The organism is Antiquaquibacter oligotrophicus (genome assembly GCF_020535405.1).
Classification (GTDB): domain Bacteria; phylum Actinomycetota; class Actinomycetes; order Actinomycetales; family Microbacteriaceae; genus Rhodoglobus; species Rhodoglobus oligotrophicus.
On record NZ_CP085036.1, the window covers coordinates 2,503,900 to 2,561,570 of the forward strand.

53 protein-coding genes (2 of these 53 only partly in view) are annotated in these 57,671 nt (G+C 65.4%); 32 read left to right on the forward strand and 21 right to left on the reverse strand.

Annotation, left to right across the window (positions count from 1 at the left end):
• The 3 genes in view from LH407_RS12205 to LH407_RS12215 are tightly spaced (at most 38 nt apart) and all read left to right on the forward strand, a layout consistent with a single transcriptional unit that may run on beyond the window.
• On the forward strand, positions 1-1,674 hold the 3' portion of the coding sequence (locus LH407_RS12205) for a cation:proton antiporter (protein WP_322133713.1). 57 nt of this gene lie to the left of the window's left edge; 1,674 of the gene's 1,731 nt are visible here — the last part of the coding sequence; its start codon lies off the left edge, out of view; it ends in the stop codon at positions 1,672-1,674.
• Positions 1,675-1,712: 38 nt separating this feature from the next.
• Positions 1,713-2,012 (forward strand): hypothetical protein, encoded by a 300-nt coding sequence (locus LH407_RS12210; protein ID WP_322133712.1) that lies wholly within the window; start codon positions 1,713-1,715, stop codon positions 2,010-2,012.
• A gap of 4 nt (positions 2,013-2,016) precedes the next feature.
• Entirely contained in the window at positions 2,017-2,742 is a 726-nt protein-coding gene (locus LH407_RS12215) for an alpha/beta hydrolase (RefSeq protein WP_322133711.1), read from the forward strand.
• Here the strand turns inward: LH407_RS12215 and LH407_RS12220 are convergent.
• Positions 2,739-3,800, reverse strand: coding sequence for an AI-2E family transporter (locus LH407_RS12220; protein ID WP_322133710.1), 1,062 nt, complete (start codon positions 3,798-3,800; stop codon positions 2,739-2,741). The two genes, LH407_RS12215 and LH407_RS12220, sit on opposite strands and share 4 nt — an antisense overlap.
• Before the next feature lie 9 nt (positions 3,801-3,809).
• Entirely contained in the window at positions 3,810-6,014 is a 2,205-nt protein-coding gene (locus LH407_RS12225) for a coiled-coil domain-containing protein (RefSeq protein ID WP_322133709.1), read from the reverse strand.
• 305 nt (positions 6,015-6,319) lie between these two features.
• Between LH407_RS12225 and LH407_RS12230 the strand changes: the two genes are divergently transcribed.
• From LH407_RS12230 to sufU, 5 genes are read left to right on the forward strand one after another with little or no spacing between them, the layout of a single operon-like run.
• Entirely contained in the window at positions 6,320-8,242 is a 1,923-nt protein-coding gene (locus tag LH407_RS12230; protein ID WP_322133708.1) for a hypothetical protein, read from the forward strand.
• Complete coding sequence (locus LH407_RS12235) at positions 8,239-9,120, forward strand: co-chaperone YbbN (protein ID WP_322133707.1); 882 nt, start codon at positions 8,239-8,241, stop codon at positions 9,118-9,120. Before LH407_RS12230 ends, LH407_RS12235 begins: the two co-directional genes overlap by 4 nt.
• 6 nt (positions 9,121-9,126) lie before the next feature.
• The gene (locus LH407_RS12240; RefSeq protein WP_322133706.1) at positions 9,127-9,534 is read left to right on the forward strand and encodes a hypothetical protein; all 408 of its coding nucleotides are present in this window, start codon (positions 9,127-9,129) and stop codon (positions 9,532-9,534) included.
• The gene (locus LH407_RS12245; protein ID WP_322133705.1) at positions 9,524-10,780 is read left to right on the forward strand and encodes a SufS family cysteine desulfurase; all 1,257 of its coding nucleotides are present in this window, start codon (positions 9,524-9,526) and stop codon (positions 10,778-10,780) included. The genes LH407_RS12240 and LH407_RS12245 overlap by 11 nt, the downstream gene beginning before the upstream one ends.
• Complete coding sequence (gene sufU, locus LH407_RS12250; RefSeq protein WP_322133704.1) at positions 10,777-11,208, forward strand: Fe-S cluster assembly sulfur transfer protein SufU; 432 nt, start codon at positions 10,777-10,779, stop codon at positions 11,206-11,208. Before LH407_RS12245 ends, sufU begins: the two co-directional genes overlap by 4 nt.
• A gap of 66 nt (positions 11,209-11,274) precedes the next feature.
• Here sufU and glgB read toward each other — a convergent pair whose 3' ends face one another.
• A complete protein-coding gene (glgB, locus tag LH407_RS12255; protein ID WP_322133703.1) occupies positions 11,275-13,446 on the reverse strand; it encodes a 1,4-alpha-glucan branching protein GlgB in 2,172 nt (723 codons plus the stop codon).
• Positions 13,446-15,434 (reverse strand): alpha-1,4-glucan--maltose-1-phosphate maltosyltransferase, encoded by a 1,989-nt coding sequence (locus tag LH407_RS12260; protein ID WP_407650577.1) that lies wholly within the window; start codon positions 15,432-15,434, stop codon positions 13,446-13,448. The genes glgB and LH407_RS12260 overlap by 1 nt, the downstream gene beginning before the upstream one ends.
• 131 nt (positions 15,435-15,565) lie before the next feature.
• On the opposite strand from LH407_RS12260, the gene glgP reads away from it, so the two are divergent.
• On the forward strand, positions 15,566-18,118 hold the full coding sequence (glgP, locus tag LH407_RS12265; RefSeq protein WP_322133702.1) for an alpha-glucan family phosphorylase: 2,553 nt from the start codon (positions 15,566-15,568) through the stop codon (positions 18,116-18,118).
• Positions 18,119-18,199: 81 nt separating this feature from the next.
• Here glgP and ybaK read toward each other — a convergent pair whose 3' ends face one another.
• From ybaK to glgX, 5 genes are all read right to left on the reverse strand, one after another.
• The gene (gene ybaK, locus LH407_RS12270; RefSeq protein ID WP_322133701.1) at positions 18,200-18,676 is read right to left on the reverse strand and encodes a Cys-tRNA(Pro) deacylase; all 477 of its coding nucleotides are present in this window, start codon (positions 18,674-18,676) and stop codon (positions 18,200-18,202) included.
• A gap of 29 nt (positions 18,677-18,705) precedes the next feature.
• Positions 18,706-19,155 (reverse strand): hypothetical protein, encoded by a 450-nt coding sequence (locus LH407_RS12275; protein WP_322133700.1) that lies wholly within the window; start codon positions 19,153-19,155, stop codon positions 18,706-18,708.
• 15 nt (positions 19,156-19,170) lie between these two features.
• The gene (locus tag LH407_RS12280; protein WP_322133699.1) at positions 19,171-19,911 is read right to left on the reverse strand and encodes a PKD domain-containing protein; all 741 of its coding nucleotides are present in this window, start codon (positions 19,909-19,911) and stop codon (positions 19,171-19,173) included.
• Complete coding sequence (locus LH407_RS12285) at positions 19,890-20,414, reverse strand: hypothetical protein (RefSeq protein WP_322133698.1); 525 nt, start codon at positions 20,412-20,414, stop codon at positions 19,890-19,892. The genes LH407_RS12280 and LH407_RS12285 overlap by 22 nt, the downstream gene beginning before the upstream one ends.
• Positions 20,415-20,475: 61 nt before the next feature.
• A complete protein-coding gene (glgX, locus tag LH407_RS12290; protein ID WP_322133697.1) occupies positions 20,476-22,539 on the reverse strand; it encodes a glycogen debranching protein GlgX in 2,064 nt (687 codons plus the stop codon).
• Between the two features lie 20 nt (positions 22,540-22,559).
• On the opposite strand from glgX, the gene LH407_RS12295 reads away from it, so the two are divergent.
• The 8 genes from LH407_RS12295 to gatA all read left to right on the forward strand — a co-directional run bounded on the left by LH407_RS12295 (position 22,560) and on the right by gatA (position 32,746).
• Positions 22,560-23,696 carry a cysteine desulfurase family protein gene (locus LH407_RS12295; RefSeq protein ID WP_322133696.1) on the forward strand — a complete coding sequence of 379 codons (1,137 nt, stop codon included), beginning with the start codon at positions 22,560-22,562 and terminating at the stop codon, positions 23,694-23,696.
• A gap of 89 nt (positions 23,697-23,785) precedes the next feature.
• Positions 23,786-24,217 (forward strand): hypothetical protein, encoded by a 432-nt coding sequence (locus tag LH407_RS12300; protein WP_322133695.1) that lies wholly within the window; start codon positions 23,786-23,788, stop codon positions 24,215-24,217.
• Between the two features lie 84 nt (positions 24,218-24,301).
• Positions 24,302-25,951 (forward strand): cell wall-binding repeat-containing protein, encoded by a 1,650-nt coding sequence (locus LH407_RS12305; RefSeq protein ID WP_322133694.1) that lies wholly within the window; start codon positions 24,302-24,304, stop codon positions 25,949-25,951.
• Between the two features lie 31 nt (positions 25,952-25,982).
• Entirely contained in the window at positions 25,983-27,089 is a 1,107-nt protein-coding gene (gene mnmA, locus LH407_RS12310; protein WP_322133693.1) for a tRNA 2-thiouridine(34) synthase MnmA, read from the forward strand.
• A gap of 48 nt (positions 27,090-27,137) precedes the next feature.
• Positions 27,138-29,426: an NAD-dependent DNA ligase LigA gene (ligA, locus tag LH407_RS12315; protein WP_322133692.1), complete on the forward strand. Its 2,289-nt coding sequence runs from the start codon at positions 27,138-27,140 to the stop codon at positions 29,424-29,426.
• A 225-nt stretch (positions 29,427-29,651) separates the two neighbouring features.
• The gene (locus LH407_RS12320; RefSeq protein ID WP_322133691.1) at positions 29,652-30,938 is read left to right on the forward strand and encodes an alpha/beta hydrolase; all 1,287 of its coding nucleotides are present in this window, start codon (positions 29,652-29,654) and stop codon (positions 30,936-30,938) included.
• Positions 30,939-30,953: 15 nt separating this feature from the next.
• Complete coding sequence (gatC, locus tag LH407_RS12325) at positions 30,954-31,253, forward strand: Asp-tRNA(Asn)/Glu-tRNA(Gln) amidotransferase subunit GatC (protein WP_322133690.1); 300 nt, start codon at positions 30,954-30,956, stop codon at positions 31,251-31,253.
• Positions 31,250-32,746 carry an Asp-tRNA(Asn)/Glu-tRNA(Gln) amidotransferase subunit GatA gene (gene gatA / locus LH407_RS12330; RefSeq protein WP_322133689.1) on the forward strand — a complete coding sequence of 499 codons (1,497 nt, stop codon included), beginning with the start codon at positions 31,250-31,252 and terminating at the stop codon, positions 32,744-32,746. The genes gatC and gatA overlap by 4 nt, the downstream gene beginning before the upstream one ends.
• On the opposite strand, the gene LH407_RS12335 is transcribed toward gatA, so the two are convergent.
• Entirely contained in the window at positions 32,743-33,297 is a 555-nt protein-coding gene (locus LH407_RS12335) for a CGNR zinc finger domain-containing protein (RefSeq protein ID WP_322133688.1), read from the reverse strand. The two genes, gatA and LH407_RS12335, sit on opposite strands and share 4 nt — an antisense overlap.
• Positions 33,298-33,403: 106 nt before the next feature.
• Here LH407_RS12335 and LH407_RS12340 point away from each other — a divergent pair, with 106 nt between their 5' ends.
• Positions 33,404-34,474, forward strand: a complete 1,071-nt coding sequence (locus LH407_RS12340) for an EamA family transporter (protein ID WP_322133687.1) — start codon at positions 33,404-33,406, stop codon at positions 34,472-34,474.
• A gap of 91 nt (positions 34,475-34,565) precedes the next feature.
• On the opposite strand, the gene LH407_RS12345 is transcribed toward LH407_RS12340, so the two are convergent.
• Entirely contained in the window at positions 34,566-35,933 is a 1,368-nt protein-coding gene (locus LH407_RS12345) for an HNH endonuclease signature motif containing protein (RefSeq protein ID WP_322133686.1), read from the reverse strand.
• A 106-nt stretch (positions 35,934-36,039) separates the two neighbouring features.
• Here LH407_RS12345 and LH407_RS12350 point away from each other — a divergent pair, with 106 nt between their 5' ends.
• The 3 genes from LH407_RS12350 (at position 36,040) to gatB (ending at position 38,857) form a co-directional block, all read left to right on the forward strand.
• Positions 36,040-36,486: a helix-turn-helix transcriptional regulator gene (locus tag LH407_RS12350; RefSeq protein ID WP_322133685.1), complete on the forward strand. Its 447-nt coding sequence runs from the start codon at positions 36,040-36,042 to the stop codon at positions 36,484-36,486.
• A gap of 9 nt (positions 36,487-36,495) precedes the next feature.
• The gene (locus LH407_RS12355) at positions 36,496-36,891 is read left to right on the forward strand and encodes a VOC family protein (protein ID WP_322133684.1); all 396 of its coding nucleotides are present in this window, start codon (positions 36,496-36,498) and stop codon (positions 36,889-36,891) included.
• A gap of 448 nt (positions 36,892-37,339) precedes the next feature.
• Positions 37,340-38,857: an Asp-tRNA(Asn)/Glu-tRNA(Gln) amidotransferase subunit GatB gene (gatB, locus tag LH407_RS12360; protein ID WP_322133683.1), complete on the forward strand. Its 1,518-nt coding sequence runs from the start codon at positions 37,340-37,342 to the stop codon at positions 38,855-38,857.
• Positions 38,858-38,994: 137 nt separating this feature from the next.
• Here gatB and LH407_RS12365 read toward each other — a convergent pair whose 3' ends face one another.
• The 6 genes from LH407_RS12365 to LH407_RS12390 form a co-directional block, all read right to left on the reverse strand.
• Positions 38,995-39,909, reverse strand: a complete 915-nt coding sequence (locus LH407_RS12365) for a hypothetical protein (RefSeq protein WP_322133682.1) — start codon at positions 39,907-39,909, stop codon at positions 38,995-38,997.
• A gap of 106 nt (positions 39,910-40,015) precedes the next feature.
• The gene (locus LH407_RS12370; RefSeq protein ID WP_322133681.1) at positions 40,016-41,464 is read right to left on the reverse strand and encodes a UvrD-helicase domain-containing protein; all 1,449 of its coding nucleotides are present in this window, start codon (positions 41,462-41,464) and stop codon (positions 40,016-40,018) included.
• Positions 41,461-42,654 (reverse strand): ATP-dependent nuclease, encoded by a 1,194-nt coding sequence (locus tag LH407_RS12375; protein ID WP_322133680.1) that lies wholly within the window; start codon positions 42,652-42,654, stop codon positions 41,461-41,463. The genes LH407_RS12370 and LH407_RS12375 overlap by 4 nt, the downstream gene beginning before the upstream one ends.
• 805 nt (positions 42,655-43,459) lie before the next feature.
• A complete protein-coding gene (locus LH407_RS12380; RefSeq protein ID WP_322133679.1) occupies positions 43,460-44,251 on the reverse strand; it encodes a nucleotidyltransferase domain-containing protein in 792 nt (263 codons plus the stop codon).
• 23 nt (positions 44,252-44,274) lie between these two features.
• Positions 44,275-44,703: a DUF1294 domain-containing protein gene (locus LH407_RS12385; protein WP_322133678.1), complete on the reverse strand. Its 429-nt coding sequence runs from the start codon at positions 44,701-44,703 to the stop codon at positions 44,275-44,277.
• Positions 44,700-46,769, reverse strand: a complete 2,070-nt coding sequence (locus tag LH407_RS12390; protein ID WP_322133677.1) for a nuclease-related domain-containing DEAD/DEAH box helicase — start codon at positions 46,767-46,769, stop codon at positions 44,700-44,702. The genes LH407_RS12385 and LH407_RS12390 overlap by 4 nt, the downstream gene beginning before the upstream one ends.
• A 192-nt stretch (positions 46,770-46,961) precedes the next feature.
• Here LH407_RS12390 and LH407_RS12395 point away from each other — a divergent pair, with 192 nt between their 5' ends.
• Positions 46,962-47,474 (forward strand): hypothetical protein, encoded by a 513-nt coding sequence (locus tag LH407_RS12395; RefSeq protein WP_322135024.1) that lies wholly within the window; start codon positions 46,962-46,964, stop codon positions 47,472-47,474.
• Positions 47,475-47,487: 13 nt separating this feature from the next.
• Here the strand turns inward: LH407_RS12395 and LH407_RS12400 are convergent, their stop codons facing one another.
• Positions 47,488-47,844, reverse strand: a complete 357-nt coding sequence (locus LH407_RS12400) for a hypothetical protein (protein ID WP_322133675.1) — start codon at positions 47,842-47,844, stop codon at positions 47,488-47,490.
• Positions 47,845-48,156: 312 nt separating this feature from the next.
• Here LH407_RS12400 and LH407_RS12405 point away from each other — a divergent pair, with 312 nt between their 5' ends.
• Positions 48,157-48,555 carry a hypothetical protein gene (locus LH407_RS12405; RefSeq protein WP_322133674.1) on the forward strand — a complete coding sequence of 133 codons (399 nt, stop codon included), beginning with the start codon at positions 48,157-48,159 and terminating at the stop codon, positions 48,553-48,555.
• On the opposite strand, the gene LH407_RS12410 is transcribed toward LH407_RS12405, so the two are convergent.
• The gene (locus LH407_RS12410) at positions 48,556-49,995 is read right to left on the reverse strand and encodes a hypothetical protein (protein ID WP_322133673.1); all 1,440 of its coding nucleotides are present in this window, start codon (positions 49,993-49,995) and stop codon (positions 48,556-48,558) included.
• A gap of 92 nt (positions 49,996-50,087) precedes the next feature.
• Here LH407_RS12410 and LH407_RS12415 point away from each other — a divergent pair, with 92 nt between their 5' ends.
• Both LH407_RS12415 and LH407_RS12420 read left to right on the forward strand, forming a co-directional pair.
• Positions 50,088-50,381, forward strand: a complete 294-nt coding sequence (locus tag LH407_RS12415; protein ID WP_322133672.1) for a type II toxin-antitoxin system RelE/ParE family toxin — start codon at positions 50,088-50,090, stop codon at positions 50,379-50,381.
• 9 nt (positions 50,382-50,390) lie between these two features.
• Complete coding sequence (locus LH407_RS12420; RefSeq protein WP_322133671.1) at positions 50,391-50,666, forward strand: HigA family addiction module antitoxin; 276 nt, start codon at positions 50,391-50,393, stop codon at positions 50,664-50,666.
• A 9-nt stretch (positions 50,667-50,675) separates the two neighbouring features.
• Here LH407_RS12420 and LH407_RS12425 read toward each other — a convergent pair whose 3' ends face one another.
• Positions 50,676-51,161 carry an RNA polymerase sigma factor gene (locus tag LH407_RS12425; RefSeq protein ID WP_322133670.1) on the reverse strand — a complete coding sequence of 162 codons (486 nt, stop codon included), beginning with the start codon at positions 51,159-51,161 and terminating at the stop codon, positions 50,676-50,678.
• An 88-nt stretch (positions 51,162-51,249) separates the two neighbouring features.
• On the opposite strand from LH407_RS12425, the gene LH407_RS12430 reads away from it, so the two are divergent.
• Positions 51,250-51,549: a DUF1905 domain-containing protein gene (locus tag LH407_RS12430; protein WP_322133669.1), complete on the forward strand. Its 300-nt coding sequence runs from the start codon at positions 51,250-51,252 to the stop codon at positions 51,547-51,549.
• Here LH407_RS12430 and LH407_RS12435 read toward each other — a convergent pair.
• Complete coding sequence (locus LH407_RS12435) at positions 51,546-51,905, reverse strand: YciI family protein (protein WP_322133668.1); 360 nt, start codon at positions 51,903-51,905, stop codon at positions 51,546-51,548. The two genes, LH407_RS12430 and LH407_RS12435, sit on opposite strands and share 4 nt — an antisense overlap.
• A 37-nt stretch (positions 51,906-51,942) precedes the next feature.
• Between LH407_RS12435 and LH407_RS12440 the strand changes: the two genes are divergently transcribed.
• From LH407_RS12440 to LH407_RS12465, 6 genes are all read left to right on the forward strand, one after another.
• The gene (locus LH407_RS12440) at positions 51,943-52,188 is read left to right on the forward strand and encodes a DUF4287 domain-containing protein (protein WP_322133667.1); all 246 of its coding nucleotides are present in this window, start codon (positions 51,943-51,945) and stop codon (positions 52,186-52,188) included.
• 65 nt (positions 52,189-52,253) lie between these two features.
• On the forward strand, positions 52,254-53,291 hold the full coding sequence (locus LH407_RS12445) for a LacI family DNA-binding transcriptional regulator (RefSeq protein ID WP_322133666.1): 1,038 nt from the start codon (positions 52,254-52,256) through the stop codon (positions 53,289-53,291).
• A gap of 97 nt (positions 53,292-53,388) precedes the next feature.
• Positions 53,389-55,038 carry an ABC transporter substrate-binding protein gene (locus LH407_RS12450; protein ID WP_322133665.1) on the forward strand — a complete coding sequence of 550 codons (1,650 nt, stop codon included), beginning with the start codon at positions 53,389-53,391 and terminating at the stop codon, positions 55,036-55,038.
• On the forward strand, positions 55,031-56,089 hold the full coding sequence (locus LH407_RS12455) for an ABC transporter permease (RefSeq protein WP_322133664.1): 1,059 nt from the start codon (positions 55,031-55,033) through the stop codon (positions 56,087-56,089). The genes LH407_RS12450 and LH407_RS12455 overlap by 8 nt, the downstream gene beginning before the upstream one ends.
• 20 nt (positions 56,090-56,109) lie before the next feature.
• On the forward strand, positions 56,110-57,027 hold the full coding sequence (locus LH407_RS12460) for an ABC transporter permease (RefSeq protein WP_407650662.1): 918 nt from the start codon (positions 56,110-56,112) through the stop codon (positions 57,025-57,027).
• On the forward strand, positions 57,024-57,671 hold the start of the coding sequence (locus LH407_RS12465; RefSeq protein WP_322133662.1) for an ABC transporter ATP-binding protein. The gene runs 1,041 nt beyond the window's last position; 648 of the gene's 1,689 nt are visible here — the first part of the coding sequence; it begins with the start codon at positions 57,024-57,026; its stop codon lies off the right edge, out of view. Before LH407_RS12460 ends, LH407_RS12465 begins: the two co-directional genes overlap by 4 nt.

The window sequence follows — 57,671 nt, forward strand, 5'->3', positions numbered from 1 at the left end:
GCGGGTATCTTCAGCAAGAAGCTCGGCATTGCGACCCCGCTCTTCCTCATCGTGATCGGGGGATTGCTGAGCTTTGTGCCCGGGGCGCCGGTTCGGGTGCCGGGCGAGTTGATCCTGCTTGTCCTGCTGCCCCCAATTCTCTACGCGTCCGCGATCAGCGTTCCGGTCGTGGATCTCCGACGCAACCTGCCGTCGATCGGTGTGCTCAGTGTGCTCCTCGTCATCGCGACGGCCTTCATCACGGGTGTGGTGCTCTGGGCGTTGCTCCCCGGAATCTCACTCGCGGCCGCGGTTGCCGTCGGTGCGGTCGTGAGTCCCACGGATGCCGTGGCCGCGACTGCCGTCGCGAAGCGCTTCGGACTACCACCGCGCCTCGTCACGATCCTCGAGGGCGAAAGTCTCGTCAACGACGCCACGGCTCTCGTGCTTCTGCGCTCTGCACTCGCGGCGACAGCAGCCACCGTCTCGTTCTGGGATGGCGTCGGCGACTTCCTGTTCGCGGCCAGCGCCGCGATCGCGATCGGGTTGGTTGTCGGTTTTGTGACGGTTCAACTGCGGTCGCGCATCCGCGATCCCCTCGTCGACACGGCGATCTCGTTCGCGGTGCCGTTTGTTGCCTTCCTGCCCGCGGAGGAGATCGGCGCGAGCGGTGTTATCGCGGTGGTGACCGCCGGCCTCTACTCCGGCTATCACGCGTCAGGGCGATTCACCCCCCAAGCACGTGCGACGGAGCGCACCAACTGGCGTTCGATCCAGTTCTTGCTGGAGAACGGCGTGTTCCTCCTCATGGGCTTGGAGGTCACCCAGATCGTCGGCACCGTTCGATCGGATGACCTGAGTGTGCCGATCGCGATCGCTCTCGGGTTCCTCATCGCCGTCGTGCTCGTCGCCACTCGGTACCTGTTCATCGGTCCCCTCATCCTCGTTCTGCGCTGGAGGGAACGCCGAGCGATGCGGCGGCACGAACGACATCTCGCGTACGTCGATGCTCTGCCCGACCCGAGTACGTTGCCGCCTCGGGCCGCGAAGCGCTACGACATGGTTCAGCGTTCGCTCGAACGACGGGGGAATGACCTCAAGGAGCTGAGCGCCGAGGGCCTCGGCTGGCGCGGTGGTGTCATCCTCGGGTGGGCGGGCATGCGCGGGGTTGTGACCCTCGCCGCAGCCCAGTCGCTGCCGGACACGATCCTCCACCGGGATCAACTCGTACTTGTCGCCTTCACCGTCGCCGTGGTCACACTTCTCGTGCAGGGCGGCACACTGCCGTGGCTCATCAGGCTCACGGGCATCCAGGGCTCTGATGCCGCCGCGGACCGGCGGGAACTCGCGTCGTTGCTGGAGGAGCTCGGCGATGCCGGGCTCCAGGTGCTGTCGGATCCGCCGGCGGACGGTGAACCCGTGGATCCCGTCATCCTCGAACAGGTGCGGCGTGACACCGTCACCGGATCGCAGATCATGCGCGAACGTGTCGATGCGGACGGGGATGCTGCCGCTCTCGCCGCGGCTCCGCACGCGCGCTATCGGGCCTTGCGCTACGAGGTACTGCAAGCCGAACGGCAGGCGCTCCTCATGGCAAGATCGGCTGGACGTTACCCGTCGCGCATCATCGCCCGCGCACAGACGATGCTCGACATCGAGGAGACGCGGTTGGCACAGTTCGACGAGAACACGTAAAGCCGCGGTCGCACTCGGTGCGCGCTTAGGCTGGGATCATGCCGCGCTCGAATCGCCCCCGCGGTCGGCGCGTACCCGATGAGGTGCCGGAGTTGGACCTCTCGCGTGCGCTCGCCGGGGTTCGGCGCACGGAAACCAAACGAGACGGCGTGTGGAATGTTCAACCGATCACTGCCGCTGCCGCCGTGAAGGACTACGTGTGCCCCGGATGCTCGCTCACTATCGCACCCGGTGTCGCACACCTCGTGACATGGAGAGCGGACGGGTTGATGGGGGAGGCCGACGATCTCGCGGCCCGTCGTCATTGGCACTCGCACTGCTGGAAGATCAGGAGCTGACCGCATGACTATCGAAATCCGGGGCGGTACCGTGCTGCCCGCGCGCCGCGAGAACATCGAGCTCCACACCGAGGACGGGTTGACCCTCGTCGGCGAGCTTGCACTCCCCGCCGCCGCGGAACCGGTTGCGACGATCGTTGCGCTACATCCGCTTCCCACTGCTGGCGGGTTCATGGACTCGCACATCATCCGCAAGGCGGCGGCACGGCTTCCTGCCTTGGCGGATGTCGCTGTGCTGCGCTTCAACTTCCGTGGCGTGACCTCGCCGCGAGGCACGTCGGAGGGGGCGTTCGGGCACGGAGTAGACGAGCGACTCGATCTCGCTGCCGCCATGGATTTTGTGGCTGAGCGCGGCCTCCCCAATCCGTGGCTCGTTGGTTGGTCGTTCGGCACGGAGGTCACTCTCAAGTACGGTCTCGAGCATCCGATTGTTGGAGCGATTCTCCTGTCGCCCCCGCTGCATCGCACCAGCGCGGAGGAAGTCGCCGCGTGGGCCGGCAGCGGCAAGCGTCTCGTCGCCCTCATCCCGGAACTCGACGACTATCTTCGCCCGGACGAGGCCGCCCAGCGTTTTTCGTCGGTGCCGGAGTTGGAGTTCGTGGCCGTTGAGGGCGGCAAGCACCTGTGGGTCGGGGAGGAGCAGACCTACCGCGTGCTCACCGAGATTGTGGCGCGACTGAACCCTGGTGTTCTGCCTCTCCCACGAGAGTGGGACGGCGACCTCGTCTAGAGCTCTTCCTGCCGTGGCACAACGACCTGGTCGATGACGAGCATGATGCCCGCCGCCACGGGAATGGCGATGAGTGCGCCGAGGATGCCGAGCAGCGTGCCGCCCGCGAGTGCTGCGATCACAACAACGGCACCGGGGATCTTCACCGCCTGGGACATGATGCGTGGGCTCAGGAAGTACGCCTCGAGCTGCATGTACACGAGGTAGTAGATGCCGACCACAAACACCGAGGGCGCTCCGTCGAACAGGAGCACGAGAAGGGTGATCACGGCGGCGCCCGAGACGGTACCGACCAGCGGTATGAGCGAGGCGAGGAAGGCGATGAAGGCGAGAAGCGCCGAGTAGGTAACCGGGATGTTGAAGGCCGGGAAGATGAACGTCAGGAAGATGAACGACAGCACACCGTTGGACAGTGCGAGGAGGAACTGCCCGCTGACGAATCGACCAACGGCCGTGCTCGTCTGCTCGGCGAGGTCGATGAACTTCGGGCGCTTGGAGGCCGGTACGAGACGGTAGATGCCGCGTTTGAGACTCCCGAGCGACGACACGAAGTACAGGGTGAGGATGAGCACGATGATCGCACCCGTGATTCCCGTCGCGATACCGATACCGACGGTCAAGACTCCGCCGCCGATCTGGGTCGGATCGAGGTCGTTCAGCCACTGCTGGACACCTTGCAACGCGTCGTCAACGTTGAGCCAGGGCAACGCGTCCTGAATCGCCTTGCGCGCTGTCCCGTCGAAGAACGAGTTCACGAAGCCCGGGACCGTGCGGATCGCGCGATCCACCTGATCGCTGATCACCGGGATGATCGCGAGGATGAGCCCAGCGAAGACGGCAAGCACACCGACAAGCACGGTCAGGATGGCCAGGGGGCGCGGGAACTTGTGGCGCTGCAGCCAGCTGACCACGGGGTCGAGTCCGAGGGCCAGGAACAGCGCCGCTCCGACGTACGTGAGAATCGTCGCGAGCGACACGAGCGTGCCGCCGATAGCGATGGCGACGAGTACGCCGAGGCCGCCCAACAGACCCAAGCGGAACGCGTTGTGAATCTTCATGACCGAACCCTACTGGTCAGCAGACATGAACTCCGCTTGCTGCAGTACACCCTTGAGATTCTCGAGGTAACCGGCTACTGTCTCCCGTTCGGCACGTATCTTCGCGAGGCGTTCCTCGGCGTCCGCGGTGAGCGTGGCACTGCGGCGTTCCGCCTCCTCGAGGATGGTCTTCGCGCGTGCCTCGGCGTGCGCGACAAGCTCGGCTGCCTTCGTCTCAGACTCAGCGAGGCGTTTGCGCGCGGCATCCGACGACTCGGTTGTGAGGCGCTCTGCCTCGTCGCGCGCCACACGTGCCTGCTCTGTGGCTTCGGCGAGCTGCGCCTGTGCTTCCGCGAGGTAGGCGCCGAGCTGCTCGGATGCTTCCGTCTGAGCCTTGAGTGCCGCCTGCTCTGCCTCGTCCCTGCGCGTGGTGATCTCGAGTTCTAGGGCCGTGCGCGCCTCCTCCGCCTCGTGGGCGAGGGTCGTGCGTGTCTCGTCTCGCAGGTGCTGGAGTTCGGCGTTGGTGGTCTCCGTCTCGCTCGCGAGCTCCGCGCGACGGCGTGCGATGTCCCGTTCGAGGTCCGCCGTTTGCTTCTCGATGTCGTGCGCGAGTGCAGCACGCGCTTGCGTGATCTCGGCTTCGAGCGCCGTGCGCTTCTCGGCGATGTCTGCCGTGAGTTCGCCCCGGAGCTGGGCCATTTCGGCGTTGAGCGCGACCTGCGCCTCCGCTGCCTGGCGCTCCAGATCGTTGCGAGCGTCCGCTGTTTCCTTCTCGAGGGCGATGCGAGCATCGGCGGTGTCCTTCTCGAGCGCCGAGCGAGCGTCGGCCGTCTCGCGTTCGAGTGCGGCGCGAGTTGTCGCAGCCTCGCGTTCCAGGGCGGTGCGTGAGGCGACCGTCTCTTGCTCGAGCTCTGCACGTGCGGCGCTGATCTCACTCTCGAGGGCGGTACGGCGCGTGTCGACCTCGTTCTCCAACGCCGTGCGCTTGGACTCCACTTCGTTGTCGATCTCGGTGCGCTTGGACTCAACCTCATTGTCAATCTCGGTGCGCTTGGATTCGACCTCGTTGTCGATGGTGATGCGCTTGGACTGGACCTCGTTGTCGATCTCGGTGCGCTGAGCGCCCACCTCGGCGGCCAAAGCCGACCGTGTGGATTCGACTTCGGCCGCGAGAGCCTCCCGCGTCGACGACACCTCTGCCTCGAGCGACGTGCGAACCTGTGTGGTCTCCGCCTCCAGGGCCGCCCGGGTCGCTTCGGCCTCGGCTTCGAGCGCGGCCGTCGAGGCAGCGGTATCCGCGGCCAGCTTCGCCTGCGCCGCCTCCGTCTCGGCGCGGAGTCTTTCCTCCGCGGCCACGGTGTCGTTCTCGAGCTTCTCGCGCGCCGCCGTGATCTCGTTGTCGAGCTCGGCACGCCTCGTTGTGATCTCGGCCTCGAGGGCAGCCTTACCCGACTCGATGTCGCGAGCCAGGTCTGTGCGGCCCTGCTCGAGGTCGCGCTCGAGATCGGCACGTTTGGTCGTGAGCTCCTCGTCGAGCTTCTTGCGCCCCAATTCGGAGTCGCGCTTGAGCGCCGACGCCATCTCGCGTGCGGCCCGCTCCTCGCGTGCGGCGCTCTCGCGGAGCTCCGCGGCTTCGCGCTCGGCGTCCGAACGCAGAGCTGCCACCTCACGGGCCGCGGTGGCCCGCACTTCGGCCACCTCGGTCGTCGCGGCGCTCCGAATCGCGGCCGCCTCGCGCTGAGCATCCCGTGTCAGCGTCTCCGACTCGCTGCGGGCGCGTGTGAGGTGCGCCTCAGCCTCGAGCGTGGCGTCGGCGACAAGCGTCGAGGCACGATCGGATGCCTCGGCAACAAGCCGCTCGGCCTCCGCCGCGGCATCCGCGCGCTGCTTCGCCACATCTGCAGCAACGGTGCTGCGCATTTTTTCGGCATCAATGTCGGCCTGTGCGATGAGTCGGGTCGACTGCTCCTCTGCGACACGGAGCGTGCTCTCGAGCTTGGTGCCGAGACCGCTATAGGTCGGGCTGCCCGTCTCGTCGAGCTCGGCCTGGAGGTCTTCGTTCACCGCGAGGAGGCGCTTGACCTCTTTCGCGGATTCGGTGCGATCGGCGACAGCCTTCGACAGCTCGGCCTCCGCCTTGGAGAGGTCGGCACGCAACGACCGGATCGCGGCCTCCACCTCGTCTTTGCGGTAGCCCCGCATCTCGGTCCCGAAATCGGTGTCGCCGGCAGCCATGACTTCTCCTTGTACGGACGAGGTGGGAATGCAGAAAGTCTAGGGTGTGCCCCTGTGCACTCGCGCCGCGGCGAGAGGCGGTGCCGGGCCGGGAACACAGCGTGCGCGCAGCCTTTCCCAGAACCTTCCCAGTGCCACTGTTAGGCCTCGGCAGGGCTGGTCCGCTATTCTTGAACGTCTTTGTCGCTGCATCGCCGAGGCCACAGGGGAGATCCTCCTCCTCGTCTCGTGAAAGCGGCCGCGTCTGCCACGGTGGGTTCCCGACCCCCGGGTTCGCGAGCCGGGCAGCACGAAAGGAGTAGTCCGTGCGATTTGTCTTCGCCATCCTCGCCTTCATCGTCTCCGCGCTTCTGATCGGGCTGGGAATCGCCCAGCGCACCGTGTTCGCGTCGCCAGATCACGTGACCCTGACCGCGGCGTCGGAACAGGCACCGGTCACCGTCATCGACGGCCAGGCACTGACCGCATTCGCGGGCAGCCAGACGCTGAACATCTCGGGGTCCGATCAGGTCGTCGCCGCGTACGGGCGCACGACCGATGTCCTGGCCTGGGTCGGCGAGGCGCGGCACACCATCGTGACGTTCGACGAGGAGTCCGGCGAACTCGTTGCCGACCTCGTGAACGGGAGCGAGACGGAGGTCCCGAACCCCGAAGGCTCCGACCTGTGGTTCGAGGACTACGAAGAAGAAGGATCCCTCGCGCTCACGGTGACCGTGCCGGAGGACATTTCGTTTGTCATCGCCTCCGATGGAGTCGAGCCCGCACCGTCCGACATCAGCATCACGTGGCCGGTTGACACGTCAACGCCGCTCGTAGGTCCCATGATCCTCGGCGGCGCGGCATTTGCACTGCTCGGAATCGCGCTCCTCATCTGGGCCACCCTGCACATGCGCTCGGCGCACGGACCCAAACGAAGCACGCCGGCGGTGCCCGGCGCCAAGAAGCGCCGCTTCGGTCGACGTCCCACGTTCCCCGCCGCCGATCAGGCGAGCATTCCGACCTGGCGCAACCCGGACGCCGCATCGGCGGACTCGGAACCGACGGCACCGGAGTCACCGGAGGTCGACGCGACCGAACCCCAGACCGAACGCCCCGAGAAGACTGAGACGTCCGAAAGCACATCCGTTAGCCAGCCCGCCGAGCAGGACGGCGATCAGCCGCGAACCGAACGCACCTTTATGGTGGCGAAGAGGCGTGGCATCCTTGCTGTCCCGTTGCTCGTTACTGCTCTCGCCCTCACCGGATGCTCGGCCGACGTCTGGCCGGACGGCGCTGCCGACGCGACCCCCACGCCCACCGCGACCCTGCCGGAGGGCGCCGAGCTCACGCCTCCGGCGACCACCGTGCGCCAGGTCGAGCGCATCGTCGCCCAGGTGAGCGCACTGGCCGCTGAGGCGGACGAGACCCGCGATGCAACAATCCTGGAGCCGAGGTTCGAGGGCCCTGCGCTCGAGCTGCGCACCGCGAACTATGCGATTCGCAACGCCGACGCGAACATTGCACCCCTCACCGCCATCCCCGACGGCCCTGTCAAGGTGACCCTGCCGCAGCAGACCGACACGTGGCCGCGCACCGTGTTCGCCGTCATTCAGGACGACCAGGATGCGACCATCCCCCCGATCGCGCTCTACCTCGTTCAGGAGGACCCGCGGAGTAACTACAAGGTCAACTACGCGATCACTCTCGAGCCGTCCGCCGTGCTGCCGGACGTGGCACCCGCCAACATCGGCGCTGCCCGGCTGCCCGCGGACAGCGGCCTCCTCGCGATGACCCCGGAGGATGCCGCGCTCGCCTACGCCGACATCCTCATGAAGGACGTCGAGAGCGAGTCCTACCTCCTGTTCGAGGCGGACGGTGACACCCTGCGCACCAACGTCGGACTCGACGCGAAAAACCAGATCTCTGCGAGCCTGCCGGCGACCGCTGCCGCGAGCTTCAGCAACGGTCTCGGTGAGGCCGACCCGATTGCCATGGCCACCAACGACGCCGGTGCGATCGTTGCGGTCACTCTCACCGAGACGACGACCGTGACACCGGTCGAGGCGGGCGCGGCGATCAACCCGTCCGGTCAGGTCAAGGCACTCTCCGGCATCGCGGTCAGCACGAAGGGTGTCGTCGCGACCTACAGCGACCAGCTGCTCTTCGCGATCCCCCCGGCGGGAAGTGATGCGAAGATCGTTCTGTTGGGGTATAGCCAGGGACTTGTGAGTGCAACGGAGGTCGGATGACGAACGCGCCAATGGGCGGAAACCTTCGAGGTGCGGTTGACCTGTCGTCGCTTGTGCGTCCAGCGAACCCCGAGCCGGCGGCGAGCGGCGGCGTCTCGCGAACCGCAAACGACTCGAGTTTCACGGCCGTGCTCGACCTGTCGCAGACGGTTCCCGTTATCGTCGAGTTCCTCGCCCCGGGGGAGTCGTCGAGGCTCGCCTCGATCGTCGAGTCGTACAACGGCAAGATCGCCATCGCGACGGTTGATGCATCCACGAGCCCTCAGCTTGTTCAGGCTTTCCAGGTCGCCGAGCTTCCCACGGTCGCAGCGGTTGTCGCAGGTCGGCCCGTCCAACTCTTCGCTGGTGTGCCTGCCGAGGAGGATGTTCGCTCCGTGTTCGATCAGATCCTCCAGCTCGCGGTGCAGCAGGGTGTGACCGGAACTCTCGCCACGTCCGAGACGGGGGAGCCGACCGAGGAACCCCTGCCGCCGCTTCACCAGGAGGCCTACGACGCCATCTCCGCGGGGGACTACGCTCGCGCGATCACCGCCTACCAGACGGCGATCGCCCAAAACCCGCGGGACAACCTCGCCGTCGCCGGTCTCGCGCAGGTGTCCCTCCTGTCACGCCTCGATGGCCTCACGGCCGACCAGGTGCGCACCGCCGCAGCCGAGAAACCCGGCGACGCGGATGCCCAACTCGCGGTAGCGGACCTCGACGTGTCGGGCGGCCACCTCGAGGACGCGTTCTCGCGACTCCTCGACCTGTTCCCGACACTCGAGCAGTCGGACAAAGACCGCGTTCGCGCGCGCCTACTCGACTACTTCGAGATCGCCGGTGTCGAGGACCCGCGCGTTGTTGCCGCGCGTCGTCGTCTCACTCTCCTGCTGTTCTAGACGTCCGTGAATCCGTCGGAGGAGTTCGTTCGACCCACGGCGTGGCAGTGGGATGTTCGTGCCCGTGTGCTGCAGCTCTTCGGCGTCGGCGGGCTCATCGGGCTCGCGGCGTCCGCGATCGCCGGGGCGGGCATCCTCGCGGCGGTTTTCGCCGTGGTGATGCTCGGATTTTTCGCCGCCTCAGTGGTGCTCGCGGTGCGTGTGGGTGGCGTTGCCCGCCGTGAACAGGAGCTGGGGTACTCGACGATCTTCGACTTTCCGGGGTACGCGCTGCGAGACGGCCGCACACTCGAATTGCTCCGCGACGGCGAGACACCGCCGGAGACACCCGGCCGTCGATCGCTCCTCGGCGGCATGATTGCGACGCTCCGCAGGGACGCTGGCGAAGGAAAGGGTGACAGGGATGCGGGCTGAGGATGTGCGCGCTGACTTTCCCCTCCTCGACTCGAGCGTGAACGGGCATCCGCTCGTCTACCTCGACTCGGCGGCCACGGCCCAAAAGCCCCTCGCGGTGCTCGAGGCCGAACGCGAGTTTCTGACCACAACCAATGCTGCGGTCAACAGGGGAGCCCACACGCTCGCGGCTCGAGCGACCGATGCCTTCGACGACGCCAGGGCAGCCGTTGCGCGGTTTGTCGGAGCGCGGGATGACGAGATCGTGTGGACGTCCAACGCAACGGAGGGCATCAACCTCATCGCGACGGCGCTCTCGAACGCGTCCACCGCCGATGCGCAGTATCGTTCGCTCGCCCTCACCCCCGGCGACGAGATCGTGGTCACCGAGCTCGAGCACCACGCCAACCTGATCCCGTGGCAGCAACTCGCTCAGCGCACGGGCGCGGTTCTTCGCTACATTCCCGTCGACGATGACGGGGCGCTGCTGCTCGACACGCTCGAGTCCGTGGTCACACCCCGTGCGCGCATCGTCGCCGTCTCGCACGTCTCGAATGTGCTCGGCACCGTGACACCCCTCGAGCCGATCATCGCGAGAGCTCACGAGGTCGGCGCACTCATCGTTCTCGACGCGTGCCAGTCTGTGCCCCATCTGCCCGTCGACGTCCGCGCTCTCGACGTCGATTTCGCAGTGTTCTCGGGACACAAGATGCTCGGGCCAACAGGAATCGGCGCGCTATACGGCCGTCGCGAACTGCTCGAAGCGCTACCGCCCGCATCCACGGGCGGCTCCATGATCACCACGGTCACCATGGAGCGGGCCGAGTTCCTGCCACCTCGGCTGCGCTTCGAGCCCGGCACTCAGCGGGTCTCGCAGGCAGTCGCGCTCGCCGAAGCGGTGCGCTACCTCGAGCGGATCGGCATGCCCGCCGTAGCCGATCACTCGGTGCGCCTCGGCGCGCGGCTCGTAGAAGGGCTCCGGCAACTCGACGGGGTTCGTGTGCTGGGGGACACCTCGGGTGCCCCACGCATCGGCCTCGCGAGTTTCGAGGTGGCTGGTGTGCACGCCCACGACGTTGGGCAGTTCCTCGACGACCGCGGTATCGCCGTGCGTGTCGGGCATCACTGCGCCCAGCCGCTGCACCGCAGACTCGGGCTGGTCGCGAGTGCTCGGGCGAGTGCATCCGTGTACACGACCGACGAGGAGATCGACGTGTTCTTGGAGGCGCTCGCCGAGGTTCCCGCGTTTTTCGGGGTCGGCCGATGAGCGATCTGGGTGGGCTCTACCAGGAGTTGATTCTCGATCACGCGAAACGACCGCAGGGCCGTGCCCTGCTCGAGAACCCGTCCGGGCAGTCGCATCAGCTCAACCCGACGTGCGGCGACGAGGTGACGGTGACGATCCGGGTCGAGAACGGTGTCGTGTCGGGCTTCGGGTGGGAAGGTCACGGTTGCGCGATCTCGCAGTCCTCGGCATCCATTCTCTCGGCGCTCATCGTGGGTCGCTCGATCGAGGACACTCGCGGGTTCATCGAGGAGTTCCGCAGCGTGCTGAGGTCGCGTGGCGAGTTGGAACTCGACGAGGAGCGCTTCGGCGACGCGATCGCCTTCAACGGGGTCTCGCGCTACACGGCCCGCGTGAAGTGCGCGATGCTCCCGTGGGTTGCCCTCGAGGCCGCGCTGATCGCCTCCTGAGGTGCCCACTTCGGTGGGTTCTCCGCGCGAAAAACCCACCGAAGTGGGCACCTCACGGTGGGAAACCTAGGCCGGTGCCAGCCAGAGACCGCCGAGCGGCGGCAGAGTGAGTTCGACGGATGCCGGGCGCCCACCCCACGGCTCGCCCTGCGCCTCGACGGCGCCGTAGTTTCCGACGCCCGAGCCGCCGAACTCGCCGGCGTCGGTGTTGATCACCTCGCGCCACGTGCCAGCGAACGGTAGCCCGATGCGGTACGGACCGACCGGATTTCCGCTGAAGTTGAAGATGCCGACGAGCGGCGCCCCCTCCCGCGACCACCGCAGGAACGCCACGATGTTCTGACCGGAGTTGCCGCCATCGATCCATTCGAAACCGGCGGGCGAGTTGTCCTGCTCCCACAGCGCCGGATGTGAGCGATATGCGCGGTTGAGTTCGCCGACCAGTCGCTGCAGACCCTGGTGAACCGGCTGATCGAGGATCCACCAGTCGAGGCCGCGCTCCTCGCTCCACTCGGAGGGCTGACCGAACTCGCTCCCCATGAACAGCAATTGTTTGCCGGGGTGGGCCCACATGAACGACAGGTACACCCGCATATTGGCGAGCTTCTGCCACTGGTCGCCCGGCATCTTGTGCAAGAGCGAACCCTTGCCGTGGACGACCTCATCGTGGCTGATGGGCAGCATGAAGCTCTCGCTGAACGCGTACAGGAATGAGAACGTGATGTCGCCGTGGTGATACGACCGGTACATGGGGTCCTCCGCCATGTACTGGAGGGTGTCGTGCATCCACCCCATGTTCCACTTCATTCCGAACCCGAGGCCCGATTCCGAGGTCGGCTTCGTGACGCCGGGCCAACTCGTTGACTCCTCGGCGATCATGACGATGCCGGGGTTGCGTTTGTAGGCGGTCGCATTGACCTCCTGGAGGAAGCTGATGGCCTCGAGATTCTCGCGACCGCCGTACTGATTGGGCAGCCACTGACCCTCCTCGCGGGAGTAATCGAGGTAAAGCATCGAAGCAACAGCGTCGACCCTCAGGCCGTCGATGTGAAACTCTTCGAGCCAGTACAGGGCATTGGCGACGAGGAAGTTACGCACCTGGGACTGCCCGAAGTTGAAGATGAGCGTGCCCCAGTCGAGCTGCTCGCCGCGTCGCGGGTCGGAGTGCTCGTAGAGAGCCTCACCATCGAAGCGGGCGAGTGCCCACTCGTCCTTGGGGAAGTGGCCCGGCACCCAGTCCATAATGACGCCGATGCCCGCACCGTGAAGGCGATCGATGAGGTACTTGAAGTCGTCGGGGTGGCCGAAACGACTCGTGGGCGCGTAGTACCCCGTGACCTGGTAACCCCAGGAACCGCCGAACGGATGCTCGGCCAGCGGCAGGAACTCGACGTGCGTGAACCCGAGCTCCTGCACGTAGCCAATCAGTTCGTCCGCGACGGAGCGGTAGTCCAGTCCCGGTCGCCACGACCCGAGGTGCACTTCGTAGACGCTCATGGCGCCGTTGTGGGGGTCCGATGCGGCGCGCCGGGTCATCCAGTCGCCGTCCCGCCACTCATAGAGTGACTGGCCGATCTTGGACGCGGTTGCCGGCGGAACCTCGGTGTAGCGGGCCATGGGGTCAGCGCGTTTGACCCACTCGCCGGAGCCGGTCAAGAGTTCGAACTTGTAGGCGTTGCCGGGCTCGAGCCCCGGGATGAAGATCTCCCAGACACCGTTGTCGTCGAGTCGGCGCATCGCGTGGCCGACGCCGTTCCACCCGTTGAAGTCGCCGATCACGCGTGCGGCGTGCGCGTGCGGGGCCCACACGCTGAACGACGTTCCCGCGACACCCTCGTGCGGGCGGAAGTGCGCGCCGAGAACGTGCCACAACTGTTCGTGGCGACCCTCACCCCACAGGTAGAGGTCGATCTCGCCCACCGATGGCACAAAACGGTACGGGTCGTCCGCGGTCCAACCCGGTCCGTTTTCGTAGGTCGTCTCGACCTCGTACGCCTGTCCGGGATCGGGCGCGAAACCTTCCCACAACCCGTCGGCGACGTGAGTGAGCGGCACACGAGTACCGTCGGCGCGCACCGCGGTGACGGTCGCGGCCAGCGGTCGCACGGCACGGATGATCCACCCATCGTTGTGGCGATGGGCGCCGAGCGTGGCGTGAGGCTGGGGGTGCCTGCCCTCGACGAGCGATCGGATGTGGTCGGGGTGCAGTTCCGGAAGGGTGACGGGCTTCTTGGGCATCAGCGACCTCGCGGGTACTCGACGTGGAGGATGTGCATGGGCTGGGTGAAGGCATCCAACCGCACGTAGTTATCGCGGCCCCACTCGAAGGTGTCGCCGGAGAGCAAGTCGTGCACGGTGAACCGTGCATCGGGGTCGAGCCCCAGTCGCGTGAGGTCGAGGTGCACCGTCGTCTCGCGCACCGAGTGCGGGTCGACGTTGGCGACAACGATGATGGCGTCGGGTCGACCGCCGGGAGCGTATGCGCCGGCGAGGTACTTCGTATAGACGAGGATCGAGTCGTCGTCGCTCCAGTGCACGTCGAGATTGCGCAGCTGCCGCAGTGCCGGATGCTCGGCCCGAATCTCGTTGAGGCGTGTCAGGTACGGCGCAAGCGAGCGACCGGCTTTCTCCGCTCCCGCCCAGTCCCGAAGCTTGTACTCGTACTTCTCGTTGTCGATGTTCTCCTCGCTGCCCGGGCGCGCCACGTGCTCGAAGAGTTCGTACCCGGCGTACACACCCCAGCTGGGGCTCGCGGTCGCGGCGAGGCCCGCGCGAATGCGGTAGGCGGGGACACCACCGAACTGCAGGTACTCGGTGAGGATGTCGGGGGTGTTGACGAAGAGGTTCGGCCGAAGGAAGGCCGACGTCTCATGGGAGATCGACTCGAAGAACTCCGCCAGTTCGTCCTTCGTGTTGCGCCACGTGAAATACGTGTACGACTGCTGGAAACCTACCTGCGCGAGCGACTGCAGCATCGCGGGGCGCGTGAACGCTTCCGCGAGGAACACGACATCCGGGAACTCACTGTTGATCTCGTGGAGCACGATCTCCCAGAACTGCAACGGCTTCGTGTGCGGATTGTCGACACGGAAGATCCGCACACCCAACCCGATCCAGTAGCGCAGCAAGCGCAGCACTTCGGCCCGAATGCCCTCGGGATCGTTGTCGAAGTTGATCGGGTAGATGTCCTGATACTTCTTGGGAGGGTTCTCCGCGAAAGCGATCGAGCCGTCCGGCAGTGTCGTGAACCACTCCGGGTGCTCGGTGACCCACGGATGATCCGGCGAAGCCTGGAGTGCAAAGTCGAGCGCTACCTCGATGCCTGCCTTCTTCGCCTGGCCGAGGAAGTAGCTGAAGTCCTTCACCGTGCCGAGGTCGGGGTGCACGGCATCGTGACCGCCGTCGGCGGAACCAATCGCCCACGGCGACCCGGGGTCGCCCGGGGCCGTGACGAGTGTGTTGTTCGGGCCTTTACGGAACTGGTAGCCGATCGGGTGGATGGGCGGTAGGTAGAGCACGTCGAATCCCATCGCCACGACGGCCGGCAGTCGCCGCGCGGCCGTGCGGAACGTGCCGCTCACCCACGTGCCATCCTTCAGGCGCTTCGCACCCTCGCTCCGCGGGAAGAACTCGTACCAGCTGCCGACACCCGCGCGCTCGCGCTCGACACGGATGCTGAAGGTATCGCTCTCGGTTATGAGGCTCGCGAGCGGTCGAGCCTCGATAGCCGCCGTGAGCCTCGGGTCGAGGGCCACCTCGAGCTTGGCGTCTGCGCTGAGGGACTCATCGTCGAAAGCGGCGATCGCATCCTGCACAATTTTGCGTGTGCCGGCCCGCGCGAGCAGCTGGCGCCCCATCGTGATCATGAGCTCGACGTCGACGCGTGCCGGAATCTTGATCTCAGCGTTGTGCAACCACGTAGCCCAGTCGTCACCGAAGGCGCGAACGCGCCACGTCCACTGACCCTCGCTGTCGAGTTTCGCTTCTGTGCGCCAGCGATCGGTGCCGGGCGCAACACCGTGCATCACGTGGGTGGTCGTTTTGCCCGAGGGATCCGTGAGCAGGAGACGCACACCCAGCAGGTCGTGGCCCTCGCGGAAGACGGTCGCCTCGAACGGCACCACCTCACCGACGTAAGCCTTGCTCGACCAGCGATTCTCGGGGGAGACAGGGGACAGGTGGCGGATCGGAATCCGACCCAGCTCAGGTGCGTACTCGGTAGCCACGACTCGACCGTACCGCCTTCGGGTCGGCAGGAGCGCAGGGTTTCGGCGCGGTCCTCTCTCGCCTACACTGCATCCCCACCTGTTGGCAACGCTTTACGCCCCGGTAACGTCACCGCCTTAGGGTGGATCGGGTGAAGGCGATCAGAAGGTTTACCGTCCGGACCGTGCTCCCCGAGCGACTCGGCATGCTCGAGGAGCTTGCGACCAACCTGCGGCGCTCGTGGCATCAGCCAACCCGCCAGCTCTTTCGCTCGATCGACCCGGAGCTCTGGGAGCTGACCTCGCACGACCCCGTCGCGATGCTCGGCGCCGTCGACTCCGAGCGACTGGAGCAGCTCGCATCCGACGACACCTTCGTCGGGGCGGCCACCGAGCTGCGCGACGAATTGCACACCTACTTGAGCGAACCGCGCTGGTACCAGTCGCTGACGGATGCCCCGGCCTCCATCGCCTACTTCTCGCCCGAGTTCGGCATCGCAGCAGCCCTGCCCCAGTACTCCGGAGGGCTCGGAATCCTCGCCGGTGACCACCTCAAGGCCGCCAGCGACCTCGGCGTGCCCATCATCGGCGTCGGACTCTTCTACCGCGCCGGGTACTTCCGGCAGGCGATCTCCCGCGAGGGGTGGCAACTGGAGTCGTACCCGGTGCTCGACCCGGACGGCCTCCCGCTGAGCGTCCTGCGTAACCCCGACGGCAGTGCCGCTCAGGTGGTGCTCGCTCTCCCCGACGGCGGCGCTCTCTACGCCCGCATCTGGCAGGTCGCGGTCGGTCGCATCACGCTCCTCCTGCTCGACACCGACATCCCCGAGAACAGCGAACAGCTGCGCACCGTCACCGATCGCCTGTACGGCGGCGGTGGCGAACACCGTCTCCTGCAGGAACTGCTCCTCGGTATCGGGGGAGTGCGCGCGATCAAGGTCTACACCGACCTCACGGGTGTCGCGTCGCCCGGGGTCTTCCACACCAACGAAGGTCACGCGGGATTCCTCGGACTGGAGCGCATCTCCGACCTCATCGGTCAGGGCCTCTCGTTTGCCGAGGCGCTGCAGGTTGTGCGAGCCGGAACCGTCTTCACAACGCACACACCCGTACCGGCGGGCATCGACCGTTTCGAGGTACCGCTCATCGAGCGTTACATGAGCACCGACCTTCTGCCCGGCGTTGACGCTGCCGACGTGCTCGCGCTCGGCACCGAAAACTACGAGGGTGGCGACCCGAGCAAGTTCAACATGGCCGTTATGGGGCTGCGCCTGGCTCAGCGAGCCAACGGCGTCTCCCAGCTACACGGCGAAGTGTCCCGCGAGATGTTCGGTGTGCTGTGGCCGGAGTTCGACCCGGAAGACGTGCCCATCACCTCGGTGACCAACGGTGTGCACGCCCCGACCTGGACGGACCCGCTCCTCACCTCCTTTGCCGCCGAGAAGTTCGGAAACCCCGACACCACGTCGGTGGACTGGATGTCCGAGGTCGTGAGTGACGCAGACCTGTGGGCGATCCGTGGTCGCATGCGCGACCAATTGGTGCGGGATGCCCGTCGCCGGGTAAGTCTCGCCTGGCAGGAGCAGAACCCCGGCGTGGGGGACCCTGCGTGGTTCTCCGAACTGCTCGACCCCGAGATCCTCACCATCGGCTTCGCCCGCCGTGTGCCGACCTACAAGCGGCTCACCCTCATGCTCCAGGACCAGGATCGACTTCGTGCGCTCCTGACCCACCCCGAGCGGCCCATCCAGTTGGTGATCGCCGGCAAGTCGCATCCGGCCGACGATGAAGGCAAACGCCTCATTCGGCGGCTCGTCGAGTTCGCGTCGGAGCCGGAGGTGCGCAAGCGCATCGTGTTCCTGCCCAACTACGACATCGGTATGGCCAAAACGCTCTACCCGGGTACCGACGTGTGGTTGAACAACCCGCTGCGCCCACTCGAGGCGTGCGGAACCTCCGGCATGAAAGCCGCGCTCAACGGCTCGCTCAACCTGTCGATCCTCGACGGTTGGTGGGCGGAGTTCTACGACGAGGAAAACGGCTGGGCGATCCCGTCCGCCGACTCGGCAGGGGACGGCGCCGAGCGCGACAAGCTCGAAGCCGAAAGCCTGTACGACCTCATCGAGCACCAGATCGCGCCACGGTTCTACGACCGCAACGCCGACGACGTGCCGACCCGGTGGGTGGAATCGATCCGTCACACCCTCGCGACGTTGTCACCCGAGCTTTCCGCCGACCGCATGGTCAAGGAGTATGTGGAGCGGCTCTACATCCCCGCCGCTCGCGCCGAGCGTGAGATCGAGGCGAAGGGCTACCAGCCCGCGCGTGAGCTTGCCGCCTGGAAGGCACGAGTGACGGATGCGTGGCCCGGTGTTCACGTCGCCCACGTCGAATCCGGGGGAGTCGACTCGGTTCCCCAGCTGGGCGACGAATTGCATTTGCGTGCCACCGTCGATCTTGCGGGGCTAACCCCGGACGACGTTCTCGTGGAGGTCGTGTACGGTCGCGCGCAGGCCAGCGACCGCCTCGTATCCGTGAGCCGTCGAGAGCTGCGGGTCACCGAAGAGAGCGGGTCACCCGCGGTGTTCGCGGGAACGGTGCCGCTCGAGCGGTCGGGCAGCTTCGGATACACGGTTCGGGTGGTGCCGAAGCATCCGCTGCTCGCCTCCGATGCCGAGCTGGGGCTCGTGGCCGTCGCCGTCTAACGCTCCCCGTCGTCATTCTGAGGTAGGGCATTCCGCCCCTTTTCTGCCTCCGAGAGGGGCGGATCGGCCTACCTCAGTTAGTCAGTCGCGGGCGATCGGGGTGACGATGGCGTCGGTAATGCGCACGAGATCGGCGGGGGCGAGCTCGATGTCGAGGCCGCGGCGGCCGCCGCTCACGAAGATCGTGTCGTACAGCTCGGCGGTTTCGTCGAGCACGGTTGTGTGCTTCGTTTTCTGACCAATGGGGCTGATACCGCCCACAACGTAGCCGGTGCGGCGTTCGGCGAGTTTCGGGTCGGCCATCTCGGCGCGTTTGCCGCCCACCGCGGCAGCGAGCGCCTTGAGGTCGAGCTTGCCCGTCACGGGTACGATGCCGACAACGAGGCGCCCGTCGACATCCGCGAGGAGCGTCTTGAAGACCTGCTCAGCGTCGAGGTCGAGAGCCTCGGCTGCCTCGGTGCCGAAGTTGGTGTTGGCCGGATCATGCTCGTAGCTGTGCACCGTGAACGGGATGCCCGCCGCGGTGAGGGCGACGGTGGCGGGGGTACCTGCTGCCATGCCGCCAGGCTACCGGGAGTCGCGCGGGGCTATTCGCAGCGAGTCTCGCCCTCCATGGACACCGATGTGGTGAGAAGCCCTGCCGCTTTGAAATCCTCGGTGATGCGATCGGTCACGAGCATGAACAACAGCTGGTGGTCGGTAACTCCTTGAGCACGGCGTGCCTCAAGATCCTCCGGAGTGTACTGATCGAGGCTCGGCTCGATGCCCGAAGCGTCGTACGCCGCGAGATACGCGGATGCCGCCTCGTCGCCTTCGGCGCGGAGGTAGGCGCGACACGTGACCGTGACCGAGTCGACGGTGAACTCGCGCGTCACAACGAGGTCGAAGTCCGACGGGTCGAGCGGCGGCGGTGTGTACTCGGGCTCTCGCGTGGCTGTGCTGACGGTGACCTCGCCGACGTCGGAGCCCAGGGCGCCGCACCCGCTGAGCAGCGCGACGGCGGCAGCGACGGCGAGAAGTCGTCGAGCAGAGGCCATGTACGGGAGCCTAGCTCAGCATCCGACGCTGCGTTTGCGTGTGCAGTCGGCGTCAACGAGCACGGTGCTCGCGCGGACAACCGTGACCGAGACCGGCGGAGCCACAACGGTCAGCAGGCCCTCGATGGCCGTCCACGTTCCGTCGCCGATGCGGTACTCCGCCGCGAAGTCGACACGGAGACTGACCTCGTAGCGGCCACGGTTCTGGAAGACGTGACTGGTGCCCGTGTGGTCGAACTCGCGAAGCCGAAGGTTCTCCCACGCGTCGCCGCCCGACCGTGTGGTGCGCTGTGTTCCGTCCCCATAGTCCCAGGTCCACCGGGTGGGGGTGAAGCGCACGGTGGCGGGAGCTCCCAGCAACACTCCGTCCACCGTCTGGGGTCGAGCAGACGACACCACGTTGGTCGGAAGGCTCACGACGGCCCACCCGCGCGGCTGGGTGTAGTGCTCGCCCACAGCGGGGCGGAAGTTCGCGATATCAGCGAGCGTGACCGGTGCGATGGATGCCTCGGGTGGGGCGGTCACGGTCCAACACTCGAGTCCCGTCTGACGTTGCATGCACGCGCCTAGGTCTTCGGTGGTGTCCGCGTCGTCAGTGCCGGAGTCTGTCGTCTCGTCGCCGGGGAGGGTGAGCGACGTGTCGAGGGTGACACTGTCGTCGCTGATCGATGCGGAGGTGCAGGCCTCAAGGCGCACATCGAGGTGCCCGCAGCCGCTCAACGACATTGTCGCAATCACGAGCAAGAGTTCGACCACAGGTTGCTCTCCGCGATTCGTAGACCCTCTTCGACTTCGAATCGAACCTCGAGTAGTGCTTCGTTTGGCCTGTCCGTCGGTGTGACGTCAGCGAGGGTTTCCTGCTCAATGACTCGAACCGCGCGAGTGTCATGACAGACGTAGACAACGATCTCGTGTCCGTCAAATGATTGGAGACGGAAGGAAGTCAGGATGGTGGTACCGACCAGTCTTTTCCCGCTTTCGGCAAGGTCTCTGTATCCAGCCTCCTCTCGCGCGAACCATTCTTCGGTTACATAGCTAGTGAGTGCGCTCGGATCGGCTGACGCTCCCGCTGCATCGGCCAAATCTGAGTACTCGCGGTAGACCTTCTCGGCCGCGGCGAGGGCCTCGGCATCCGTCGCGAAGAGGGGCTCCTCGGTCACGGTCGGCTCGGGCGCCGGGGCGTCCGTCACGCGTCCCGGTCCGCAGCCCGACAGGGTTGCGGCGAGAACGGCGAGGGCGAGGGCGGCGAGCAAGCGCATCCGGTGACGCTAGGGGAGCATCAACGATCGTGCGCTGTGCTGTCCACAGGTGCGGAGCGGGCTACTCCCCGTGCGCTCGGAACAACTGCATCGACGCGCCAGAAACCGTCCGAAGAGAGCCGGGGAGGTAATCCACGAGCGGGTCCGCGTGCTCCTCGACCGACGAATCCCACAGCAGCGAGTAGCCGGCGACACCCTCGTGGGCGGGCAGCACAACGTCCACGTCATCCTCGAGTCCGTGAACGATCAAGAGGATGCGGTTGAAGTCCTCGAACTCGGGTGTCGACGCCGCGAGGTACTGGAGGGTGCGCTCCTCGGGGGAATTCCAGTCCTCCTCGTCCATCGCCTCGCCCTGCTTGTTGTACCAGTCCATCTGCGTGGCACTCGGCACCGTCTCGCCCCACTTGCCGTAGCGCACCGGGCGCAGCGCAGGGTTCTCCCGGCGGAACCGGATCAGATCCCGCGCCACCTTCAGCAGATCCTCCTGCCACGGCTCGTGAGACCAGGGCAGCCACGTGAGCTCGCTGTCGTGGCAGTACGCGTTGTTGTTACCACGCTGCGTTCGTCCGAACTCGTCCCCGGCCGTCAGCATCGGAATACCCGCCGACAGCAGGAGTGTGCCGAGGAGGTTGCGCATCGCCTTGCGGCGCGAGTCGATGATCGCGGCATCCGTCGTCGGACCCTCGACACCGTGGTTGAACGAATGATTGTTGTCGGTGCCGTCGCGGTTGTTCTCACCGTTGCCCATGTTGTGCTTCTGGTTGTAGGCGGTGAGATCGGCCATCGTGAATCCGTCGTGAGCGGTGATGAAGTTCACGGATGCCACGGGCCCGCGCTCTTCGGCGAACACGTGTGCGGACCCGGCGAGACGGCGCGCTAGTGACCCGATGCCGTTCGGCGCCACCCCGTTGGAACGTGCTGCACCCACATCGGTGAGCCAGAAGTCGCGCATCCTGTCGCGGTATCCGTCGTTCCATTCGCTCCAACCGCGGCCGGTGTCGCCGACCCCGGGGAAGTTGCCGACCTGCCAGCCGCCCATACCCACATCCCATGGTTCGGCGATGATCTTGGCGCTCTGGAGTTCTGGGTCGTCGCGGATGGCGAGCAGCAGCGGGTGGTCGGGCTGGAATTCGTGGTTCGCGTCACGCCCGAGCTCGGCGGCGAGATCGAAGCGGAAGCCGTCCACCTGAAGGTCGTTCGCCCAGTACCGGAGCGAGTCGAGGATGAGCCGCTGAACGGCGGGCGTCGCGGTGTTGACCGAGTTGCCGCATCCTGTCGTGTCCACGTAGTCGCCGTCGGCGGTCTGCCGGTAGTAGTTGCGGTTGTCGATCCCGCGGAATGAGCTCGTCGGGCCTTTGGGCCCCTCCTCGGCGGTGTGGTTGTAGACAACATCGAGCACGACTTCGAGGCCCGCTTCGTGGAGGAGCTTGACCATTCCCTTAAACTCGCGCAATACCGCGCCCGTGCCGCCCGTCTGAGCTGCTTTGCTCGCGTAGGCGGCGTGCGGGGTGAAGAAGTTGAGGGTGTTGTAGCCCCAGTAGTTGATGAGGCCCTGTTTGATGAGGCGCTGTTCGCTCACGAACGCGTGTATGGGGAGCAACTCGACCGTTGTGACGCCGAGGTCCTTCAGGTAGGCGATCGTCGACGGGTGCGCGAGTCCCGCATACGTGCCTCGCAGGTCCTCCGGCACGTCAGGGTTGAGCTTCGAGATTCCCTTCGCGTGTGCCTCGTAGAGCACCGTGTGGTCCATGGGGATGCGCGGTTTGGTCGAAGAACCCCAGTCGAAGGTGTCCTCCTCCTGCACATAACCGCGCCACTCCCCGTTTGCTGCGCGTGCGAGGCCCCGCGCGTACGGGTCGATGAGGTGGGCGGCCGGGTCGAACGAATGTCCGGGACCGTTCGGGCCGTCGACACGGATCGAATACTGGATGCCCGGGCGAAGGAACTTGGTCGTGACAGACCACACATCCCCCGTGCGTGTCATGGGGAGAGTCTTCGCGACCCAGCTGCTGTCCTTCTCGTCGAAGATGCACAGCTCCATCGCGGACGCGTTCGCGGACCACACCCGCAGTTGCCCGCCACGCGACGTCAGCCGTACACCGAGGTCAGAGAGGGATTCGGGCATGCGATCTAGAGTAATGAACCGTGGCGATCTATCTTGACCACGCGGCGACCACCCCCATGACCCCCGAGGTCTTGGGTGAGTTCACGCGAGCGCTCGCCGTCGCAGGCAACCCCTCGTCGATCCACTCGCAGGGGCAGGCGGCGCGTCGCATGCTCGAGGAGGCGCGGCTGGCCGTGGCCGACGCGGTGGGTGCGGAGACGGTCGAGGTCACCTTCACGTCGGGCGGAACCGAGTCGATCAACCTCGCCCTCAAAGGACTGTTCTGGGCTCGCGAGGGCAACCGGGTGCTTTCCACTCGTGCCGAACATCACGCGACCATCGATTCCCTCGAATGGTTGGAGTCTCACGAGGGCGCCGTCATCGAGTGGATACCTGGCGACGATGCCGGCCGTATCGATCTCGATGCGCTCGCCGCGGCCCTCAGTCCGGATGTCGCGTTTGTCACCACGCTTCTCGCCAACAACGAGGTCGGCACCATCCAACCCGTGCGGGAGATCGTCGAGTTGGCGTCGGCACACGGAGTGCCCGTGCACGTCGACGCCGTGTCGGCGTTCGGCTCCGTTCCGATCGACTTCGCCGCGCTCGGGGCCGCCGCGATGAGCGTCTCCGCCCACAAGGTGGGGGGACCGGTGGGTGTGGGTGCGCTCGTACTGGGGCGCGGGGCATCCGTGACTCCCTTGCTCCATGGCGGAAACCAGCAACGGGCCCGCTCCGGGACGATGGATGCCGCGGGCGCTCACGCCTTCGGTGTTGCGGCCACCGCGGCCACACGCGACCTGGCGCACCTGCCGCAACTCGCCGCCCTGCGCGACCGTCTTGTCGCAGGCGTGCAGTCAGGCGTTCCCACCGCGGTACTGCGAGGTGACCCCGTGGACAGGCTCCCGGGGAACGCGCACTTCACGTTCCCCGGTTGCGAGGGTGATTCGTTGCTGTTCCTCCTCGATGCGGCGGGATTCAGCGTCTCAACGGGGTCGGCATGCCAAGCGGGGGTGCCCGAGGCATCCCATGTCCTGCTCGCGATGGGCTTGAGCGAGGCGGATGCCCGTGGTGCCCTGCGTTTCACGCTCGGGCACACCACCACGGCCGACGAGGTCGACGCTCTCGTTGCGGTCCTGCCGGGCGTGGTCGAGCGCGCTCACGCAGCGGGCCTCTCGTAACGCGAGCAGAAACGAAGAAGCGACCGCTGCGTTGCCAGTTCTACAGTGAATCGCACGGTGCGAGGGCCGCACCAGATCAAGGAACGACGATGGCGAAAAACGACGGACTGTCTGAGGCGGAACGCGAAGCGGTTAAGGAGCGCGCGAAGGAGCTGCGTGCCCAGGCGAAGGCGGGGAAGAACCGCGAGGCCGGCACCAAGGCCGTCCGCGAGGCGATCGACGCGCTCGGCGATAGCGACAAGGCACTCGCTGAGGGTTTCTTCGAGGTGGTGGGCGAAGTCGCACCCGACCTTGTGCCCAAGACCTACTACGGCATGCCGGGGTTCGCGAACGATGCAGGCAAAATCGTGGTCTTCATGCAGCCCGCCGGAAAGTTCGGTACCCGATACTCGACGATCGGATTCGAGGATCGCGCCAACCTCGACGACGGAGACGTGTGGCCGACGGCATTCGCGGTGACCGCGTGGACGCCCGCCGTGAAGAAGAAGTTCGCCGACCTCGTGACGAAGGCGGTCAGCTGAGCGGCGGGCCCACCCCGTCGAATTGACAACGTCTGCCGCCGCCCTGAGGATGAGTCGAATCGGGTTCAACAAGGAGAGGCGACGATGCTCAAGGCCGTCATGTCGGTAGGGATTGTGGCGGTCTTCATCGCAGCGGGTGCTTCAGCTCCCGCCGCGGCGTATCCGACAGCAAGTGTGTCGGGAACGATCACCGGCCCTGTCAGCTCTGGTGGGAGTACCCAGATCAAGGGCATTCGGGATGTGCTCGTCGACCTCATACCGCTCCGCGATGCTCTCGCAGCCCCGTACGCTGGCGGCCTGTTCCAGACATACACCGCGGCAGACGGCAGCTACGTCGTCAACAACGTGCCCGAAGGTCAGTACCGCGTTTTTATCGATCCGGCAGGTGCGAGCAGCGCTAATCCGTACGCCCGCACCTGGTGGGGAGGCTCCGCCCACGAGCGCGATGGCGCAATTCTCACGGTGGGGACCGGGTCGATCACCGGTATCGATGTAGAGGTCGCTCTGGGAGCCATCGTTCAGGGCTCAGTCACGTTCGAAGGTGCCGCCTCAAGCTACATCAACGTTCACGCGCTCCTCATCGACCCGGTAACAGGTCGTCCCGAGTACCGCGGCCAATCATTCACTCAAACTACGGGCGGCGCCTTCGTAATGCGGGGGCTTCCTCCTGGACGTCACCTCATCCGGTTCATCGACGGTCGTGTCAGCAACCGCAGCATTGCCTCGGAGTACTTCGACGGTGCGTCGGCGATCGAGGACTCGACGGTGATCACCGTGTCGGGAGCAGAGACCGTCTCGGATGTTGACGCCCACATGCGGTCAGCGCCCGGAGGGTATGAGGAGATTTCCCGCATCCACGGGGCCAACCGCTTCGATGTGAGCGCAGAAATTGCGGATCGCTATGACCCAACCGAGACCGATGTCGCGTTCGTGGTGAATGGCACGAATTTTCCCGACGCTTTGAGCGCCGGTCCCGCCGCCGCGATAAACGGCGCACCCGTGCTGCTGGTCCGATCGGACAGCATGGTCGATTCGGTTAGAGCCGTCCTGGAGCAACTCAGCCTCGACAAGATCTACGTCATCGGCGGACCGGTCAGTGTGTCTCCAGCACTCATGGAGGAGCTTTCGGAGATTGCTCCTGTCGAACGCATCGTTGGCGCTGACCGATATGCGGTCTCCAGGAACGTCGCCGCGAGGTTTTGGCCGCAGAGCGAAGGCGCGTACATTGCCACGGGCAAAAACTTCCCTGATGCGCTCTCTGCCGGCCCAGCGGCAGCACTCGCGGGTTACCCGATCCTCCTCGAGGACGGGACCGCCTCGACGGTGTCCCCGGGCACGAAGTCGACAATCCAGAGCCTTAGCGTGCGGCGCGTCATGATCGCTGGCGGGCCTTCCAGCTTCTCTCCGAGCTTGGAGACGTCCCTTACCGTCTCCGCCGGTGTGCCCGAAGTGCACCGCTGGTCGGGAGCAAACCGATACACCGCGTCCGTCGACGTCAACCGCGTGTTCCGGGCGACCGACACCGTCTACTTCGCCTCGGGCGTTACTTTCCCGGACGCACTAGCTGGCGCCGCCCTCGCAGGCAAGACGGGCGCGCCACTGTATCTAGTGCAGACGAACTGCGTACCAGAGGAGGCGCTCTATGCGTCGTCGGGCATGGGCGTGGGCAAAATCGTGGTGTTGGGCGGCGAGGCAACCCTGAGTGGGAACGTCTCGTCTCTCCTTACCTGCTGATGAGGCAGCGCACCGTACCTACACTGGAACCGTGAAGGTTCTCGCGGCGATGAGTGGTGGAGTGGACTCCGCCGTTGCTGCTGCGCGCGCCGTCGACGCCGGCCACGAGGTAGTCGGGGTGCACCTCGCGCTCAGCAGGCAGCCGGGCACTCTCCGCACCGGTGCCAGGGGCTGTTGCACGATCGAGGACTCGATGGATGCACAGCGTGTCGCCGGGCAGCTCGGCATCCCGTACTACGTGTGGGACTTCTCTGAGCGTTTCAAAGCCGACGTCGTCGACGACTTCATCGCCGAGTACACGGCCGGCCGCACCCCCAACCCGTGTATGCGCTGCAATGAGCGCATCAAATTCGCCGCCCTTCTCGACAAGGCGATCGCGCTCGGGTTCGACGCGGTGGCCACGGGGCACTATGCGACGATCAGCACGGATGCCGCGGGCAATCGTGAACTCCACCGCGCTGCATCCTGGGCCAAAGACCAGTCCTACGTGCTGGGTGTGCTCACGGCGGAGCAACTCGCCCACGCGATGTTCCCGCTCGGGGCGACCCCCAGCAAGGCAGAGGTGCGGGCGGAAGCGGCCGAGCGCGGCTTCCTGCTGCACGCCAAGCCCGACTCACACGACATCTGCTTCATCCCCGACGGCGACACTCGCGGATGGCTCGCGGACAAGGTCGGCGCAGAACCAGGGGCGATCCTCGATCGCAGCGGCGCCGTGCTCGGCACACACGAGGGCGCGGCGGCGTTCACCGTCGGCCAGCGCAAGGGGCTGAATATCGGATTCCCGGCGGATGACGGAAAGCCGCGGTTTGTTCTCGAGGTGCGCCCCAAGACCAATGAGGTTGTGGTCGGGCCCCGCGAAGCTCTCGCAATCGCCGAGATCGCCGGGGAGCGGTACTCCTGGGCGGGACTGGCACCCACGGAGGTTGAGTTCGCGTGCGAGGTGCAGATCCGCGCCCACGCCGATCCGGTGCCGGCCACTGCTCGGGTCCTCGATGGCGAAGTTGTCGTCACACCCGATGAGCCACTCGACGGTGTCGCACCCGGACAGACCGCCGTCATCTACGTCGGAACCCGTGTGCTCGGGCAGTTCACGATCGACCGCACTGTCTCGGCGGTGCCGGTAGCAGCGGGCGCCTGAGGCGCACAAGTCCTCTCGCGCGTCGGCGGCCCGTTCTAGGCTGACAGCGTGGCAGATGAGCGCGCGACATCCTCGCAGACCGTAGTTCAGCACGCAGACCCCGAACTGACCGAGGCTCGGGCCGAAGTCCAGGCCCTCACCACGCGCATCCTCGAGCTACGCGACGCGTACTACGAGCGCGACGAGGTGCTCGTCAGCGACGCAGAGTATGACGCGATGATGCACCGCCTCGAGGAACTCGAGCGCGAGCATCCGGAGCTCCAGGGTCAGGACAGCCCCACTCAGACTGTCGGTGGACGGGCGGCGAAGCTCTTCGACCCGGTGCGGCACGCGGAGCGGATGCTGAGCCTCGACAACGTCTTCAGCATCGACGAATTCACGGCGTGGGCCGCCAAGGTGGAGCGGGACGCAGGCCGGCGCGTCGACTACCTGTGCGAACTCAAGATCGACGGACTCGCGATCAACCTGCGCTACGAGAACGGGCGTCTCACGAGCGCGGCCACCCGCGGCGACGGGGTCGTGGGGGAGGACGTCACCGAGAACATCCAGTACATCCCGGGTATCCCCGCGCGGCTGTCGGGCACCGGGCATCCGCCGCTCGTCGAAGTGCGCGGCGAGATCTTTTTCCCCGTCGAATCATTCGAAGAGCTCAACGCCGAGCAGGCGGCATCGGGGGAGCGTGTGTTCGCGAACCCGCGCAACGCAGCATCCGGTTCACTGCGTCAGAAGGCCGAGAAGAAGTCGGCGGCGGCCCTCGATCTCATGCACCGCAGGCTGTCGAGGCTCCGGATGCTCGTCCACGGCATCGGGGCATGGCCGAACCCGCCCGTCGCCAGCCAGAGCGAGGTGTACGCACTCCTCGCCGGCTGGGGACTTCCGACGAGCTCGCACTTCTCCGTGCGCCCGACAGCCGAGGGTGCTGCGGAGTTCATCGAGTACTACGGGGCACATCGCGACAGCGTTGAGCACGAGATCGACGGCATCGTCATCAAGGTTGATGAACTCGCACTGCACGAAGAACTCGGGGCAACCTCGCGCGCACCGCGATGGGCGATCGCGTACAAGTACCCACCGGAGCAGGTCAACACGAAGCTGCTCGACATCGTTGTCTCGGTCGGGCGCACCGGGCGAGCAACGCCGTTCGCCGTCATGGAGCCGGCGCGCGTCGCCGGTTCGGTGGTGCGCCAAGCGACCCTCCACAATCAGGACGTCGTCAAGGCCAAGGGTGTACTCATCGGAGACACCGTTGTGCTGCGCAAGGCGGGCGACGTCATCCCCGAGGTGCTCGGGCCGGTCGTCGAACTGCGTGACGGCACGGAGCGCGAGTTCGTCATGCCGACCCTCTGCCCGGAGTGTGGAACCCCGCTCGCCCCGGCGAAGGAAGGCGACATCGACCTTCGGTGCCCCAACACGAGGGCGTGCCCGGCACAGGTTCGCGGTCGTGTCGAGCATGTCGGCAGCAGGGGCGCGCTCGACATCGAGGGACTCGGTGAGGTGAGTGCGGCCGCCCTCACGCAACCCCGAGTGCCCGCAACGCCGCCCCTGGAGACCGAAGCCGGACTGTTCTCGCTCACGCTCGAGGACCTCTTCCCCATCGAGGTCGTGGTGCGGGATGCCGAGACCGGGCTGCCACGCCTCCTCGAGAACGGCGAACCCGACCTCCGGACCCCCTTCCGCAAACAGCGCAAGGTCAGCGGAAAGGATGCCGACCCCGCGTACGACCCAGACGGTCCGTTCTTCGGGGACGCCGGGGCGGTGCCCTCCGCACAGGCAGTCCAGCTCATCGAGAACATCGAGCTGGCCAAAACCAAGGAACTGTGGCGCTTCCTCGTGGCGCTATCGATCCGTCACGTCGGGCCGGTTGCGGCTCGGGCACTGGCAGGCTACTTCGGTTCGCTCGGAGCCATCCGTGCCGCATCCCGCGACGAGTTGGCCGCCGTCGAGGGAGTAGGCCCGATCATTGCGGATGCCCTCATCGACTGGTTCGCCGTCGACTGGCACCGCGACATCCTCGAAGCGTGGGAGGCCGCGGGAGTGCAGTTCGCGACCCCCGGGCATCCGGGGCCGGGAGCCGCTGCATCCGTCGACGGCCCGCTCGCCGGGTTGACGGTGGTAGCCACGGGCACACTCGAGGGCTTCACTCGCGAGGGTGCCACCGAGGCGATCATCGCGGCGGGCGGCAAAGCGGCCTCGAGCGTCAGCAAGAAGACAGACTTCGTGGCTGCCGGGCCCGGGGCAGGGTCCAAGCTCACCAAAGCTGAGCAGCTAGGGGTGCGAATTATTGACGCAGAGCAGTTTGCAAAACTGCTGGTCGGAGGGCCCGAAGCGCTCGATTAGCGCCCTTTGGCAGCGCTCCCACAACGGTATCCGTCGCGCGCTACCGCCGAGCCGCGAGTGTTTTCACGCTGGTAACAATTTCGTCCCCCGAGTGAGACTGCCAATCCCCTAGCATGAGGGGTAGTCACGCATCCGAGTTTTTCACTCGCAAGGGGGATGCGTGGCCGAAGGCGAGGGGACTAGCCTGCGGTGCTGTTTCGGCTGGCAGCAATACTGACGACCTCGGTGGCAATCGTCACCGGGGCCCTTGTGATGCCCACAAACTCGCCCGCAGCGGCTGCAAGCGCACCCAGCCCGCGCTCCGTCATACCGTCCCCGTACATCGGCCCCGAACCGGGCGCCAGCGCAGACCTTCAGGGGTCTCGCTTGCTCCAAGAACTCTCCCTCCTCTCTGTACCCCGAATCGATGAGTTCCTCACCGCGAACCCCGGTGCGGTAGACAACCTCATCGAACAGCCGCCCCCGGCGCAGGACGTTTCGCTGTGGTGGAACGCCATGGACTTCGACCACCGCAGTGCCGTGGTGGGTGCCAGCCCGCAACTCGTCGGCAACCTCGAAGGTGTTCCCTATCCCACCCGGGACCTCGCCAATCGTGCCCTGTTGGCGGACACGATCTTCGACCTCAACGCCCTCATCGCAAACCCCGACGTGGGACGCACCGCAGTCGACGCGGCACGGCGCCAACTCGTCATGCTGGACTCGATTTCCTCCGCGCTCGTGAACCCGGCCCGCAGCCTCAACCGAACCCTTCTGAGCCTCGACGTCAACGGACAGGGACGAGCCGCCATCGTCATCGGGGACCTCCACACCGCCGACTACGTCAGCTACCTGGTCCCCGGCATGTTCTTCACCATCGAGAACCAGATGGTCGACTGGACCAAAGCGGCCGAAGACCTGTACTCCGAACAACTCACGTGGCTCGCTCGCCTCGGCGAAACCAACGCGAAAGTCGCCACCGTGGCGTGGATCGGATACCCCACCCCGAACCTCACCAACGTGGGCGGCATCGGAAACGCCGAAATCGGCCGGGACACACTCGCCCGCGCCATCGAAGGCATCCAGACCCTTCGCGGCAAAGACCAGCCGTACCTTTCCGTTATCGCCCACTCGTACGGGTCCACGGCCGCCCTCCTCGCACTCACCGAGTACGACTTCGAGATCGACGCCCTCGCAATGGTCGGGTCACCCGGAAGCCCCGCTCGCTCCGTCGACGAGTTGCACGTGCGCGACGGCAACGTGTGGGTGGGTGAAGCTCCGTGGGATCCCATCCCCAACAGTGCGTACTTCGGGAGTGACCCGGGGTCACCCGACTACGGCGCGCACGCGATGAGTGTGTCGGGTGGGGCGGACCCGGTGACGAAGAGGGCGTTGCTCGGATCATCCGGTCACAACGAGTACTTCACCTACGGCACCGAGAGCATGCGAAACTTCGCGCTCATCGCCATCGGCCGGTCAGGCCTCGTCACCACACCCGATGCTCCCGCCGTGGTCACGGCCGAGGCCTCCCACTGACCGTAGACTTGTGCGGTGTCCGAGATAACACCCCAGACCGTAACCCATCTCGCCGGCCTCGCACGGATCGCCCTCACGGAGGAGGAGATCCAGAAGTTGACCGGTGAACTCGGTGCCATCGTCGACAATGTCGCGAAGGTGAGCGAGGTCGCAACGCCGGATGTTCCGGCCACGAGTCACCCCATCCCACTCGCCAACGTCTTCCGACCCGACGTGCCCGGTGTGACGCTCACCACCGAGGAAGCCCTCGCTGGAGCTCCCGAGCACGACGGCAGTCGCTTCATCGTCAGCGCAATCCTGGGGGAAGAGCAGTGAGCCTCATCCACGAGTCGGCAGCGTCGCTGTCGGCCAAACTCAACGCTGGCGAGGTCTCGTCCGTCGAGGTCACCCAGGCGCACCTGGACCGCATTGCAGCGGTCGACGGCGATGTGCATGCCTTCCTTCACGTCTCCGAGACAGCACTCGCGGATGCTGCCGCCATCGATGAGCGCCGAGCATCCGGTGAGTCGCTGCCCGAACTCGCCGGTGTTCCCGTGGCGATCAAAGACGTGCTGTGCACCATCGGCATGCCGTCGACGGCCGGCTCGAAGATTCTCGAAGGATGGGTGCCGCCGTACGACGCGACCACCGTCGCGAAGATGAAGTCCGCCGGCCTCATTGCGCTCGGCAAAACGAACATGGACGAGTTCGCCATGGGTTCCTCCACGGAGCACTCGGCCTACGGTCCGACCCGAAACCCGTGGGACCTGGGACGCATTCCGGGTGGTTCGGGTGGTGGCTCGGCCGCCGCAGTCGCCGCTTTCGAGGCGCCCTTCGCGCTCGGCTCCGACACGGGGGGCTCGATTCGTCAGCCCGCCGCCGTGACCGGCTCGGTGGGTGTGAAGCCCACCTACGGTGGTGTCTCTCGGTATGGCGCGATCGCTCTCGCCTCGTCGCTGGACCAGGTGGGCCCGGTCTCGCGTTCGGTGCTCGACGCTGCGCTGCTGCACGACGTCATCGGTGGACATGACCCTCGCGATTCCACGTCGCTCACGGATGCCTGGCCGTCGTTCGCGGCGGTGGCGCGTGAGGGCGCCGCAGGTGACTCGCTCAAGGGTTTGCGCGTCGGTGTTGTGAAGGAGCTGGACAGCCCGGGGTTCCAGCCCGGTGTGTCGCAGCGGTTCCACGAGGCGCTCGAGCTGCTGACCGCCAACGGCGCAGAGATTGTGGAGGTCAGCGCACCCCACTTCGAGTACGCGGTGGCCGCCTACTACGTAATCCTTCCGGCCGAGGCATCCAGCAACCTGGCCAAGTTCGATTCGGTGCGTTTCGGTATGCGTGCCAAGGTTCAGGGAACCGTCGAGGACGTCATGGCGGCGACGCGTGAGGCGGGCTTCGGGCCCGAGGTGAAGCGCCGCATCATCCTCGGTACGTATGCACTGTCGGCTGGCTACTACGACGCGTACTACGGCAGCGCCCAGAAGGTGCGCACGCTCATTCAGCGTGACTTCTCGGCGGCCTTCGAGAAGGCGGACGTGCTGGTGTCGCCGTCGGCGCCGACAACCGCGTTCGAGTTGGGCGCCAAGCTCGAGGATCCGCTCGCGATGTACCTCAACGACGTGACGACGATCCCCGCGAACCTTGCGGGTGTTCCGGGTATGAGCCTTCCGATCGGTTTGGCTCCGGAGGATGGTCTGCCGGTCGGGTTCCAGATCATGGCGCCGGCCCGCGAGGATGCCCGGCTGTACCGTGTCGGTGCTGCGCTGGAAGCCCTTCTCGAGGAGGGCTGGGGCGGACAGTTGCTCGCCCAGGCACCGAAGCTGGGCTAACTGTCTTCTTGCGCCCGCGAGCGGAAGGCGAGCTGGTTCATCCGGTTTCCGCAGCGTATGCTGCAGAACCGCTTAGATCCGTTGCGGGACAGGTCGAGCAGTAGGCCGGTGCAGTCGTCGGCGTCGCACACGCGCATGCGGTGTGTTTCGTCGGAGCGAATCATGTCGGCGAGGGCGAGCGCTGCTTCGACCCTGATACGTTCTGCCAGTGGCGCATCGTTCGAGGTGGCGTGCAAATGCCAATCGAAGTGGTCGTGTCGCATCAGGTACGGCATGGCGCGAGCTTCGGCGAGCATGACGTTGATGCGTTCGGCGGCGTCATCTCTGTCGAGACTCCAGATTTCTCGCAGGAGGTCGCGGGTTTGCTGCACCTCGCGGAGTTCCGTCTCGTCCCCGTCGACTCGGCCGGAGTAGGTGTGCTCGACGAGGAGTGCGCCTAGTTGCTCGACCGTGCCGAGCTCGTCGTCTCCGCTTCTGGACGCGCTCGGATGCGTGTTTCCGAGGGCAACGATGAACTCCAGGGTGTCTTCGCTGTCAGGGGCAAAATGCAATTTGACTCCTTATTTGCGCCAGGTCTACTGTCAGGAGCGTAATCCATTTAGTTCCTTATGCAGGCTCCCGCGGTTTTTCGCTGGGAGTTGCACGATCGGAGTCCTTGTGAGCGTCGCGACCACGTCTACGTCCCGCGGGCTGCTGTTTGGCGTGCTCGCATCGTTGGCGTTTTCGACGTCGGGCGCGTTCATCAAGCCACTCCTGGAGTCGGGTTGGTCGCCGGCGGCGGCGGTGACGCTTCGTGCGGGCATCGCGGCCGTGGTGCTGCTCCCGATTGCCGTGGTTTCTCTTCGTGGTCGTTGGGCCGCGCTGTGGCGTGCCCGTTGGCGGGTGCTCGGTATGGGCCTGATTGGTGTCGCCGGAACGCAGCTCGTTTACTTCGCGTCACTGCAGCGCATCCCCGTGAGTACTGCCCTCCTGATCGAGTACCTGGCCCCTCTCCTTCTGGTGGGTTATGTCTGGGTAACGACTCGTCGTGCTCCGCGCGCTGTTGTGATCATCGGCTCGGTGGTCGCGATCCTCGGACTGGTGCTGGTGATCGGCCCGGGTGCGCTGGGTGCCGCCGTGGACGGTCTCGGTCTCTTCTTCGCTGCCCTCGCCGCGGTGGGCTGCGCGATCTACTACGTCATCGCCGCTCGCCCGAGTGACGGTTTGCCGCCGGTCGCGTTCGCCGCGTCCGGCCTGCTCCTGGGCTCGGTGGTGCTGGGCGTTGTGGGTGCGGTCGGCCTGGTGCCGTTCGAGTTCGCATCCAACTCGGTGGCGCTGTTCGGTGCCGAGGTGGCGTGGTGGGTGCCCCTGGTGATCGTGGCGGTTATCGGTACGGCCTTCGCGTACGTGTCGAGCATTGCCGCCTCCGAGATGCTGGGTTCGCGCCTCATGTCGTTTGTCGGGTTGCTTGAGGTGGTTTTCGCGTCGATCCTCGCGTGGATCCTCCTCGGCGAGGCGCTGACCCTTCTGCAGCTGTTGGGTGGCGCCGCGATCCTTGCGGGTATCGCTCTGGTGCGTTCCGAGAAGCAGGCGGATGCCCCGCTCGAGCCCGGCTCGGTCGACGAGCTCGCGACCGGCCAGATTGCCGTGATTTCTCCCGGCCCCGCGCCCGCGCTTGCCCGGGACACGATTGCCGACGGCGACCCAGCTGCCACGGTATTGACCGCTCCGGGTGCTACGAAGCCGTAGCTCTCGCAGCAGAGACCACCTTGGCTGGGGCGAAGCGCTACCTCCCGCGGTGCGAGCGTTCGGCGCGGAAAAGCCGTAGCCCGTTGCCCCCTCACCGCCCAGCCTGACTCATGAGTCGTCGCGCTGCCGGGCTCTTGGTCTGGGCGGCTCGAGGGGTGCGTGTCGGGTCGATTGATGCCGGTGGCACTATCGCGTAGCGGTTGCCGTATCGCACGACTGTCCAGTGATTGTTGTGCACGAGCATGTGGTGATGTCGGCACAGCAGAACTCCGTCGGCGATATCCGTTCTGCCGTCTCGCGACCACTCCACGATGTGATGTGCTTCGCACCACGAGGGTGGTCGGTCACACCCCGGCCAAATGCATCCGCCGTCCCTGGCGGCGAGGGCGATTCGTTGTCGTCGATTGAAGAGGCGAAGCTCCCGTCCGAGGTTGATCACCTGACCGTCATCCATGAGGATCGGCACCGCTCCCGACTCGCACACGTGACGCTCGGCGGTGGCGACGCTCAGGGCCTCACTCTCGCCTTCGATGAAAGCCATTCCGGTGTGCTGGTCGAGGTCTGCTTTAGTCACGAGCACCTGCACGGCGGGCTTGCGGGCCCCGATGAAGGTGGAGACGTCGGCCTGAGTTCCGAGTTCGAGGAGCACGAGGAACGTGTCGAGCGCGATCTGCTCGGTCGTGCGTGTGTCGTCGATGAGCGCATCCGCCTGCGCGATCGAGGTGGGGTCGACAAATCGCGGGCCACCGCGCCGCGGGGAGGTGGCGGCGTCGTACACGGCCTTCAGGCGGGCCGTCGACTCCGGGTCGAGGAGCCCGTCGAGCCTCGTCATGCCGTCGGCACGAGGAATCAGGTGCAGGTAGCGCTTCGACCGCAGCAGTTCCTCGCGCTCGGCGACATGCTCAAGGTCGAGCGACGCGCGGAGTTCACGCGCGCGGGCGCCGAGCCTCTCCACCGTCAGCTCTCGCGCCTCGCGCAACAGCTGGTCGGCGGCCGCGGTGAGGGCGACAACGGTGACGCCCGAGCCGGCGGATCCAAGGCCCGTGCGGATCGCGTCTGCCGCGTCGAGCGAGAGGGAACCGGCGGCCACAGCGGATGCGACACCTCGCAGCCACGGGTCGACGGGGGCCGCGGCATCCGTCAGCCCTGTCACGAGGGTGCCCACCCGGATCTGGGTGCGCGCATCTTTTTTGGAGACGCCGGCGACGCGTTGGATGAGGTGTTCCGGTGTGCGGGCGCCGAGCCGTTGCGCGAGGCCGTCGTAGCCCAGGTCGGGGCGGGATCGGTTGGCGATCTCCGCGGAAACGAGCGAGTCCGCAGCATCCAGTCGGCGACGAATCTCGGCGAGCTCGCGCTTGGCGGACAGCAGGCCCGCATCGTTCAGGCCCGCAGGGGAGGGTGGTGTGAACGCGACCGACAGGTCTGCCAGTTCGGCATACGAGGCGGTCGTTGAGGTCATGCATCCATTCTCCCAACCTTCGAACTCATGTTCTAGAGGCGGCGGCCAATCTTGGGAGAAGTTCTCTCCACACCCAACAACGCGGAGAAGACGCTACCGTCGAACCATGACCCCGCAGGAGCTCGAGAACCTCGCGCACCTGCGGCGCGCCCGCGACCTCATCGATCGCGACTACGCCCGCCCGCTCGACGTGCCCATGATGGCCGCGGCGGCCCTCATGTCGCCCGCCCACTTCGCGCGCCAATTCAAACTCGCGTACGGCGAGACCCCCTACGCCTATCTCATGACCCGCCGGATCGAGCGCGCGATGGCTCTTCTCCGCGACGGGACGACTGTCACCGACGCGTGTATGGCGGTCGGCTGTACGAGCCTCGGCTCCTTCAGCAGCAGGTTCACCGAGATCGTGGGGGAGACCCCCAGCGAGTATCGCGCGCGAGACCACGGCGACCTCGACGCGCTCCCGACCTGCATGACCAAGTCCCAGACGCGCCCCCAGCGAATCAGCAACCGACGGAGCAGGATTCGAGAAGCGGTCGGCACCCCGGCGGCGTAACTTCGGTGCATGACCATTTCGCTGCAGTACGTGAATGTAACCGTGACCGATGTCGAAGCATCCATCCCGTTCTATGAGGCGTTGGGTCTCGAGATTGTGTTGGATGTTCCGTACGGCGAGTGGCGCTGGTTGACCTTTGGCAGCCCCGACCAGCCGGGCGTCGGTGTCACCCTGTCGGTGCCGCACGCTGGGCGTTCGCAGGAGAACGGGGATGCCCTGCTGGAGCTGCTCGTCAAAGGTGAGCTGCCGGCTCTCGTGTTTGTGACGGATGACCTGGATGCCACGTTCGAGCGTGTGCGCGCGACCGGCGCCGAGGTGCTGCAGGAGCCGATCGATCAGGGCTACGCGAGGGACTGCGCGTTCCGTGACCCGTCCGGCAACATGGTGCGCATCTCGGCTGGGTGACGGGGGGACGTCGCTCAGCGCCGCCCCGCGCGCTGAGGTTTGCGGCCAGCGCGAGTGTTGAAACCTCAGCGCGCGCGGCAACGTCCAGCGCGAGCTCGCGGTCGGACTACGTCCGCGTGTTGTCGAGCCAGCGCCCAGTCGGCCCGGTGTTCGTACGTTGCGGAGGATGCCACGCAGCAGCGGCCGCAGCATCCGCTCGTTCCACGGCGCGCCATCCTCCGCAACGTAAAAGGGGGAGCGGGACCGCACGTGCCGCGTCGCCGCCGCGACCCGCTCCCGGTGGCCGCCCGCGGTACTTTGCGCAACCCGCGGCAGCTCCCGAGCACCGCGCAATGCGCAAACGACCGCGCAGGCGTCCCCGCGCCCTCGCACCGAGACGGCGCGCTGGCGTCGTGGCGCAGGGATGGGCTGCGCTCCCAGCTCCAGCGGGCACACCTAGAATCGTCTGGTGGCTAAAGCTGACCTGATGGACTACGACAAGGCCCTCGAACTCTTTGAGCCGGTGCTCGGCTTCGAGGTGCACGTCGAGTTGAACACCCAGACGAAGATGTTCTCGGATGCTCCGAACCCTGCGGCCGCGGGCGGCACGCACAGTGAGCAGCCCAACACGATGATCACCCCGGTGGATCTGGGTCTGCCGGGCAGCCTGCCCGTCGTGAATGAGGAGGCGATCAAGTCATCCATTCGCCTGGGCCTCGCCCTCGGCTGCAGCATCGCCCCGTCGAGCCGTTTCGCGCGCAAGAACTACTTCTACCCGGACCTGGCGAAGAACTACCAGATCAGCCAGTACGACGAGCCGATCGCCTTCGAGGGTGAGGTGGAGATTGAGCTGGCGGATGGCCGCATCATCCGGGTGCCGATCGAGCGTGCGCACATGGAGGAGGATGCCGGCAAGCTCACCCACGTGGGTGGTGCAACGGGTCGCATCCAGGGTGCCGAGTATTCGCTGGTCGACTACAACCGCGCGGGTGTTCCGCTCGTGGAGATCGTCACGAAGATGATCGTGGGCGCCGAGTCGGATGCCCCCGAGGTGGGTAAGGCGTATGTGGCGGCGATTCGCGACATCGTGATCGCCCTCGGCATCTCGGAAGCGCGCATGGAGCGCGGCAACCTCCGCTGTGACGCGAACGTGTCGCTGAAGCGCCGCGGCACCGACACGCTCGGTACCCGCACGGAGACGAAGAACGTGAACTCGCTGCGCAGTGTGGAGCGTGCGATCCGGTACGAGATTCAGCGGCAGGCGGCCATCCTGGAGAAGGGTGGCACGATCATTCAGGAGACCCGTCACTGGCACGAGGACACCGGCGTGACCTCGGCCGGTCGCCCGAAGAGTGACGCGGACGATTACCGCTACTTCCCGGAGCCCGACCTCCTCCCCGTCGAGCCGTCGGCTGCCTTGATCGAGGAGCTGCGCGCGACCCTGCCGGAGGCCCCCGCGATCCGTCGCCGCCGCCTCAAGGAGGCATGGGGTTTCACCGACCTCGAGTTTCAGGATGTCGTCAACGGCGGCCTGCTCACCGAGGTGGAGCAGACCGTGGCCGCGGGTGCGTCCCCGGCCCAGGCGCGCAAGTGGTGGACGGGTGAGCTGACCCGCATCGCGAACGACCAGAGCGTGGAGGCATCCTCCCTGGTGTCGCCGGCGGATGTCGCGGCCCTCGTCGCCCTCATCGAAGCCGGAACCCTCACCGACCGCCTCGCCCGCCAGGTGCTGGAGGGCGTGATCGCGGGGGAGGGTGACCCGGCGACTGTCGTCGAGACGCGTGGTCTCAAGGTGGTGTCGGATGACACGGCCCTCATCGCCGCGATCGACGAGGCGCTCGCGGCTCAGCCCGACGTGCTGGAGAAGATTCGCGACGGCAAGGTGCAGGCCGCCGGTGCTGTAATCGGTGCAGTCATGAGGGCGATGCAGGGCAAGGCGGATGCCGCGCGCGTGCGTGAGCTGGTGCTGGAGCGAGCTGGGGCGTAGGTCGCACCAGGTGGAGGCGCATGTCTGCCACGAGTAGTCGCCGTCCGGGGCGATATCGAACGCATCATCTCGATCGGGAAGTTTTCCGATCGCGCCGATATTGGCGGAGATCCTGATCTGAGTTATTCGCGCGCGATCTAGTGCGTTGTCGGAAACTGCTGGGTTACTCGGAATGAAAGCACTCCGCGATCGGTCGCATTGGCGACTAGCTTTGCCCGGCGGTTTGCTGGCATGAAATTGACCGTTATGGATTCGCTGCTCACTCGCCTGGATCCAACAGCCCAAAGGGCGCCCAGCTCTTCCAGGGCTACGACGATCATGGCGAGATTCGCTTCAATCGAGATCATCGACGTTGTTCGCGACCACCGCGACGTATCTGAGCCGTTCGACCTGTGTAAGTAGCTGATCGCCGGACTGTCGTAGTGGAACGGGTTGTCGTCCTTCGCGCCGAGAGTTATCGATGGGTGTGAGGCTTGGATTCCTAAGCCGTGCTTGAAGCTGTTGTAAGGGTCGGAGTCTTCTAGAAGTATCCGTGCGGAGTCGGTAAGGAATGCGATGAGGTGTTCGCCGTCCTCAGTCCACTTCGAGAACTTGAGCCCCTTGAATCGTTCGAATTGATCATCACCTCGGAAGACCAGGCGCGCTTCGCTAAGTAGGTCGGGAAAGTCCTCATCCCTGATGTTCGCGAGCCGATTCTTAAACTCGCGGAAGTTTGTCGACTTCGCCATTTTCAGTGCGGGACAAGGTTCATGCTGTGCATGAGCGAGAAACAACCGCATCACCGTTTCAGTCACTTGATGCAGGAGCGATAGTGACTCAATCGCTGCAAAACCTTCGAGTTCTTCCGGCGTGCCAGGAGCGCTTCGCGCAGAAATGCCACCATACCTGACTCCCGCTTCAATCGCTGAGGCAGTCGCACCACCGGAGTCGCACAGTGCCACAAGGAGGCTGAGTCTTGTCTTGAAGTATGAACTTGGATCTTCGGCGTAGAAAGCCTCGTTGATGCCCTGAAACTCTGCAGGGTGAACTTCGTGAGGGTTGGTCGGGCACATGGTGGAAGTCTCTAACGAAGCGGGAGCGACCTTCGGATCCCACACCGGCCCCGAATTATTCAATGCCTTTAGGTTGCAGCCGCCTGGTGCTCCTTGACGAGTCTGGCTAGATAACGGCCGCCCTTGTCGCCCGCCGGGCCCTCGTTAGCGCAACGTAGAGTCTGCGTTCTCTCTCCGTCTGGCCGGTCAGGCCCTCCTCGAGAGCAGATACAGCTTGCTCATCGAGGACCACCAACACCGAGTTCCATTCACGACCCTTAGCCTGGTGAATCGTCATCCCAGGCACTCGTCGGCCGCGATGCTCAAGGGCGCTTCTAATCGGTTCTAGCCGACTTGTCGCGCGGCGCATGGGTAGCTCGATGTCGACCAGAGGCTGAAGAGTTGATCTCAGTAGATCCCAGATTTGGGGCATCGCTGAGCGGTTTGTCGTTCGAAGTGCCGCCGCGATGCGGAGCATCTCGCCTTCGGCCGATGTGATCCTTTCGCGATCACTCCGGAGTGTCCGCAGCGCCTCTCCGATGAAGGTTGCCTCGCTTCCTACTGACACATTTACGATTGAGTTCAGCAGAACGGTGGCCATAGCTTCGCCAACGGATCCTTTGAACGAGCCAAGCGCGAGGGGCAGCGCCAACGGCACCTTCCAAAGTTGCTTCCACTCAGGGGCGAGCACCACGTCCGCTTCAAAAGCATCGTCTACGAGCACCGACACGGATCGACCAGAGCGCAGTGCGTCCGCGAGCTCGCGCTGAGGCTCGCTTTCGAAGCGAAAGGACTCGGTGAGTGGAGTGGTTGTGAAGCTGCTTAGAAAGTCCGATATGTCCGCTGGGCGGGCGCCGCGAAAAGCGTACAAGGCCTGCCAAGGGTCGCCGATCGTCACCAATCGGGTGCCGCCCTCAATAGCGAGGCGGAGAACCGCGATGTCGAGTTCATTCCCGTCGAAAATCTCGTCGACGATCAGCTCTTTGACCGTTCTGGCGAAGCGCTCTCTAATCCGCTCCTGAATGTGCTCGCTCGCGATTGCTAAGTTGAGCGCTTGGCGGACCTCGGCATGCGAGCAAATGCCGGAGGAAACCGCAGCCCTAAAATCGTCGATCGCAGGGTACGAGCCGGGGCGAGCTTGCCGGTAAAGTCTGCTCCCAAGAACCTGGCCTTCGAGGGTCATCCTCGGCTCTTGCGGGGTCCATGCCAACTTGCGAATGTGGGCCCAGCTGTCGACCACATCCAGTTCGCGCATTCCACCCGGCCAGACGAGCTCGCCCGATCTCAGCAATGATGTCAGGATGTCGCGCATCAAAGTGTCGAGAGTTTCAATGCGGTTTGGATACCGCAGCGCGAGACTCCCAGCGTTGCGCCTAACTCGCGCCGCCAGTTCGCGTGTCGCGGAGCGCGTGAAGCTAGCCCCCACGACAGCTCTCCGGTCACCCGACGGCTCGAACCGACTCTGAGTGAACCGCGCGGCCGCAACAGTCGTCTTGCCGGATCCGGGAAAGGCCTTCACGAAGAGGGGAGTGCGAGAACTCACTACAGCAAGTTGCTCAGAGGTGAGAGCAATCACATCACTTCATCCAGATCCTCGTAAAGGAAGTCAAACAGCTCCTCGAAATGTGTTGGCACTGCGACGGTCCGACTCCGCTCCACACGCCTCCGCACACGGTCCGCAACCTCAAGCGCGAATTCTCCCTTCCTCCTTGAGCCACGGCCAGCAGCGACCCCGCTAGAAGTTTTGCTTCGGAAAAGCTGAGAGACCGTTTGAATACTCACCGGTTCAGGTGGGGAGATGCCTACCGCGGTAAGCGCTTCAGCGACCAGAGTCTCGTTCCCTGGGGTGATCGCGGGTTCCAACGTCGGGTGGCTTTGGAACATTCGGACACGATCGTCATCAAACTCGGCCAACCATCCGGGTGCTATGGGCTCCTGATCTAGTCGCCGATCTGAATCTCTGAGAACAGCGACGCGGGTGGACAGCTCGAAGCCTGGAGTGGACAGCAGGGCAACGGGCCAGCTACCGACCTTCGTGCCAATCGGGACGATGCTCAGTGCGTGAATGAAGGATAACCTCCACCCGTCGCCACCCGCCCATGCTCGGCCAAACTCACGCAGAACGATGGCGTCAGTGATTCCCTCCACGAGGGCGACTCGGTCGGCAAAAAGTGCGGCGGACTTATTTGCATCGAAGTGAAGACGAGCCATGCGTAAGATGCGATTTCGTTTCGGAGAAGGGTGAACGGCAATCATGCGGGATGCCGTTCGGCCTTGCTCGCGGCGAAGTACCACGAGTTCCTCGGGACGCGCCGACGAGATCACCTCACCAGAGTGCGACGAGAGAATTACCTGGAGTTCGGGGCGCCGTTCGACTTCGCGCCGAATATGGCGAACCAATGATTGTTGGAGTTGGGGATGGAGATGAGCTTCCGGTTCTTCGATCAGCACGGTTGCATGAAACGGCGCAGCGTCAAAGATTGAGTCCTCTTGCAGCTCGGCCTCAAGCGATGCCTGACTTTGGTCGCCATCCGCTGCGCTTTCCTCTTCTTCAGCATTGCGCGTGGCTGCAGGAGTAGAAGAGGGGTCTGGAATTGCGGCGAGCGTAATCGCGATGTGCAGCAGGTTCACGTAGCCTAAACCCGAAACCTCAAGGGGCATGGCCGCAGCTCGATCAGCAGTAGCACCGAGCATAAACTGCAACACGCGGGCGAGATACGCGTCGTCAACTTGCTGACCGCGAACGAAGGCGTTCTGGGAGCTCACGCCCGCTGAAAGGCTAGCTAGGTGTACTCCTACGCGATCCTCGACTGCAGCGATTAGCCCCGAGGCTGCGAGGCTCTCGAGGAGATCGCCTGCCCGCGCCCGGAGATCGGCAAGGTTGCGGTGACCATGTTGGCGGTCTTGCTCGGCACGGAGCATTTCGACGAGGATTCGTGCCTCACGGCGTCCAAGTTCGTCGATCGGATTCCTCCACGCGGGAAGGTAAAGAAACCGAATGTTGTCCTGAATTGCATGCTGAACGATCGACTCTTTGCCAACTGAGCCAAGGTCTCTCTTTAGGCGATATTCCCAGACGCCAGCTGTCGCGAGAGGCGTCTCATCGCCGGATTCATTCCGAACCTGTATGCCGAGGTCGCTCTCGGTCGATCTGTCGCGCTCTAGGGCATACCTCACTGTCACGCCGCGATCCGCGCCTCCCAAGGTTGAGCTCGTCGGCCTGGGAAGGCGCGGGAAGACTTGACTATGGCTGAGGTACAGTGCCTCGGAGACAGTCGTCTTACCAGCCCCATTGGCGCCAAGTAGGACGCTGAATCTCCCCGGGAACTCGCACTCGATGGTGCTTGTCGCGCTCGCGCGAAAGCCTCGCACGCTGACTCCCCTTAAGTGCACTTTGCGCCCTTTCATCATTGAACTAAGTTCAAGATACTGGATATGAAAATTCCGCCCGCTCCGAGCGCTGCTTCGATGCTCTTGCGTGACCGCGTATCTGGGGATGCTGTTTCACGTTGGACAGTTCGGTTGAGTATCGACTCCCTTTCTCCTGCGCCTTCTATGGAATGAGCGGGCTTCAGAACTCCTCCAATACCCACAGGAAGAACGCCTCCGCAGCGGCGATCCCTTCAGGAGGAGCCGTAGCATCCGCCGCCTCGTACAGCTCCGTGGCAAGCGCGAACTCCGACGCGATGAACGCCGTGACCTCCGCGGGCACGTCGCCCGTGCCGACCTCGCGAGTGCGGCTCTTGAGTTCGATCAACTCGTCTATGCGCGAGACCAGCGGCTCGTGCACATCGCTCTGCGCGAGCAGCGAGCCGAGGTCCATGGGTGGCACGCCCTGGCCGGGGTTGTCGCGCAACCAGCGGAGGGTAGCCGCGGGGCGCAGGGAGTAGAAGACACGCTTGAGGGTCATCTGCTTCGCGGCCTGCTGGCGGCCGACGTGGAGGTAGTGGCGTCCGGCGCGGATCGGGTCGTAGAGGGATGACGCGAGCTCGAGCATCCGATCACGGAAGAGTTCGCTGCCGCCGTAGATGATGGGGGAGCGGAGCCACTCGGTGACGGTCGCGTTGCCCTTCACGAGGAGGCGGAGGGCTTTGGCGAGGTCCCAGCCGTTGACGTCGAAGATCTTGTCGAGCGGTGTTTCGATGACGTCGCGTGCGGGCCACGGTGAGAGGTACGAGTCGCGGGAACGCAGGTAGAAGAACCGGCAGTCGTAGTCGCTGTCGGGCGACGGAAAGCCCCGCGCGCGGCTACCGTTCTCGATGGCCCAGAGGATGCTGACGCTCTCATCCTGCTCGACTCCGGCTAGCCGGGCATCCACCGCGTGCACGATGGTGGGGTCCATGGAGGCTGGGATCGCGCGCATTGTGTGTTGGTATCGGGGCGGCGCTACGAGGCACCGCCCGGCAGGAACGCCGCGATCACGCGTGCCCCGACCGGCGACACGAGGAACACGAACACCGCTACATTCGCGACGACGGTGAACCAGTGGTAGCCGCGGAACGGTTGCTTGATGCTCTTGTGGCGCAGCGTCTGCTGCGCGACGATCGCTCCCGGCCAACCGCCGAGGAAGCCGAGGAGGAGCAGCGTGTTCTCCGACACACGCTGTCCGTAGCGTTGTGCCGCGTGCTTGTCGACGAGGTACACGAGGAACGTGATCAGGCTCACTGCGACGTAGATGAGCGCCGGCCACAGCGGAGCGTTCCAGACGAGCACGGCGGCAACGTAGATGCCCGCGAAGATCGCGATCGGGAGGTACTGCGAGGGCGACCGCCTCGACTTGCGCCGCTGCATCGCGGGCGCCTTCGTGCTGCTCACCCGAGCACCCCGACCCAGAGCCCATCGCGGGCGCGAGTCATCGCGACGTACAGTTCCCGCCGCAACAGCTCGTGCCGCTCCAACCGGCCGCCATCGGACGGCACGCGGTTGTCGAGCACGTCCGACGGCACGCCTGCCAGAAGCACGTGCTTGAACTCGAGACCCTTGCCCCGTTTCACAGTCCCGACCTTGACGGCGGGCACGCGCTCGCCGCGGTAGGTGTCGAGGTCAACGGTCGGGATGCTGGCGCGTTCAAGCGCGCGGAGGGTGGGGCTCAGCATCCTGCGGTCGAGGGCGAGGATCGCGACATCCCCGAAGTCCGTGCCGACGGTCGCGGTCACCCGACGAATGTGGTCGATGAGCAGGTCGTCGTGCGTTCCGCGGCCGGCGCACCGTGCGACGCGCGGCTGCTCACCGTTGCGCAGCACCGCGGGCGCATCATCCGCCAGCCCTTCGAGGTCTGCCTGCTCCAACCCCTCCACCATGCCCGCCGCGTAGGAGAGAATCTCCGCCGTGTTGCGGTAGTTCGTTGCCATCACCACGCCGCGACCGGCAAGCGAGATGCCGACCTCGGCGAGTGAGTAGCCACCGGGGTAGATGGTCTGGCGGCCGTCACCGATGAGCGTGAGGCCGTCGGGTTGGTTGCCGACAAGGCCGTGCAGCATGCGGATGGTCTCACACGACAAATCCTGAGCCTCGTCGACGATCACCGCGCGGTAGCGCTCGAGCGGGGCATCGCGCACGGATGCACTAGCCATCGAGATCACGTCCCCGAAATCGTGCACCCGCCGCTCCCGCAACCTGCGCTGGTAGTCCGTGTACAACTCCCAGACCGCCCGGCGCTGCTCGAGCCGCAGGATGCGCTTGCGACCTGTGCGCGCGAGATTGGCGTAGTCCTCGAAGCGGGTGATCGTGCGCCCCTTGATCACGTGCTGGAGCTCGTCGTTCCAATACACGTGGTTTGGGTCGATCTTCGCGAGCGGGCCCGGGACGCCGACCGCTCGCCAAGCCTCATCGAATGCCTGCGAGGCGGCCTTCGGGTCGAGACTGCACGGGATGCCGCGCGCCTTCAGCAACCGCAAGGCGAACGCGTGCGCGCTCATGAAGTCGATGCGATCGGCAACGGCGGGAGCCATCCGCTGCATGAGGGTCTGTTGGACGGCCGGAAGCGACTTGACGAACGTGGTGACCAATACGCGATCGTCGCCGGCCAGCTGGCGTGCAAGGTAGGCGGCGCGGTGGAGACCTACGACCGTCTTGCCTGTTCCAGCTGCGCCGCGGATGCGGGAGGGCCCGGAGAAGCTGCGCCGCACGAGCTTCGCCTGGTCGGGGTGGAGGAACGACATCCACTCTTCGATCGGAGCCGCAAGGATTCCCTCCATCAGGGCCTCGCGCACCTCCTCATCGGATATGAGCGGCGGTTGCACGCTCGGCTCCGCGAGTACCGGCTCGGGCACAGCCGCCACCACAGGCGCCGGCGCACCGACGAGGGGGAAGTGCTGCGGGGCTGCGGCGAGCACCGTGTCGACCTGAGCGTTCGTGAGGCGCGCACCGTAGTGAGCGATGTGGCGAAGGATGTCGTGCTCTCCCACCACCTCGACCGTGCCGACTCGCTCCTTGATGCCGCGCTGGCCCGCGAGTACAGCGATCGGGTGTACTTCACCGGGTGCGAGGCCGACCTCGGCCATGACCTGCTCGGTGCCGTACGCCAAGTCAGCGAGGTTGTCGAGATCCTCGGTGACATCCGCCTGGCCACGGAAGATATGACCCGCGGCCACCGTCACCTCTTTCCACGCCTTCGTGTCGACGATGAACAGTCCGCCCGGCCCGACGACCACGAGATCGACTTGGGCACTGCGACTGCCGGGCCAGCCGCGGTCTGGAAGAAGGTGGTAGCCCACGGCGGAAAGCGATGTCAGTCTGCGAGCGACACTCTCCTCAGTCACTGCTGCGATGCGGTAGCGAGCGGCCGCTTGCTCCGCGTCTTCAGCCGCTCGTCGATGCTCGGCCGCGAGCGCTGCCTGACGCTCGGATTCGAGGCGCGCGGATGCCCCAGCTGAACTCATCGCACCCCCTGAGCGACATCCGGCCGTCGCGATTCCAGTCTGGTGCTGAGTTCGGCTCAGCGAGAACGCCCTCTTCGGGGGCACTCATGACATTTCGAAGTGGATCGAGTCACGATCGTTACGGCGCAAGGGCCTCCGGGCTGCGAAGATGCACGAGTAGCAAAGGCGAAAGAGGGTCCTTTCCTGCTCGTAGTGCTCGTCGCCGTGTGTGTCGTTCCTCTTCTTGCGCTCCCATTTATCCTCTCGAGCGTTGCTTCGACCACAACGGAGCCTAATTTTGTCGAGGTTGCCCAGCTGGACTCGCTGGCGTGCCTTCGAGCGGATGCCGACACGGTGGTCGCGCAGATACCAGTGACGAGTGCGGACGCGGGCGACTTGGGTGTGGATTCCGCCGAGTTCATCAACGAAAGTGGACTCGAACTTCGTGCCATCGGGCTGATAGGCCAACCCCTAGCGCCCGAACAGAGACTCCCGCCGACGAGCCTCGTCGAAACGTTGCGGCCAGATGAACGTCGTCTAGGACTGCGTGCACCGTCAGGGGAGGTGCACTATTTGCTTCTCGTCATCTCCGTCGAGTCAGGCGTCGGCGCGGCAGAAGGCGTGCGGCTCGAATACTCTCCGGGAGCTATGCGGTGGGCGGATGAGATCAACTTCGAGCTGGAAGCGTCGAGTTCGGAGTGCACGATCAAGGTTTCGCCCGGCTAGATCGACCCCGAGGTCAACCGAACACCAGCACTCCGATGCCGATCAGGGTGAGGAGCGTTCCGAACGCGCCGACCAGGAGCCCCACCTGCGCCAACCGCAGCTGGCGCTCCGTTGCATCCGGGTGTCGCATAGCGATGACGCCGAAGATCACGGCGAGCGGTCCGAGGGTCACGTTCAGGACCACGTTCGTCCATTCGAGAACCATGGCAAACACAGGGAACTCGTAGCTGGGGCGGCCGAACAAGAACCGACTCAAGATCTCTAGCGCCCGCAACCCGAACGGCGCGAGAGCGAATACGAAGGCGAGGATTGCAGAGGCTCCGGCATCGACCTGCCCCGGCGCATCCGTGGGTACTGGGGCGGATGCCATGTGCCGAGCCTATCGACGGAGAGTGAACCGTGTTCGCCATGGTGGGTTAGCCTCCGCGATGGTAATCGACAGCTTCGCCCACATTGATCCTGGATCGTTACGACCGAGCGCTCACCGCATTGAGATGATGCACAAATGAGGCGTGGATCAGTGGTGCTGCTCGCCGGGGCGGCCTTCATAGCTGTCGCGCTTTTCTGCACCGTTGGAGTGGTCGGCTTGGTTTTCGTTATGGGCACCCGCCTGTCTTGGCTGTGGGAGGGGAGCGAGTACGACTTCGTACGAACGGCAACCAGTTCGGGTGACTGTTTCAGAGTGGGTCCTCACACGGTCATGATCCAGATCGAACTCGAAAGCTCGCGCGGCAAAGATCTCGAAGTGGACCGCATTGAGCTGATGGACGCCAACGGCATTGAGATCGATGGCCTCGGACTTGTCGGTGCTCAGGAGCCGCCGCTGTCGCGCGACGAGCCGGTGACGCGCGAGGTTGTCGCGGCGCTGACAGAGCCGGAGTCGAAACGCCCGATCGATTTGAGCGCGAGAGTCGATGAGCGAGCGTTCCTTCTACTCGAACTCCAGATGACCCAAGATCAAGCGACGGCGTCTGGCGTCGAGCTCGGGTGGGTGCCCGGCGAGCCTCTACTCATCGACGTCGTCGCCTTCGATCTGAAGGCGACGACGTCGAGCTGCACTCTCACCGGAGTGCGCGGCTAGTTACTCCACGACCTCCCCGTCTAACAACTCCGGGTCGAGACCCGGCTCGATCTGCATCGGCTCCGGCAGCGCGATCACACCGTCCACGAGGCTGACGACCGCGTTCCACCAGCCGTCGTCCGTCTGCATGGCGTAGCCGGGGACGAGCCACGCGTTGCCGTCGACGTCCCACAGCAGCACGAGGGTGGCGGTCGCGTTGTCGACGACGACGTCCACGACCTCGGGAGTCGGTTCGGGCAGCGGCTCGACGGGCGTCTCCTCGGGCAGTGGCTCCACGACACCGGGCTCGGGGGTCGCGGGGTCGGTCGGCTCCGCGGGAACCGTCGGGTCGACGGGGGAGGAGGTGGCGGCGTCGCCCGGGTCCGTGGCATCCGTCACCGTCTCATCGGGAGCGGCGAGGTCGACGAGGTTGGGGTCGGGTGTGGTGCGGGCGACGTCGGCGGCGAAGGCGACCGCACCGCCCTGGAAGTCGGGCCCGGCCGAACCGAACCAGCGCCCGTCGTTGAGACGGTCGACCGCAGCGGTGGGGGAGACGGTGTCGTACTCGCCCTGTGCTTCAAGGCGCACCGAGTGGCCGTAGGCGTAGGAGAGGTCGCCGGTGTTCGACCAGCTGGCGCCCCAGGTGAGGGCGGTGCGCTCGCCGTCGACGGAAAGGTAGGCGCTCGCGGTGGTGCTCCAGTCGTCCGCGTAGACGTCGATGGTCGCGGCATCCGTGTCGAATCCGGTGGCGGCGAGCAACTCCTTCGCGAGGGTGCGCGCCTCGTCTGCGGTGGGCGCCTGGTTTTCGGGGGCGTTCTCGGGTAGCACGCAACCGTACTCGGTGGCCTGCTCCGGGGTGGTGGATGCATCGCAAATGAACGTCGAACCGGCCGTCGGGTCGTTGTACCACCAGTCGCCGGTGCCGTACGCGTTGTATGAGAGACCGGCAGCGGTGCCGTCCTGCGGGCCGACGACCCACACGGGGTAGGTGGCATCCGAGTACTCCGACTCGGCGGGCGCACCCTCGAGACCGAACGCCTCAGCCAGCGCCGCGGTGCGAGCAGCGGGGTCACCGCCGTCGAGCGCCAGGCGGTAGACCTGGCCGCGACCCGGCTCGGTCGACAGGCCGGGCGCGGCGCTGTAGTTGTACTGCACCCACCAGCCGATCTTCATGTCGCTCGTCGCGGCACCCTCGGCACTCATGGCGGAGCGGGAATCGGATGCCGTGGCCGCCGTGAACAGCGGAGCCCGAGGCACCAGGCTCGGAACCACAACGAGCGCTGCGAGCCCGAGGGCGGCAACGGCGATACCGGCGGTTCCCGCCACTCGCACGGCGGGGTTGATGAGGTGGGGAGCGGGTCGGTCGCCCGCGCCCGTCACAAGGTCGGCGGAGAGCTCGGGCGCCGCGCCGCGGTCAACGCCGTGGCGGAGGCGGCTGGTGAGGTCGTCGTGGTTGGTCATATGGGGGAAATGTCGCGAGGGGGGAGTTCTTACAGGCGGAATCCAAAGCGTATAGCTTGACATTACGTATAGCCACACGTTACGTTCGCAGGGTGATCAAGTCCTTCCGTCACAAAGGCCTCCAAAAGTTCTTCGAGACGGGGAGCAAGGCGGGCATCCGTCCAGATCACGCACTGCGATTGCAGCGGCAACTCGCAGTGCTCGATAACGCCGTCAGCCTTGATGACTTGCCGAGTTCGTGGAAACCCCATCCACTCACGGGTGTCGGGCCGTCTGGTTCAGATCTGGTTGGGCACCATGCCATCTGGGTTTCCGGAAACTGGAGGGTGACGTTCTACTTCGAGGGCACGGACGTCCACCTGCTCGACTACCTCGACTACCACTAGGAGGATCACATGACTGCAATGCACAACCCTCCGCACCCTGGCGTCCTCCTTGAGGACTATCTGGGCGCCACAAGCCTTGCGGAGGCCGCGCGGCGGCTGGGCGTTACGCGGGTGACGCTTTCGCGCATCCGGAATGGTCATGCCGCGATTACGGCAGACATGGCACTCCGTTTGGGTCTGCTCTTTGGAACGAGCGCCGAGTTGTGGCTCGGAATGCAGGCCAGCTACGACCTGTGGACTGAGCGGCAGAAACCTCGCCCCGAGGTGCTTCCGCTGGCGGGCTAGATCGACATCTCAGTCTGATTGCCCCAGGAGCTCAGCGAGCTTCTTCCGCGCGCGGTGCAGCCGCACCGTCGCCGCGTTCACGCTGACCCCGAGGGTCACCGCGAGGTCGGCCGGAGCGAGATCCTCGACGAGGGCGAGGGTCAGCAACTCGCGCTCGGCGGGCTTGAGCTGACGCCATGCGGTGGCGAGCGTGGCATCCGCGATCACGATGTCTTCAGCCGACGGCGCCGAGTCAGCGGGCCGCAATGCGGCGATGAGCGCGTTGCCGGTGGCCTGCTTACGACGGTGATTGGCGACGACGTTCGCGGCGATGCGGTACAGCCACGGCAACTCTTCGCCTTCGGCGACGGATGCCCGCTTGCGCCACGCGATCGCGAACACGTCCGCCGCGAGGTCCTCCACGTGCTGGCGCTCCACGCGTCGGAACAGGTACCCGCTCACCGCGGGCAGGTGCTGCGTGTAGGCGCGCTCGAACTGCGCGTCGGGTGAGGGCATGACATCAGGATGCTGTGAGCTGCTGCCAATCGCAACGCAACGTTTCGTGCGTCTCGATCGTCAGGACTCGCAGCTACGATCGGCACCCATGGAGCAGGTGACGACCGAGTTCGCGACGACCCTCTTCGTGGTGCCCCCGGGGGAGTGGATCTTCGTGACCGTACCCCCGGATGTTTCGCAGGACATCCGCGAGGTGCCCCGCCCGCCGCGCAAGGGTTTCGGCTCGGTCCGCGTCGAGGTGACGATCGGCGGCACGACGTGGAACACGTCCGTGTTTCCCGATTCGGCGTCGGGGTGTTACATGCTCCCGGTCAAGAAGGCGGTACGCGAAGCCGAGGGGCTCGAGATCGGCGACGACCTCGTGATGAGCCTCACAACGCTGGATTAGTTACGCCACTGCCCGTCCACGAACGACACCGCTGCCGCGCGGACATCCATCGTTCCCCATGCTGCGGCGGGGCAACGTTTCGCCCATTCGACGGCGGCGTCGAGGTCAGGAACGTCGATGAGGAACACACCGCTCAGCTGCTCCGCCGAGTCATCCGTCGCCACCACCACCTCACCTCCGCGGATGGTGACCGATGAGGCAACGGGTTGGAAGACTTCGGCTGCGACGAGAATGCCGGCCTCGTGCAGCGCGGCGGCGTAGCGATCGAACTCGACGCGACCCTGCTCCATCTGCTCGGGGGTGAGCGCGGCGCCGCCAGCTTCGGAGTAACTCATGAGGAGAGTGAAGCGTGCCATGTGCACAGCGTACACATCGCACCGTAGACTTGCACCCATGACGTCAAAAGTGATAGCCCCCGATCTCACCGGCGAGAAGCCGAAGGGCCCGGCCTCCTACTTCGCGAGTATCGAGAAGAACTACGGGCGCCCCATGCAGGAGTGGCTCGATCTCGTCGTCGAGCGCCTCGAGGCGGGCGAGGCCCATATGAAAGTGGTCGAGTGGCTGAAGGCGGAGCACGGCCTCGGTCACGGCCACGCGAACGCGATCGTCGCGTATGTGAAGGCGAAGCTCGCGAAATAGCCCGCGCGCGGTGGTCGCGCAACCTCTGGCACCCGCCGCCGATTCGCTGCGAGGATGTTCGAACCATGCCGAAACCTCCCACCGTGTACGACGTGGCCGCCCACGCGGGGGTCTCGATCGCGACGGTCAGCCGCGTCATCCGCGACCCGGACGCAGTGAAGGCCACCACGCGGGAACGTGTGCTGCAGTCGATCGACGCCCTGGGTTACGTGCCGAGCGCGTCGGCGCGGGGGTTGGCCAACCGCCGCACCGGTGTGATCGGGCTCTTCTTCCCGCGTCACGACGACTCCGGCCTCGGGGAGCCGACGGTCACCGAGCAGTCGACGGTGAGCACGATCCATGAGCAGGACGAGCAACCAGACAACGACAATCTCTACTACGACGAGGTGCTCCGCGGTGCCGAGCTCGAGGCGAGTCGTCGCGGGTTCGCGCTCATGGTTGCCTCGGCGACGGGCGGCGAGCTCGAGCAACTGGTCATGGACATGGCGGGCCGCGTTGACGGGATGGCCGTGCTCGCTGGCACGGTGCCGGGGGAGATGCTCGAACGCGTGGCGCGCCACATTCCCGTTGTCGTTCTCGGTGGTGACGGTGCCGACGATCGCTTCGATCATGTCCACGCGAACAATGGACCGGGGATGCGCGCCCTCGCCGAACACGTGCTCGCGTCCGGTGCGCAGAGCTTCGCCTACATCGCGGGACCGGAGGGTGTTGCCGACGATGAGGAGCGATTCGGAGCGTTCTCTCAGGTGGTCGGGGATCGGCTGGTCGAGTTCCTGCGCGGCGACTTCACGCGCAGTGGCGGTCGCAAGGCCGCCGCGCGGGTGACATCGGACCCCGACGCGATTGTGTGCGCCAACGACCAGACCGCCCTCGGCGTGCTCGACGTGATTCAGCATCAGTCACGAAAACCCCTGGTCACAGGCTTCGACGGGATAGCGGCAGGTCGTCACAGCACGCCGACGCTCACGACGGTGCACCAGCCGATGGCGGAGCTCGGCAGGGCTGCGGTGTACGCGATCGCCCAGCGAATCGAGCATCCGGATGCCCCTCGCCGAACGCTCACCCTGCCGGTCACGGTCGTCGTCCGCGAATCTGCTCCATAAACCTCGCCCCGAGCGCAAGGGGTTGCGATTCCAAAATGTATGCGCTTACAGTCTTGGACGCGGCCCTCAAATGGGGGTCAGAGATGAGACGTAGGCAATGATGCAGACGAGACGCAGGCTCTTCACTGCGGCCGGAGCTGTGGTCGCCGCCGTCACCCTGGCGGCCTGCAGCATCCAAATCCAGAGTGCACCCGACCCGAGCATCCCGCGCGACACGATGCTCGTGGCAGCGGACAACGGTTCGCCGATGTTCGAGCGCAACTTCAATCCGTACCTCGCCAACAAACGGGTGGCGAGCTTCTACGTGTACGAGCCGCTCGTGATCCTCGACAACGTCACGGGCGAGGAGTTCCCGTGGCTCGCGACCGGGTACGAGCTGCCCGATCCGTCGACGATTGTGTTCACGATCCGCGACGGTGTGACGTGGCAGGACGGCGAGCCGTTCACCACCGACGACGTGGTGTTCACGCTCGAACTTCTCCGCGACAACCCCGAAACCGACACTCAGGGCATCTGGGAGTACATCGAGAGCATCGAGAGTGACGACACGACCGTCACCGTGAAGCTGCAGAACCCGGATGTTCCGGCGGCGAGTCTCATCGCCACAACTCTCATCGTGCCGGAGCACATCTGGAAGGACGTCGAGGACCCGGGGAGTTTCCGAAACCCCGACCCGGTCGGCACGGGCCCGTACCAGCTCGGCAACTTCGCGCCGCAGCAGTACACGATGGACAAGTACGACGGGTACTGGCAGGCCGACAAGGTCGCCGCCGAGCACCTCATCCTGCCGGCGAACAACACCCAGCTCGACGTCGCGACCAAAGGCTACGACTGGGCCTACTCGTTCATCTCCGACGTCGACAACGTGTGGGTGGGTGCTGGCAACGACAACACCTACTGGTTCCCGCCGGGCGGCACGATCGCGCTCTTCCCCAACCTCACGAAGGAGCCGTTCAACAACCTCGACGTGCGTCAGGGTCTGAGCCTCGCGCTCGACCGTGGTGCGGTGGGGGATGCCGCGGCCGAGGGCTACATGGATGAGGCAGGTCAGACCAACATACTGTTGCCCTACCAACAGGATGACCTCGACCCGAGCATCCCGAATTCCGGCCTCATCGCGCAGGACACGGATGCCGCACTCGCCGCGTTCGAACGTGCAGGGTACACCCTGCAGGGCGACCGCCTGGTGAACGCCGCAGGTGAGCAACTGAGCCTCACGATCACCACCGCGAACGGGTACACCGACTGGTTGCGGGGTGTGCAGGAGGTTCAGCGCCAGTGGGGTGCCGTCGGTATCGACGTGAGCGTCGATACCCCTCAGCCGGCCGCGTACCAGTTGACCTTGCGCAACGGCGAGTACGACTTCGCGATGGGTGGCACGGGAGGAACGGGCAGCCTGTTCCGCGACTTCAATTCGCTCATGTCGACTGACTTCCTGAAGCCGGTCGGCGAGGAGGCGACCAACAACTTCGAGCGCTACGACAACCCCGATGCGCAAGCGCTGCTCGACCAGTACAAGGTCGCGCTCGATGACGACGAGCGCACTCAGATCGGGTACCAGCTGCAGCAGATCATGTACAACGATCTGCCGGTCATCTCCCTCTACTACGGCGGTTCGTGGGGTCTCATGAGCAACGCCAAGTTCACGGGATGGCCTTCGGCCGAGGACCCGTACGCGTCACCGAAGACCTACGAGTCGACCCCATTGATTGTCCTGACAAGTCTGGAGGCGGTTGCCGATGACTAGCGTGACGGTCGCCCCGCGCGGTGCGGAGGCGAAAACGACGGATGCCGGTTCCCGGCGCCGCGGCAACGCGGCGGGGTACGTGCTCCGCAAGATCGGGCTGTTTGTGCTCACCCTGTGGGCCGCGGTGACGATCAACTTCATCCTGCCGAGGCTCATGCCGGGTTCACCCGCGGATGCGGCGCTTGCGCGGCTCGCGCAGAACGGCCCGGTGAGCGAGGCGACGAAGGCCGCGATCGAGGTGCAACTTGGTCTGCCGAGCGGCAACCTGTTCGAGCAGTACATCGCCTACCTGGGCCAGGTTGTGCGGCTCGACTTCGGTGTGAGCTACACCTTCTACCCGCAGACGGTGGCCGAGCTCGTCTCGACGGCGCTGCCGTACACACTGGTGCTCGTCGGTGTTGTGACGATTGTCGCGTTCATCATCGGCACGTTGCTCGGTGTGCTCGCGGCGTGGAAGCGCGGAACATGGCTCGACACCCTGCCCACGCTGGGCGGTGCGTTCGCGAGCGCGTTCCCGTACTTCTGGACGGCGCTTCTGCTGCTGTTCTTCGCGGGGTACGTGTGGCGGCTGTTCCCGACATCCGGTGCATACGGACCGACGGCGACGCCGTCCTTCACGTGGGACTTCTTTGTGGATGCCCTCTACCACTCGATACTCCCGGCCCTGACGATCCTCATCACCTCGCTCGGTGGCTGGATCCTCGGGATGCGCAACACCATGATTCCGACCCTCGGTGACGACTACGTAACGTTCGCCGAGGCCAACGGGCTCAAGCCGCGTGTTGTGGCCCTCCGGTACGCCGCACGCAACGCCATCCTGCCGAACCTCACCTCCTTCGGGCTCGCCCTCGGTGGTGTCGTCGGCGGATCGATCCTCGTCGAGCAGGTCTTCGGATACCCCGGCGTTGGATACCTGCTCTTCAACGCGGTCACCAACCAGGACTACCCGTTGATGCAGGCCCTGTTCCTGATGATCACGCTCAGCGTGCTTGTCGCCAACTTCATCGTCGACATTCTGTACGGCGTGCTGGACCCGAGGACCCGCCGATGACCACGACACCAACGCGCACAATGCGCGATACGACACACGACATCCGCACGGTCCAGGCCACGGGCGCACCGCCCAGCCGGTGGAAGGTGCTCGCGAGGACGGCCGGCACCGTCTGGTCGAACGGCAAGGCGAAGGTGGGTGTGATCATCCTCGCGTTCTTCATTCTCGTCGCGGCGTTCGCTCCGCTCATCGCCCCCTACGGCGCGACCGAGAACGGCTTCCCGCGCAGCTCCGATCCGTCCGCGGCCCACTGGCTCGGCACGACGGCGGCCGGTGAGGATGTACTGAGCCAGCTGATTTGGGGTGCCCAGGTCTCCATCTTCGTGGGGCTCGTCGCCGGTGCACTCTCGACTCTCGTCGCGGTGCTCATCGGTCTCAGCTGGGGGTACACCCGCGGGTTCCTCGCCGACGTGATCAACTTCATCGTCAACCTCTTCCTCGTCATTCCGGGTCTGCCGCTCATGATCGTCATCGCGGCCTACCTCTCGGGCGGCGGCATCGGCATGATCATCGTGGTTGTCGTGATCACGGGGTGGGCGTGGGGCGCGCGTGTCCTGCGTAGCCAGACGCAGTCGCTGCGCAGCCGTGACTTCGTGACCGCGGCCGTGTTCTCGGGCGAGCGACCCTTCCGCATCGTGTTCCGGGAGATCCTGCCCAACATGACCTCCCTCATCGTCGGCAGCTTCTTCGGGGCGGCGACGGCGGCGATCCTCGCCGAGGCTGGCCTCGAGTTCCTGGGTCTCGGCGACTCGTCGATCGTCAGCTGGGGCACGATGCTCTTTTGGGCACAGAACTCCAACGCCCTCCTCACCGGGCAGTGGTCGCTCCTCTTCGCGCCCGGTCTGTGTATCGCGCTCCTCGCGACCTCTCTCACCCTCATCAACTTCGGCGTGGACGGGATCAGCAACCCCCGCCTCCGGGAAGGAAAGCAGCGATGACCGTCATTCTCGAAGTCACAGATCTCGACGTCGACTACATCAACGGCGACGACCGCACGCACGCGGTGCGCGATGTCAGCTTCACTCTGCAGCAGGGAGAGTTCGTCGGTCTCGTTGGCGAGTCCGGCTCCGGTAAGTCGACCCTCGGTTTCGCGATCGCGGGCCTCTCGAAGCCGCCGGCGCACATCACTCGTGGCCGCGTCATGCTCGACGGCGTCGATATTGCGAGCCTCAGCCCTGCCGACCTGCGACACCAGCGGCACGGGGGAGTGGCGATGGTGCTGCAGTCGGGCATGAATGCCCTCAACCCGGTGCGGACCATCCGCAATCACTTCCGCGACATTTTCGAAGCGCACGGCCACATCGAGAAGCCGCGCTGGAATGATCGCGCAGCCGAACTGGTCGAGAAGGTCAAGCTTCCGCGGACCGTGTTGGATCGTTACCCTGGCGAGCTCTCCGGCGGTATGCGCCAGCGCATTTCGATCGCCCTCGCCCTGTCGCTCGAACCCAAGCTCATGGTGTTCGACGAGCCGACGACGGCCCTCGACGTTCTCGTGCAGCACGCCGTCATGGAGACGATCATCGAACTCCAGCAAACCGAGAACTTCACGGCGCTGCTCATCAGCCACGACCTGGGAATCGTG

Coding starts and splice junctions, on each gene's coding strand:
- LH407_RS12345 (WP_322133686.1), bottom strand. CDS start 35,933: ATGACCTCAACGACCGCCTCGTATGCCGAACTGGCAGACCTGTCGGTC.
- LH407_RS12215 (WP_322133711.1), top strand. CDS start 2,017: ATGACTATCGAAATCCGGGGCGGTACCGTGCTGCCCGCGCGCCGCGAG.
- glgB (WP_322133703.1), bottom strand. CDS start 13,446: ATGCCCAAGAAGCCCGTCACCCTTCCGGAACTGCACCCCGACCACATC.
- LH407_RS12220 (WP_322133710.1), bottom strand. CDS start 3,800: ATGAAGATTCACAACGCGTTCCGCTTGGGTCTGTTGGGCGGCCTCGGC.
- LH407_RS12380 (WP_322133679.1), bottom strand. CDS start 44,251: ATGCGCGCGATCCCAGCCTCCATGGACCCCACCATCGTGCACGCGGTG.
- LH407_RS12300 (WP_322133695.1), top strand. CDS start 23,786: ATGGCGAAAAACGACGGACTGTCTGAGGCGGAACGCGAAGCGGTTAAG.
- LH407_RS12355 (WP_322133684.1), top strand. CDS start 36,496: ATGACCATTTCGCTGCAGTACGTGAATGTAACCGTGACCGATGTCGAA.
- LH407_RS12350 (WP_322133685.1), top strand. CDS start 36,040: ATGACCCCGCAGGAGCTCGAGAACCTCGCGCACCTGCGGCGCGCCCGC.
- LH407_RS12245 (WP_322133705.1), top strand. CDS start 9,524: ATGCGGGCTGAGGATGTGCGCGCTGACTTTCCCCTCCTCGACTCGAGC.
- LH407_RS12420 (WP_322133671.1), top strand. CDS start 50,391: ATGACTGCAATGCACAACCCTCCGCACCCTGGCGTCCTCCTTGAGGAC.
- LH407_RS12410 (WP_322133673.1), bottom strand. CDS start 49,995: ATGACCAACCACGACGACCTCACCAGCCGCCTCCGCCACGGCGTTGAC.
- LH407_RS12450 (WP_322133665.1), top strand. CDS start 53,389: ATGATGCAGACGAGACGCAGGCTCTTCACTGCGGCCGGAGCTGTGGTC.
- LH407_RS12400 (WP_322133675.1), bottom strand. CDS start 47,844: ATGGCATCCGCCCCAGTACCCACGGATGCGCCGGGGCAGGTCGATGCC.
- LH407_RS12445 (WP_322133666.1), top strand. CDS start 52,254: ATGCCGAAACCTCCCACCGTGTACGACGTGGCCGCCCACGCGGGGGTC.
- LH407_RS12425 (WP_322133670.1), bottom strand. CDS start 51,161: ATGCCCTCACCCGACGCGCAGTTCGAGCGCGCCTACACGCAGCACCTG.
- LH407_RS12305 (WP_322133694.1), top strand. CDS start 24,302: ATGCTCAAGGCCGTCATGTCGGTAGGGATTGTGGCGGTCTTCATCGCA.
- LH407_RS12435 (WP_322133668.1), bottom strand. CDS start 51,905: ATGGCACGCTTCACTCTCCTCATGAGTTACTCCGAAGCTGGCGGCGCC.
- LH407_RS12430 (WP_322133669.1), top strand. CDS start 51,250: ATGGAGCAGGTGACGACCGAGTTCGCGACGACCCTCTTCGTGGTGCCC.
- LH407_RS12440 (WP_322133667.1), top strand. CDS start 51,943: ATGACGTCAAAAGTGATAGCCCCCGATCTCACCGGCGAGAAGCCGAAG.
- glgX (WP_322133697.1), bottom strand. CDS start 22,539: ATGCCCGAATCCCTCTCTGACCTCGGTGTACGGCTGACGTCGCGTGGC.
- LH407_RS12235 (WP_322133707.1), top strand. CDS start 8,239: ATGACGAACGCGCCAATGGGCGGAAACCTTCGAGGTGCGGTTGACCTG.
- LH407_RS12210 (WP_322133712.1), top strand. CDS start 1,713: ATGCCGCGCTCGAATCGCCCCCGCGGTCGGCGCGTACCCGATGAGGTG.
- LH407_RS12285 (WP_322133698.1), bottom strand. CDS start 20,414: ATGCGCTTGCTCGCCGCCCTCGCCCTCGCCGTTCTCGCCGCAACCCTG.
- ybaK (WP_322133701.1), bottom strand. CDS start 18,676: ATGGCAGCAGGTACCCCCGCCACCGTCGCCCTCACCGCGGCGGGCATC.
- LH407_RS12365 (WP_322133682.1), bottom strand. CDS start 39,909: ATGTGCCCGACCAACCCTCACGAAGTTCACCCTGCAGAGTTTCAGGGC.
- LH407_RS12460 (WP_407650662.1), top strand. CDS start 56,110: ATGCGCGATACGACACACGACATCCGCACGGTCCAGGCCACGGGCGCA.
- LH407_RS12455 (WP_322133664.1), top strand. CDS start 55,031: ATGACTAGCGTGACGGTCGCCCCGCGCGGTGCGGAGGCGAAAACGACG.
- LH407_RS12390 (WP_322133677.1), bottom strand. CDS start 46,769: ATGAGTTCAGCTGGGGCATCCGCGCGCCTCGAATCCGAGCGTCAGGCA.
- LH407_RS12275 (WP_322133700.1), bottom strand. CDS start 19,155: ATGGCCTCTGCTCGACGACTTCTCGCCGTCGCTGCCGCCGTCGCGCTG.
- LH407_RS12225 (WP_322133709.1), bottom strand. CDS start 6,014: ATGGCTGCCGGCGACACCGATTTCGGGACCGAGATGCGGGGCTACCGC.
- sufU (WP_322133704.1), top strand. CDS start 10,777: ATGAGCGATCTGGGTGGGCTCTACCAGGAGTTGATTCTCGATCACGCG.